Origin of the sequence: Brachyspira alvinipulli ATCC 51933 (genome assembly GCF_000518245.1) — a bacterium.
In the GTDB taxonomy this organism is placed as follows: Bacteria; Spirochaetota; Brachyspiria; order Brachyspirales; family Brachyspiraceae; genus Brachyspira; species Brachyspira alvinipulli.
This window is the reverse complement of the sequence record NZ_KI912402.1, coordinates 515,917-573,587: the sequence shown is the minus strand read 5'-3', so window position 1 is coordinate 573,587 and position 57,671 is coordinate 515,917. Positions and strand designations below refer to the sequence as shown.

The 57,671-nt window shown below is 27.0% G+C and carries 51 protein-coding genes and 1 pseudogene (2 of these 52 only partly in view); 13 read left to right on the top strand and 39 right to left on the bottom strand.

The window, feature by feature from the left end:
* The 3 genes from T324_RS17730 to T324_RS16985 all read right to left on the bottom strand — a co-directional run.
* Nucleotides 1-636 carry the 5' portion of an FkbM family methyltransferase gene (locus tag T324_RS17730; protein WP_051436815.1) on the bottom strand. It extends 387 nt beyond the left edge of the window, so the window shows 636 of its 1,023 coding nt (coding positions 1-636); the start codon lies at nucleotides 634-636; the stop codon falls past the left edge of the window.
* Between the two features lie 368 nt (nucleotides 637-1,004).
* The gene (locus T324_RS16990) at nucleotides 1,005-2,213 is read right to left on the bottom strand and encodes a glycosyltransferase (protein ID WP_051436814.1); all 1,209 of its coding nucleotides are present in this window, start codon (nucleotides 2,211-2,213) and stop codon (nucleotides 1,005-1,007) included.
* Nucleotides 2,214-2,344: 131 nt separating this feature from the next.
* A complete protein-coding gene (locus T324_RS16985) occupies nucleotides 2,345-3,538 on the bottom strand; it encodes a radical SAM protein (RefSeq protein WP_051436813.1) in 1,194 nt (397 codons plus the stop codon).
* 113 nt (nucleotides 3,539-3,651) lie between these two features.
* Between T324_RS16985 and T324_RS0107490 the strand changes: the two genes are divergently transcribed.
* Complete coding sequence (locus tag T324_RS0107490; RefSeq protein WP_028329674.1) at nucleotides 3,652-5,181, top strand: glycosyltransferase 61 family protein; 1,530 nt, start codon at nucleotides 3,652-3,654, stop codon at nucleotides 5,179-5,181.
* Here T324_RS0107490 and T324_RS0107485 read toward each other — a convergent pair.
* The 7 genes from T324_RS0107485 to T324_RS0107455 form a co-directional block, all read right to left on the bottom strand.
* Nucleotides 5,178-6,305, bottom strand: a complete 1,128-nt coding sequence (locus T324_RS0107485) for a glycosyltransferase (protein ID WP_028329673.1) — start codon at nucleotides 6,303-6,305, stop codon at nucleotides 5,178-5,180. The two genes, T324_RS0107490 and T324_RS0107485, sit on opposite strands and share 4 nt — an antisense overlap.
* Before the next feature lie 2 nt (nucleotides 6,306-6,307).
* Entirely contained in the window at nucleotides 6,308-7,522 is a 1,215-nt protein-coding gene (locus T324_RS17725) for a glycosyltransferase family 2 protein (RefSeq protein ID WP_028329672.1), read from the bottom strand.
* Nucleotides 7,523-7,583: 61 nt separating this feature from the next.
* Complete coding sequence (locus T324_RS16975; protein ID WP_051436812.1) at nucleotides 7,584-8,774, bottom strand: glycosyltransferase family 2 protein; 1,191 nt, start codon at nucleotides 8,772-8,774, stop codon at nucleotides 7,584-7,586.
* A gap of 56 nt (nucleotides 8,775-8,830) precedes the next feature.
* Nucleotides 8,831-10,045, bottom strand: coding sequence for a glycosyltransferase family 2 protein (locus T324_RS0107470; protein ID WP_028329671.1), 1,215 nt, complete (start codon nucleotides 10,043-10,045; stop codon nucleotides 8,831-8,833).
* A 3-nt stretch (nucleotides 10,046-10,048) separates the two neighbouring features.
* Nucleotides 10,049-11,992 (bottom strand): ABC transporter ATP-binding protein, encoded by a 1,944-nt coding sequence (locus tag T324_RS0107465; RefSeq protein WP_028329670.1) that lies wholly within the window; start codon nucleotides 11,990-11,992, stop codon nucleotides 10,049-10,051.
* A gap of 55 nt (nucleotides 11,993-12,047) precedes the next feature.
* Entirely contained in the window at nucleotides 12,048-12,737 is a 690-nt protein-coding gene (locus T324_RS0107460; RefSeq protein WP_028329669.1) for an ABC transporter ATP-binding protein, read from the bottom strand.
* Nucleotides 12,730-14,025, bottom strand: coding sequence for an ABC transporter permease (locus T324_RS0107455; protein ID WP_038375119.1), 1,296 nt, complete (start codon nucleotides 14,023-14,025; stop codon nucleotides 12,730-12,732). Before T324_RS0107455 ends, T324_RS0107460 begins: the two co-directional genes overlap by 8 nt.
* A 153-nt stretch (nucleotides 14,026-14,178) precedes the next feature.
* On the opposite strand from T324_RS0107455, the gene T324_RS0107450 reads away from it, so the two are divergent.
* Entirely contained in the window at nucleotides 14,179-14,880 is a 702-nt protein-coding gene (locus tag T324_RS0107450) for a hypothetical protein (protein WP_028329667.1), read from the top strand.
* 51 nt (nucleotides 14,881-14,931) lie between these two features.
* Here the strand turns inward: T324_RS0107450 and T324_RS0107445 are convergent, their stop codons facing one another.
* The 6 genes from T324_RS0107445 to T324_RS0107420 all read right to left on the bottom strand — a co-directional run bounded on the left by T324_RS0107445 (nucleotide 14,932) and on the right by T324_RS0107420 (nucleotide 21,687).
* Nucleotides 14,932-15,912, bottom strand: a complete 981-nt coding sequence (locus T324_RS0107445; RefSeq protein WP_028329666.1) for an ABC transporter permease — start codon at nucleotides 15,910-15,912, stop codon at nucleotides 14,932-14,934.
* A gap of 36 nt (nucleotides 15,913-15,948) precedes the next feature.
* Nucleotides 15,949-17,448 (bottom strand): sugar ABC transporter ATP-binding protein, encoded by a 1,500-nt coding sequence (locus T324_RS0107440; RefSeq protein WP_028329665.1) that lies wholly within the window; start codon nucleotides 17,446-17,448, stop codon nucleotides 15,949-15,951.
* 112 nt (nucleotides 17,449-17,560) lie between these two features.
* Nucleotides 17,561-18,550, bottom strand: a complete 990-nt coding sequence (locus tag T324_RS0107435) for a sugar ABC transporter substrate-binding protein (RefSeq protein WP_028329664.1) — start codon at nucleotides 18,548-18,550, stop codon at nucleotides 17,561-17,563.
* A 58-nt stretch (nucleotides 18,551-18,608) separates the two neighbouring features.
* Nucleotides 18,609-19,376 carry an SDR family oxidoreductase gene (locus T324_RS0107430; protein ID WP_028329663.1) on the bottom strand — a complete coding sequence of 256 codons (768 nt, stop codon included), beginning with the start codon at nucleotides 19,374-19,376 and terminating at the stop codon, nucleotides 18,609-18,611.
* A gap of 9 nt (nucleotides 19,377-19,385) precedes the next feature.
* Nucleotides 19,386-20,429 carry an NAD(P)-dependent alcohol dehydrogenase gene (locus tag T324_RS0107425; protein WP_028329662.1) on the bottom strand — a complete coding sequence of 348 codons (1,044 nt, stop codon included), beginning with the start codon at nucleotides 20,427-20,429 and terminating at the stop codon, nucleotides 19,386-19,388.
* Between the two features lie 142 nt (nucleotides 20,430-20,571).
* Entirely contained in the window at nucleotides 20,572-21,687 is a 1,116-nt protein-coding gene (locus tag T324_RS0107420; protein ID WP_028329661.1) for an ROK family protein, read from the bottom strand.
* 137 nt (nucleotides 21,688-21,824) lie between these two features.
* On the opposite strand from T324_RS0107420, the gene T324_RS0107415 reads away from it, so the two are divergent.
* The 3 genes from T324_RS0107415 (at nucleotide 21,825) to T324_RS0107405 (ending at nucleotide 26,472) form a co-directional block, all read left to right on the top strand.
* Nucleotides 21,825-23,387: an FGGY family carbohydrate kinase gene (locus tag T324_RS0107415; protein ID WP_028329660.1), complete on the top strand. Its 1,563-nt coding sequence runs from the start codon at nucleotides 21,825-21,827 to the stop codon at nucleotides 23,385-23,387.
* A gap of 125 nt (nucleotides 23,388-23,512) precedes the next feature.
* Entirely contained in the window at nucleotides 23,513-24,667 is a 1,155-nt protein-coding gene (locus T324_RS0107410) for an MFS transporter (protein WP_028329659.1), read from the top strand.
* Nucleotides 24,668-24,744: 77 nt separating this feature from the next.
* Nucleotides 24,745-26,472: a protein-disulfide reductase DsbD family protein gene (locus T324_RS0107405; RefSeq protein ID WP_028329658.1), complete on the top strand. Its 1,728-nt coding sequence runs from the start codon at nucleotides 24,745-24,747 to the stop codon at nucleotides 26,470-26,472.
* Nucleotides 26,473-27,046: 574 nt separating this feature from the next.
* Here the strand turns inward: T324_RS0107405 and T324_RS0107400 are convergent.
* Both T324_RS0107400 and T324_RS0107395 read right to left on the bottom strand, forming a co-directional pair.
* Nucleotides 27,047-27,985: a DNA-processing protein DprA gene (locus T324_RS0107400; protein ID WP_028329657.1), complete on the bottom strand. Its 939-nt coding sequence runs from the start codon at nucleotides 27,983-27,985 to the stop codon at nucleotides 27,047-27,049.
* Nucleotides 27,978-28,817, bottom strand: coding sequence for a hypothetical protein (locus T324_RS0107395; RefSeq protein ID WP_028329656.1), 840 nt, complete (start codon nucleotides 28,815-28,817; stop codon nucleotides 27,978-27,980). Before T324_RS0107395 ends, T324_RS0107400 begins: the two co-directional genes overlap by 8 nt.
* A 663-nt stretch (nucleotides 28,818-29,480) precedes the next feature.
* Here T324_RS0107395 and T324_RS0107390 point away from each other — a divergent pair.
* The gene (locus T324_RS0107390; protein ID WP_028329655.1) at nucleotides 29,481-31,055 is read left to right on the top strand and encodes an ankyrin repeat domain-containing protein; all 1,575 of its coding nucleotides are present in this window, start codon (nucleotides 29,481-29,483) and stop codon (nucleotides 31,053-31,055) included.
* Between the two features lie 77 nt (nucleotides 31,056-31,132).
* Here the strand turns inward: T324_RS0107390 and rpiB are convergent, their stop codons facing one another.
* The 14 genes from rpiB to ilvB all read right to left on the bottom strand — a co-directional run bounded on the left by rpiB (nucleotide 31,133) and on the right by ilvB (nucleotide 43,178).
* Nucleotides 31,133-31,582 carry a ribose 5-phosphate isomerase B gene (rpiB, locus tag T324_RS0107385; protein ID WP_028329654.1) on the bottom strand — a complete coding sequence of 150 codons (450 nt, stop codon included), beginning with the start codon at nucleotides 31,580-31,582 and terminating at the stop codon, nucleotides 31,133-31,135.
* A gap of 26 nt (nucleotides 31,583-31,608) precedes the next feature.
* On the bottom strand, nucleotides 31,609-31,902 hold the full coding sequence (locus tag T324_RS0107380) for a hypothetical protein (protein ID WP_028329653.1): 294 nt from the start codon (nucleotides 31,900-31,902) through the stop codon (nucleotides 31,609-31,611).
* On the bottom strand, nucleotides 31,889-32,410 hold the full coding sequence (locus T324_RS16970) for a type II toxin-antitoxin system antitoxin SocA domain-containing protein (protein ID WP_038375080.1): 522 nt from the start codon (nucleotides 32,408-32,410) through the stop codon (nucleotides 31,889-31,891). The genes T324_RS0107380 and T324_RS16970 overlap by 14 nt, the downstream gene beginning before the upstream one ends.
* Before the next feature lie 95 nt (nucleotides 32,411-32,505).
* Nucleotides 32,506-33,213 carry an acyl-[acyl-carrier-protein] thioesterase gene (locus tag T324_RS0107370; RefSeq protein WP_028329652.1) on the bottom strand — a complete coding sequence of 236 codons (708 nt, stop codon included), beginning with the start codon at nucleotides 33,211-33,213 and terminating at the stop codon, nucleotides 32,506-32,508.
* Nucleotides 33,214-33,928: 715 nt separating this feature from the next.
* Nucleotides 33,929-34,330 carry a hypothetical protein gene (locus T324_RS0107365; RefSeq protein ID WP_156920154.1) on the bottom strand — a complete coding sequence of 134 codons (402 nt, stop codon included), beginning with the start codon at nucleotides 34,328-34,330 and terminating at the stop codon, nucleotides 33,929-33,931.
* 13 nt (nucleotides 34,331-34,343) lie between these two features.
* The gene (gene pgeF, locus T324_RS0107360; protein ID WP_028329650.1) at nucleotides 34,344-35,060 is read right to left on the bottom strand and encodes a peptidoglycan editing factor PgeF; all 717 of its coding nucleotides are present in this window, start codon (nucleotides 35,058-35,060) and stop codon (nucleotides 34,344-34,346) included.
* Nucleotides 35,053-35,289, bottom strand: coding sequence for a hypothetical protein (locus tag T324_RS0107355; protein WP_028329649.1), 237 nt, complete (start codon nucleotides 35,287-35,289; stop codon nucleotides 35,053-35,055). The genes pgeF and T324_RS0107355 overlap by 8 nt, the downstream gene beginning before the upstream one ends.
* Before the next feature lie 152 nt (nucleotides 35,290-35,441).
* Nucleotides 35,442-36,530 (bottom strand): 3-isopropylmalate dehydrogenase, encoded by a 1,089-nt coding sequence (gene leuB / locus T324_RS0107350; protein ID WP_028329648.1) that lies wholly within the window; start codon nucleotides 36,528-36,530, stop codon nucleotides 35,442-35,444.
* A 6-nt stretch (nucleotides 36,531-36,536) separates the two neighbouring features.
* Nucleotides 36,537-37,028: a 3-isopropylmalate dehydratase small subunit gene (gene leuD / locus T324_RS0107345; protein WP_028329647.1), complete on the bottom strand. Its 492-nt coding sequence runs from the start codon at nucleotides 37,026-37,028 to the stop codon at nucleotides 36,537-36,539.
* 23 nt (nucleotides 37,029-37,051) lie between these two features.
* On the bottom strand, nucleotides 37,052-38,299 hold the full coding sequence (gene leuC, locus T324_RS0107340) for a 3-isopropylmalate dehydratase large subunit (RefSeq protein WP_038375079.1): 1,248 nt from the start codon (nucleotides 38,297-38,299) through the stop codon (nucleotides 37,052-37,054).
* 66 nt (nucleotides 38,300-38,365) lie between these two features.
* Nucleotides 38,366-39,862, bottom strand: coding sequence for a 2-isopropylmalate synthase (locus T324_RS0107335; protein WP_028329645.1), 1,497 nt, complete (start codon nucleotides 39,860-39,862; stop codon nucleotides 38,366-38,368).
* Nucleotides 39,863-39,931: 69 nt separating this feature from the next.
* A complete protein-coding gene (ilvC, locus tag T324_RS0107330) occupies nucleotides 39,932-40,927 on the bottom strand; it encodes a ketol-acid reductoisomerase (protein WP_028329644.1) in 996 nt (331 codons plus the stop codon).
* 31 nt (nucleotides 40,928-40,958) lie between these two features.
* The gene (gene ilvN, locus T324_RS0107325; RefSeq protein ID WP_028329643.1) at nucleotides 40,959-41,486 is read right to left on the bottom strand and encodes an acetolactate synthase small subunit; all 528 of its coding nucleotides are present in this window, start codon (nucleotides 41,484-41,486) and stop codon (nucleotides 40,959-40,961) included.
* Between the two features lie 18 nt (nucleotides 41,487-41,504).
* Nucleotides 41,505-43,178 carry a biosynthetic-type acetolactate synthase large subunit gene (gene ilvB / locus T324_RS0107320; RefSeq protein WP_028329642.1) on the bottom strand — a complete coding sequence of 558 codons (1,674 nt, stop codon included), beginning with the start codon at nucleotides 43,176-43,178 and terminating at the stop codon, nucleotides 41,505-41,507.
* A gap of 434 nt (nucleotides 43,179-43,612) precedes the next feature.
* Between ilvB and T324_RS0107310 the strand changes: the two genes are divergently transcribed.
* Together T324_RS0107310 and T324_RS0107305 are read left to right on the top strand one after the other, a co-directional pair.
* Nucleotides 43,613-44,440 (top strand): SanA/YdcF family protein, encoded by an 828-nt coding sequence (locus T324_RS0107310; RefSeq protein ID WP_028329641.1) that lies wholly within the window; start codon nucleotides 43,613-43,615, stop codon nucleotides 44,438-44,440.
* 15 nt (nucleotides 44,441-44,455) lie between these two features.
* On the top strand, nucleotides 44,456-45,886 hold the full coding sequence (locus tag T324_RS0107305; protein WP_028329640.1) for a sodium/glutamate symporter: 1,431 nt from the start codon (nucleotides 44,456-44,458) through the stop codon (nucleotides 45,884-45,886).
* Nucleotides 45,887-45,890: 4 nt separating this feature from the next.
* Here the strand turns inward: T324_RS0107305 and T324_RS16965 are convergent.
* The 3 genes and pseudogenes from T324_RS16965 to T324_RS0107290 form a co-directional block, all read right to left on the bottom strand.
* Nucleotides 45,891-47,642 (bottom strand): annotated as a pseudogene (locus T324_RS16965) (bifunctional metallophosphatase/5'-nucleotidase); the annotation flags it as partial.
* 86 nt (nucleotides 47,643-47,728) lie between these two features.
* Nucleotides 47,729-48,094 (bottom strand): hypothetical protein, encoded by a 366-nt coding sequence (locus T324_RS0107295; protein ID WP_028329639.1) that lies wholly within the window; start codon nucleotides 48,092-48,094, stop codon nucleotides 47,729-47,731.
* Between the two features lie 33 nt (nucleotides 48,095-48,127).
* Nucleotides 48,128-48,460, bottom strand: coding sequence for a hypothetical protein (locus T324_RS0107290; protein ID WP_084548623.1), 333 nt, complete (start codon nucleotides 48,458-48,460; stop codon nucleotides 48,128-48,130).
* 144 nt (nucleotides 48,461-48,604) lie between these two features.
* On the opposite strand from T324_RS0107290, the gene pepF reads away from it, so the two are divergent.
* The 5 genes from pepF (at nucleotide 48,605) to T324_RS0107265 (ending at nucleotide 54,139) form a co-directional block, all read left to right on the top strand.
* Nucleotides 48,605-50,410, top strand: coding sequence for an oligoendopeptidase F (pepF, locus tag T324_RS0107285; protein WP_028329637.1), 1,806 nt, complete (start codon nucleotides 48,605-48,607; stop codon nucleotides 50,408-50,410).
* A 132-nt stretch (nucleotides 50,411-50,542) separates the two neighbouring features.
* Complete coding sequence (locus T324_RS0107280; protein ID WP_028329636.1) at nucleotides 50,543-50,746, top strand: TM2 domain-containing protein; 204 nt, start codon at nucleotides 50,543-50,545, stop codon at nucleotides 50,744-50,746.
* A gap of 410 nt (nucleotides 50,747-51,156) precedes the next feature.
* Nucleotides 51,157-51,927 carry an HAD-IIA family hydrolase gene (locus tag T324_RS0107275; RefSeq protein WP_028329635.1) on the top strand — a complete coding sequence of 257 codons (771 nt, stop codon included), beginning with the start codon at nucleotides 51,157-51,159 and terminating at the stop codon, nucleotides 51,925-51,927.
* A gap of 90 nt (nucleotides 51,928-52,017) precedes the next feature.
* Entirely contained in the window at nucleotides 52,018-53,151 is a 1,134-nt protein-coding gene (locus T324_RS0107270; RefSeq protein ID WP_028329634.1) for an MFS transporter, read from the top strand.
* A 70-nt stretch (nucleotides 53,152-53,221) separates the two neighbouring features.
* On the top strand, nucleotides 53,222-54,139 hold the full coding sequence (locus T324_RS0107265; RefSeq protein WP_028329633.1) for a DMT family transporter: 918 nt from the start codon (nucleotides 53,222-53,224) through the stop codon (nucleotides 54,137-54,139).
* A 23-nt stretch (nucleotides 54,140-54,162) separates the two neighbouring features.
* On the opposite strand, the gene T324_RS0107260 is transcribed toward T324_RS0107265, so the two are convergent.
* The 4 genes from T324_RS0107260 to T324_RS0107245 form a co-directional block, all read right to left on the bottom strand.
* Nucleotides 54,163-54,672, bottom strand: coding sequence for a DUF2147 domain-containing protein (locus tag T324_RS0107260; protein ID WP_028329632.1), 510 nt, complete (start codon nucleotides 54,670-54,672; stop codon nucleotides 54,163-54,165).
* Nucleotides 54,673-54,801: 129 nt separating this feature from the next.
* Nucleotides 54,802-55,710, bottom strand: coding sequence for a hypothetical protein (locus T324_RS0107255; protein ID WP_028329631.1), 909 nt, complete (start codon nucleotides 55,708-55,710; stop codon nucleotides 54,802-54,804).
* A 74-nt stretch (nucleotides 55,711-55,784) separates the two neighbouring features.
* Nucleotides 55,785-56,285 carry a DUF2147 domain-containing protein gene (locus tag T324_RS0107250; protein WP_028329630.1) on the bottom strand — a complete coding sequence of 167 codons (501 nt, stop codon included), beginning with the start codon at nucleotides 56,283-56,285 and terminating at the stop codon, nucleotides 55,785-55,787.
* 96 nt (nucleotides 56,286-56,381) lie between these two features.
* A protein-coding gene (locus T324_RS0107245; RefSeq protein WP_028329629.1) for a phytoene desaturase family protein crosses the window boundary here: on the bottom strand, nucleotides 56,382-57,671 show its 3' portion. 342 nt of this gene lie beyond the right edge of the window; only the last 1,290 of its 1,632 coding nucleotides appear in the window; its start codon lies off the right edge, out of view — the gene reads right to left on this strand; its stop codon occupies nucleotides 56,382-56,384.

Here is a 57,671-nt window from a genome sequence, read left to right as displayed (position 1 = left end):
TAAAGCCATATTAATAGGGACTATATTTTGAACCTCATTTAATTCTATAGTTTTTAACATTGAATTATAATTATTTTTAAATGGCTCGAAACTATAAATCTTTTTATCAGTATAATCAGAAAACACTATAGCAGAATCTCCAATATAGCCTCCAGCATCTATAATATTTTTATCTTTTATAAAATCAATATTTTTTATATTATTCAAACCATGTTTTTCATAAAAAATATTTATCTCAAAATGATTATATGCTAATATATATTTATTATAAATAAAAGTATGACTTAGTTTATCTTCTACAATATACGGATAAAATTTCTTTTGTATATCACCTATAATTTTAGATTCATAATCATCAAAATACACATTATCATTAATATTATTATATTTCATTATTTTTACTAAAATATTAAATATCTTAGATATAGAATCATCATCAAGTCCATTAATAAGTTTTTTATATTTTGATAAAAAATTTTTATCAGAATTGATATTTTCTCTAAATAATATTATTTGTTTATGATCGAAAGCTTTTATACTAATATTAGAAGTATTTAAAAGATATTCTCTAACAGCATCTCTTAATTTTCTAATTGGAATATAATATACTATCCTATTTACAACATCAATATTCATAGAATACTCCTAATAAAACATCTGTAAAGAAAACAGATAAATGTAATAAAATAATTTAATTGCTTGGCTTGGCTTGGCTTGGCTTGGCTTGGCTTGGCTTGGAAACAAGCTATATAGTAATAATAAAAATTAATCATTTGGCCTATTATAAATTAAAATAATATAAAAAACAATAGTTTATCATTATTAAAAAATAAATATATTTAAATTATTTTATTTTTATAAACTCATATATAATTTTTTTAATACGTATAAACCACATTAATTGCATAGTATTAAAATAAAAGCTTATACAGAAATTTACTTTAACATAGTATATATTTTATTAATTTATTTGAATATATATTCTTTACTTATTAATATTAGATCTAGTTCATTTTAAATTTTGACCTAAAAATATCTCTGCATCTTCTAAATGGTATTAACCATGCTATCTTATTTATTGAATTATGATTTAATTTTATCTTAATTCTTATAAAAAAGAAAACAAATATAATACTGTCTAATGTATTATATATACCTATAAACTTTATCCAATTATCAACTTTTCTAATTTCATTTTCATAATTATTTATTAAGCTGATGTATAAATCTTTTGATACCAAATATTTATCATAACTATCATTTAATTTTATAAAACTATATTCCAAATAATTATTTTTTGATAATAAAGTTTTATCTATATTTACTTCATTAGCAAAATCATGTATATACTTATAAGAATCTATTTTATCTGCTAAAATTGAAAATCTATAATATATACTTTTAAATAAACTTGGCATTAAATAACATAATTTCTCTTTATAATTAGTATAATTTATACAATCTTTTAATCTTAAATATACTGGTTCTATTGTTTTTAATGATTTCATTATTGAAGAATCTATTTGCCTATAATAATAAATACCTTTATGATTATAAGAAGTTTTTGGTTCATTTAATACTAATTTATAATAAAAATGTATATCTTCTGAACCATCATCTTTTTCTATTGGAGACGGCATAAAATATAAATTATTATTTTTTATAAAATCAAGCCTATATAATTTATTCCATACGACTAGAGAAAGGAATTCTTTTTTACCTTCATATTCATTCTTTATACTTAAAATAGATTCTCCTTCTAAGTAGTTATTTGGATATTCTTTTTTCCATTTTTCTATATTATTATATACTTCAGGCTGAAAAGGTTTTATACAATCATTTATAACTTCATATATATTTAGATTACTAATGATATCTGAATTATATTTCTCAGCAGTAATATATAAATTTTCTATATAATCATTAGATATATAATCATCAGCATCTATAAAATAAATATATTTTCCCAAAGCCGAATCTATACCTAAATTTCTTCCTACAGATGGTCCTCCAGTATTTCTTTCATTTTTGAATAATCTTACTCTAGAATCTTTCTTTTCATATTCTTTTAATATATTAAAACTTTTATCTGTTGAACAATCATCAACACATATAATTTCTATATCTTTTAATGTTTGATTTATAATGCTATTTAAACATTCTTCTAAATATTTTTCTACATTATAAACAGGTATTATCACACTTACTTTCATATAATTATTACCTTAAATATTTTTAACAATAGAAATTTTAGCTCCAAGTATATTTATAATTTTTGTAATTCTCTTTCTAAGATAAATAGTTTTAATAGAAAAAATTTTATCAATCAATGATTCTTTAAGAATTATAACTTTATCTTTAGGATACATTTTATTAAATCATCCAAAGAACATATATTTGATAAATTATCTCTAATAGAACGTGATAATACATTAAAAATGTATGAATTATTATATTTATATAAACATCCCGGATTAATAATTGTATTATCTAAATTTTTGATTATATCTTCAGCCTCATTAGATTTTTTGGAAAAAATAACCCAATCTTTAAACTCTTCTTTATTTTCTAAAGAAATAGATCTATCTATTTTATTTATTATTTTAAAATTTTTTGGCAATAGATTTTTATTTTCATTTATCAAACGTGAATTCATCATATAATCTTGACCAGTTATAAATGTATTATAATTAGATTTATCAATATTATATTTATTCACATCATATACAGCATACAATCCCTTACTAATTTTTGGGCTATTTATTTCTTTCAATTTATTAAACATATTTGGTGTGATATCATCTATTTCATCATTTGAAAGCCTTTGAGGAACATCCAAACATCCTGAACATAATTCACACCAATGCAATTGACTTTCATATTCAGAAACTTCTCTTTTCCACCAATCCTTAGTAATATCCCATCCGCCAGGACCATTAAAAAGCATATCCAAGGAGCCAGCTACTTCACAGAAAAAGGCGCCTTTAGGAGTTATAGTTGCTGACCAAGTATTTTGAATCCAACAAGCATCACGTTTTTTTATCCATTCCTCATCACTAATACCTAATTCCTTTCTTGGCATTAATAAAGCCTGATGCTCGCATATATTATTATGATCATTTAAATTCTGACATTCAAAAGTATCTTGTATAGTTTCATAGTATTTATAATATAAATTATTTAAAGATGACCAAAGACCTGTTTTGCTTTCTGAAAAATAAGTAAAATTTTCGGCTATATAATCAGATATCTTATTTATTGGATATCTTGATGTTTGTAAATTAGCATTATTTAATCTCTTTTTCTTTAGGTAGTCGCAAAATTTTTCAAATTCAGGATGTAATGTAGGTTCTCCTCCTATAATACCTACACATCCTTTATATTCATCTAATGAATCTACAGCTTTTTTAAATGTTTCAAAATCCATAAAAAAATTTTTTTTATGGTGTCCGCAAAATCTAGTACAATTTGAACATCTATGAACACACGCATTAGTTATATCTATTTGTATTACAGTCATTTCTGATATTTTTTTCATCTATATATTTTCCTCATTACTAAATTGGATTACTGATTAAATAAAAAATATTGATATAATTCATATATTATTATATAATTAGCAAAATATCAATACTATTTAACTGGATAATCATGTATATAAAAATCTATGCAAATGATATAATGAAATCAATAATAAGCAGATCATATAACATATGTAAAAATATATCCGAAGAAAAATTATCATACGAGAAAATAGAAAATGGTATAATAATTCCATTTGGAGGAATAGATTCTAAAATTGGCGGAGTATTTAGAGAAAATGGTATGATATCTGAATTATCAAAAAGAGGTGCATCTATAAACGTATATTCACAAAATCAAAATACAAACAATGAAAATATAAATAATGAATTAAATTATGATAATTGGGGAAATGATTTTGATGAGAAAACTATACAAATAATTAATAAAAAAGCAGTATTTATGGGATTAGGGTATGGTCAAGCTCAATATGGTGAAACATTGGGGGAATCTATAGATAGATTATGGTACTTATTAGATAAAGATATTAATGATTATAAAGTAGTATTTATAAGGGAGATTTCTCAAGATTGTACAGATTTATTAAAATTATTTGGCATAAAAAAAGAGAATATCATAATAGCTAAAGAGCCTTTAAAATTTAAAGAAGTTATAGTACCTGAAAAATCATTGAAATTAGATTGGCAAATTAATATAAAATACAAGGATATAATTAATAAAATAAAAGAAAATGTTAATCCGTCAAAATACAAGAAAGTTTATTTTTCTAGAAATAAATTATCTCAAAAAAGAACATTATGCAACGATCCTATAGATAAAACATTCAAAAATAATGGTTATAAAATATTTTATCCAGAAGAATTATCATTATATGAAAAAATATCTATACTAAAAGGTGCTGAATCGTTTGTAGGTTCTGCTGGAACAAATCAATTACATATAGTATTTGCTAATAATAATTTGGAAAATATAATTATTAATAGGAATAACACTGAAAATTATTTTTTTAATTTTGATATTTTAGTTAATTCTAGAACAACAATAATATCTGCAAATAATAATTTTTTACCACCGGCTGTTACCGCAGGACCTTTTTTAATAGGTGCTACAGAATACCTATTTAAATTCTTTGATGACAATAATTTTAAATATAATAAAAAAGATTTTATGTATGGATATAATCAAATCATAGATTATATATTTACTTGGTCAAAGGTATATAAAAGACAATATATAATGTACCCTAAATTTATACTTCGTGATGTAGAAGAAATATCTAAAGATGAGTTATCAGATAAATTAATAGATTTACAACATAATAGTATAAATGAAAGTACTATACCAATAAAAACTTTTCTATTTATAGGTAAAACTACTAAAGTAGGATCTTTTCAAATAGATAATTTTTTTGTAATACAAATATTTGGATTAAATATAATAAATATAAAATTAAATCATGAACTAGATTTAAAAACAAGAATGCTTCATTCTTTAGTAAAATTAATTCCAATATCAAGTTTAAGACAAAAATTAAGAAATAAATTTAATTTACCAACACCGCCTTTTTGGAAAGAAAATGAGGAAATAGCATTTAACAATTTATACAATAAATATAAAAATAAAAAAGATAAATATTAATCTTTTAATATAGATTTAATATTTTCTAAAGATTCTTTGTATAATTTATCTGAGTATTTGAATATATTTATAACTTTATTTTCATATTCTTTATCAGACATATTTATAGCATACTTTATATTTTCAATAAACTCATCATCATTATTATAAATTAAAGAATTATTATTATCTAAACCATATCTGCTAGAAAAAGCTTTATGAACTATAGGTATAATTCCAAAACCATAAACTAATTGAAAGCTTCCGGAAACATCTTCAAAAAATCTTTTATGAGACTCTATATTAGGATCAAGCATAGGCAAAATAAAATCTGACTCTTCTATCATATTATATAATGATACATAATCTAAATAACCTGTAAACTCTACATTATCTTTAATATCATCTATATTTATATTTAAATCTGAAACCCTGCCTGTCAAAATTAACTTAAAATTATTAATACCAGATTTTATAATATTCCTTATAGCATTAATTAATAAATCTATATTTTTTGCACTATGAACTTCCCTTCCAGTCAAAATAAATTTTATAATATCTTTATTTTTATTTTTTGATTTAATTTCTCCAAAATAATGAGGGTTAGCATATTTACATTTACTGCTATTAGGTAAGAGAGTAATAGTATTTTCCTTACATAATCTTAGATTATCGTCTATAATACTATGTTCTACTCCTACAATTTTTTCAATGGGAATATTTATCTTATTATTAATTTCTAAAATATGAGTAACTTTATTCTCTTTATAAAAACCAAGCGAATTAAAAAACAGATATTTATATTTATTTATAATATTATTTTCTAATATTTTATTTATTTCATCAAAAGTCATATAGAATAAATTAATATTATTAAAACAAAATTTATTTAATATTTTATCTCTTACCATATCATAATTTACTATAATATCAACATTATAATTTAACTTTTGAAAATAATTAATAAAACTTGGTATAGTTTCACCGTGACCACTATTTATTTCTATTATTAAAATTGAGTTTTCTTTTATTTTATGTTTAAAAAATAATTTATAATATTTCTTTTTTATAGCTATTTTAATATTAAAAATATTTAATGACTTAAATTTATCATCTATATCAGTTATGCTAAAAATATTATTCATTATCAGCCTTTAATATTCTTATTATACCATTCAATAATACCATTTTTATCAGTTAATGATTTTACATGTTGTAATAAAATATTTCTATCTATTATCTTATTATGTATAAACTCATTAATTATATCTGACAATAATTCTAAATAATGATACGTTTTATTTAATCTATTCATATAAAGAGCAACTTCATATAAATCTATAAAAAAATGAGAAAATAAAGCATTTAAATATAGAACATAACTTTCAAAATGATTCTTCACCAAATAATTATTAATATCAAGAAAAACATCTTTTATATCTGTAAAATATTTATCATTTTTTATTGAAGAATTCGTAATTGATGTATTTCTATTGTATGTATAAAAATATAAGTTTAATGGAATATACAAAAGACTCTTAGCATGTAGAAATATCTTAAAATTATATGTTATATCATCTGCTCTATTTCTATTTATGATACTATCAGAATCTAATTTTTCTAATAACTCTTTTTTATATAGTTTAGTCCATAATCCCATATCTAATGGATTATTTTTTGAAGAATAAAACTCTAAAACATATTTCCCATAAATGGCTGTATAAGGAGTATATCCTATATTTGAATCTCTAAATGTCATATCATCCACATTAAACATATTATAACTATAGCATACTATATCAACATTATTCTTTATCATCTCATAAAAACTTATTTCATAAAGATTTAAAGATAAAAAATCATCCCCATCTATAAAAGATATAGCATAGCCTTTTGCTATAGATAAACCAACCATCCTAGATTTACCCGCACCAAGATTAATATCATTTTTAATATATTTTATTCTCTTGTCTTTATCAGCATATTCATTGCATACTTTATCATCCTCTTCCAAAGGAGAACAATCATTAACTAATATAATTTCTATATTTTTTAAACTCTGATTTATAACAGTTTCTAAACATTGAACTAAATATCTTCTTCCTAAATTATAAACTGTTATAATTACAGAAACAAAAGGTTTTCTGCTATCTAAATTTGCTATATACTCTTTTGTTAAATTTTGATATGAACATGATGAAACTAAATTATTTAAAATAGTATTTTCTTTTTTTAGTTTTTCTATCTTTTCATCTAATTGTTTTAACTTTAATCTATTTGGTTTTGTAGTAATAGAAATACCAAAAATTTTTCTATTACAATTTATACCTTCATCTCTCTTAGAAAATAAAAATTTAAACATAAAAACTCTAAAAATCAAATATTTTCACATTATAATATTAATCATTATATTTGTCAATTAATCATTTTATTCTAATTTTCAAACCAAGAATTCTAATAAAAACTTTTTTGATATTATTTTCTTTTTCTTCTTGAATAGAAAATAATCCTCTCAATATATTACTTATAGTTATAACTAATGGTTCATAATAACATTTATTATTTTGCAAGTTCACATTAATTCCAAACAATCTTATAGAAGTATTATATCCATTAACTATTACAGAAAAGAAATAAGGAAGAAGTTTTTTATTAATTTTTTCTAATTTTTCTTTTTTATTCAAATAGTATTTATTTTTTAATACGCATTCATTATATTCATCTATAAAATCTTGAGAAAAATAAGAATTCAAAACTTCTATATAATCAGAATTATTTTTATCAATTTTATTTTTTATAAACTCATAATGTCTATATGATAAAAATAAAAACTCATAGTAGTATAATTTATCTTTTTTTATACTGCATAGAAAATTATATAAAGTATCAAGAGAATATCTCAAATCACTGCATATAGTTTGATATTTATCTAAACTTAATTCATCAGATGATTTATTACTCACACTTACATTGCAACGATATTTATAAAGTTTCTTATCTATAGCTTTATATGATTTTGCAAAATAAAAAGCAATTACACCTTGAAGCATATCCTCAGAAAATACACATTTTTTATCTTTTATATATTTAAAAGCCTCAACCATTATTTCTCTTTTAAAAATTTTCGCACATATTGTACTTGCGATATTAACTAGAAGTATTTCATTAAATAAATAATTTTCATCAATTACACTTAGTTTTGTAGAACTATACCTCTCAATTTCTTTCTTCTGTTTTTTATCATCTGTTATAGCTAACATATCAAAATGTATTACATCATATTCTTTATCTTGTAAAATATTAACTACTTCTTCAAATGTATTTAACTCAAGCTCATCATCAGAATCAATATATGTAACATACTTTGAACTAGATTTTAAAGTACCATTTTTCCTAGCAACTAAAGGACCGCTGTTTACTTCGTTTTCAATATATATTATTCTATTATCTTTTTCTTTATAAGATTCTATAATTTGTTTAGAATTATCAGTTGAACAATCATTAACTACAATAATTTCTATATCTTTAAAAGTTTGATTTACTAAACTATTCAGACATTTAGAAATATATTTTTCAGTATTATATACTGGTATTATAATGGAAAATAAAGACATATAAAACTCTCAATCATAATTTGAAATATTATATCATAAATATACAAAACAACAAATTATAATTTGACTTTTATAAAAAGTATTTTAATATACTTATCATTTTTATTATCAGTATTAATAGAAAATATATTTTTTAATAAAGAATTAAAAGATATTATTTTAGGTTCTTTTAAACATTTATTATTTTTTAAATTTATTTTTATACCCAAAATTTTTATATTGATATAATACTCATACATTATAATAGAAAAAAAGTATGGAGTAAGTTTATTAATAATATTTTTTTCTTTTTGTATTTTTAAATCTTCGTATTCTTTTAAATTCAAATACATATTAATAATATTCACATCAAAATAACTTTCTAATACATCTATAAATTTATTTTTATTTTCATTGTTTACTATTTTTTCTTTTAAGAATCGATACTGATTATAGTATATAGTATAATAATAAAATCCATACAATAATTCAGCACCTTGCTTTTTTAAAAATGAAAGAAACTCATTACATGCTATGGAAGAACCCTTACATAAAATATCATATTTTTCTACTGACATTAAACTACTATCTCGATTACTACTACTTTCCCCTATACTTATATGGTAAATATATAATTTATTATTTATAGCAGAATAACTTGATGCAAAATAAATTGTTATTAAAAATTGAAGCATATCTTCAGCATTATTTAATCTTACATCAGGTATATAATCAAGAGATTTTTTTATCAATTCATTTTTGTATGCCTTTCCACACATATTATGCGGTAATTTTTCTTGTGCAACCTCATAAAATAAATATTTTTCATTAATCAAATTTCTTGAAGATGAAAGATACCATTCAACTTTATTAACTGCTTTTGTTTTTTCTTTTGCACTAATATTTAAATTATCATCTAGCACAGCTTCAGCAGAAAAATGTATAATATCAACTTCTATTTTTTTGTATTCATCATATATAAGCTGACATGCATTAATATACAATTCATCATCAGAATCAAGATAAGTAATATATTTTCCATTAGCATTTATACTTCCTGTTTTTCTTGAAGCTAATGTACCTTTATTAATATCATGCTTAATATAAACTATTCTTTCATCATTATATTCTTTTACTATTTCATTACAATTTTTTGGAGAACAATCATTAACTATTATTATTTCTATATCTTTAAAAGTCTGATTAACAACACTGTCTAAACATCTTTTTAAATATTGTTCAGTATTGTAAACAGGTACTATTATAGATATAAAAGGTTCTCTATTATCCATAAATTACTCTCTAAACTGCAATGAATATAAATATTGGTATTTTCCGCCTTTGCTCATTAATTCTTCATGTGTACCAGATTCTATTATTTTACCATCTTCAACAACACAAATATATGTAGCATTTTTTATAGTAGAAAGCCTATGAGCAATAACAAATGTAGTTTGAAGATTGATAATCTCATTTAATGCCTTTTGTACATACATTTCACTTTCAGTATCCAAAGCACTAGTAGCTTCATCAAGAATTAGTATAGAAGGCTTCCTCAACACTGCTCTAGCTAATGCAATACGCTGACGCTGACCTCCGGAAAGCATTATACCTCTAGGTCCGATATGTGTATCATAACCATTAGGAAGCTTCAATATAAACTCATCAGCATGTGCTATTTTTGCAGCTCTTATCATATCATCATCAGTAGCATTAGTATCACCGTATATTATATTATCCCTAACAGTTCCATAAAATAAAATATTTTCCTGAGATACTACACCTATATGCTGTCTTAAACTTCTAGTATTTATTTCTCTATAATCTATATCATCAAATAATATCTGTCCGGATGAAGGAATAAATAATTTAGGTATCAATGTAACTAATGTAGTTTTTCCTCCGCCTGAATTACCAACAAAAGCAATTATATCACCTTTTTTAACTTTAAAACTAACAGGTCCTAATTTAAATGGTTCTTCCTTACCGCGTTTAGGATATTCAAATTCAACATCTTTAAACTCTATAGACTTTTCTATAGGATTCATTGGCATTTTAGTCTTATCATCAACTTCTTCTTGAGGTAAATCCATTATTTGAAACACTCTTTTACCTACTACTTTAGTTGTTTGCAAACCAACAAAAAGACCGGATAAATCTCTTACCGGAGTAGAAATATTAAGCATATAAAGTAAAAATCCCCATAAAAACTCAAAAGGCATCTCACCATTAAATACCAAATATCCACCATAGGCTAAAATAAGAAGCATAGCAACTATCATTATAAGCTCAACTAATGGTCTATTCAATACAGAAATCATTGTCATTTTTCTTGAATAATCTATTATCTCATTATTATATTTAATATATCTGTCAACTTCCACATCTTCTTTAGAGAATATCTTTATAACTTCAATACCTCTCATATTCTCCTGCATTATACCGCCCATATTAGCAGTCATCTCCTGAGACTTAGCAATTCTAGGTTTTATAAGTTTTGATATCATATCTGTACCTATAGCTATTAACGGACTTGCTATCAAACATACTAATGTGAGTTTAGCATTCAAGAAAAATAATACAGCTAATGTAAGTATTAAAGTTAAAGGTATAGTAATCATATTTGGAAAAGTACCAGTAACAAAGCTCGATATAACACTTCCTTCATTTATACGTGCTAATATAGTACCTTCTCTTTCCTGCTTAAAGTATCCTATATCAGTATTCAATACAGACTTTAGCATATCAGCTTGTACATCCCTATTTATTGCCTGTGTACAAAAACCAAATAAAAATGATTTTAAATAATCCAATCCTACTCTTAATACAACATATACTAATCCTATTATTATTACAGCAGTGAATTGTAAAAGTAAATTGGCATTTAATATACTGCCTGTATTCATGGCATTACCAACTAAAGCCTTTGCATCTATTTCAAATAATTTCTGCAAAATAGGTATTCTTTCTACAAGCTGAGCAGATTTACCTCCTGTAAGAGCTATAGCCATTTGACCAAAAAAAGGAGGAAGTATGTTTATAATAGTGTACACAAGACTGATTAGCAAAGGTATAAAATATAATCCTTTTTGTCTTACAGCATACTTAAACATTCTTCTATATACATGTTTTTCTTCTGAAGAATAATATTTATCTATATGTATATCACTTCTTGCTGTTTCATGAAGACCTTTTTGTTCTTCTTTTTTCTTGAAAAATTCTTTTATTTGCTTAATCATTAATAAAAATCCTAATCATTGTTATGCATTATTCTATAGCATAAAATTTTATATTTCAATACTCTACTAAATTTTCACCATACTCTAAACGCAATTTTCTATCAGCCATATCAGCAATAGATTGAGAATGCGTAACTATGATTAAAGAAGCATTACTTTGTCTAGTCATATTCCATAGTAATTCTCTAACCATTTCAGCATTTTTTTTATCTAAGTTTCCAGTAGGCTCATCAGCTAAAACAACACTTGGTTTATTTATTAAAGCCCTGGCAATAGCAACTCTTTGTGATTCTCCCCCTGAAAGCTCACCTATTCTATGCTCCATTCTATCTTTTAAACCTACTATTTCAAGCAATGCTTCCGCTTTCTGTCTTGCTTCTTTCTTATTATATTTAAACATTAATGATGGTATCATAACATTTTCTATAGCACTAAACTCTCCAAGCAGATTATGAAACTGAAAAACATAACCAAGAGAACTGTTTCTAAAATGTGCTAATTGTCCCTCATTCATCTTTCCAATATTGTTGCCTGCAATATTTATACTGCCTTCCGTTATATCATCTATTCCGCCTATTAAATTTAAAAGTGTAGTTTTACCGCTTCCTGACTCTCCTGTAATTGCAAGTATCTCATTTTTATAAATATCTAAATTCAAAGATTTTAAAACTTCTACTTTTGGAGGACCAATATATGTCTTTTTTAAATTTTCTATTTTTATTAAAACTTCTTTATTATTACTCATATCTTAATACCTCCGCAGGTTTATATCTGCTTGCAATATAAGCCGGTATTATAGCAAATAAAACAGAAAGTAAGAATGAAATACTAGCAACCATTATAACCTGTGAAGCATGTATTATAGAAGGAAGTCCACCGCTTACATAATATATATCAGAAGGAAAGAAGTCTGGAACTATTGGAATTGATATTGCACTGCTTAATTTTGAAGGTATAAACCAAATAATATTAACTATTACTTGAAGTATAATCCTTATTCCCTCCAATGCCTCATTAACATAACTTGCTAGAAGAATACCGAATATAACTCCAAGCACAGTACCGATTATTCCTATTATAGCTCCTTCCAAAAAGAAAACTTTGGCTACATTAGAAGGTCTTAATCCTAAAGTTTTTATTATAGCAATATCACGCCTTTTATCCTTTACAAATATTATCTGACTTGACGCAATATTTAATGCCGCAATTAATATAATAAATGAAAGAATTAAAGCAAGCATTAATTTTTCTGTATGCAAAGCCTGAAAGAAATTTCTATCAAAAAGCATCCAAGGCATAACATTATAAAATTCTTTTAAATCAGTATCAATCTTTTTTGCTACTTTATCCGCATCAAAAAAATTTTTTACCTTAACAGCAACTCCAGTAACAGCATTATCATAACCAACCATGGCTTGACCAGTAGAAAGAGGGACTATTACCATTCTGCTGTCATATTCATAATAGCCTGTTTTATATATACCCTTAATAGTGAAAGTTGTTTTCTGAGGCTTAAATCCCCTATCAAAACTTCCTGAAGCTGAAATTATATCAATAGTATCTCCAACCGATAAAGCATAATCTTTTGCCATTTCTGAACCTATTAATGCTTCATTAGTTTTCATATCTTTATTATTTCCTTCAACAAAATTAAAATATTTAATAAAATCTTTATCCGTACTAAATATATTATCCTCAAATGAACGTACTGTTATAAGTATAGTAAAATTGTAGGAACGCATTATACAAGGAAGAACAATATAAGGATAAGCACTAGTGATTTCTTTATTATCTATTATATTATCAACAACGTATTTATAATCTGTAAGCGGCTGATCACTGTAAGCACTTATATTTATATGTGCTCTCATTCCAAGTATTTTATCTCTTATATCATCCTGAAAACCATTCATAACAGAAAGAACTGTGATCATCACCATATCGCCTACTAATATACCAAGCACACATATAATAGTGATTATTGAAACAAATGAAAATTTCTTTTTGGCCCTTAAATATCTAACGCCAAGCATTAATTCTAATCTCAAAGCATCTCCTTAATATATAAAGAATTAAATGACTAGAATATTATATATTATATATAATTAAATTTAAACCTAATTTTATTAAACTTGAATAATTTTATCATAATGTTAATATATTGTATATTACTATTGGATTATAAAATGGATGAAGCAAAAAAAGTAAAACAACCAAAATTAACTCTCAAAGAAAGATATAATGATGAGTTTTTAGAAAAGGCTGAACTTAGGAGAAAAGCTTTACAATACACAAGAATGCATGTAGGTCAAATAAATAATGACCGATTAGAACACATGTTAAAACTGCTTTATCAAGTTCATCAGAATTATTATTTCGGATATTTTGAGGCTAGCTGTACTCTAGTAGGAAGTATGTTTGAGCAGTCTCTTATGATTTTATTGGAAGAAAAAATGAAAGAAGATGGATTTATATCCATATATAGATATAATAATGGAAAAAGATATGAAGAAAAAATTACTAATGTAGAGGATTTGGCACAGTGCAATATAGGAATTTTAATATCTATAGTTAACAATTATAAAATGCTTCCAAGAGAAGAATATAATTTAGCTAAAACTCTTCAATGTGTAAGAAACTGCATAGTACATGATATGCTTCCTGATTTTCATATAAAAGGAAAATATTATGAAGCAGAATTAAAAATTAATCTAAGTTCAAATATAAAAAAGAATATACAAATTCCAATAGATGAAATAAAAACTTATACAATAGGACAAACCTCAATAGAATTATGGTCATATTTTTTATTAACAAGAACAAGAAAATTAATAGAATTCTTATTTAAAGATAGAGTTAAAAAATTCCCACCAGATTTTTTAAATTAAAAAAAAAGCAGCTCTAATAACTTAGACCTGCTTTTATAAAGAGAATATTAATTAATTTTTAAGAGCCTTTAATTTATTTTTCAAAGTTTTATTTTTAGAATACAAATCGTAAATAACCGCTATAGCAATAATAGCACCTCTTATTATCTGCTGTATATAAGAGTCAACACCAATAAGAGTCATAATATTATCCAAAAATCCAACTATAAAAGCACCAGCTATAGTTCCTTGAGCAGTACCTAAACCGCCTGAAAAACTTGTTCCGCCTATAACAGCAGCAGTTAAAGCTTTTAACTCATAGCTTACAGCACCATTAGGAAGACCTACGTTATTTCTTGACATAAATAATACACCGGCAAATCCTACAAATATACCATTTATAATAAATACTTCTATTTTGGATCTATTAACATTTATTCCAGATGCAATAGCAGCCTCTTCATTACCTCCTATGGCATATAAAGCTCTTCCCAATTTTTTATGGGTAAGTATATACCAAGTAATAACAACGAATAATATTAAAAATAATACAGATATAGGTATTCCGCCTGGTAATGTACCTTGACCTAATATAGTATAATCTCCTATTTGATATATATTTTGTCCTGCTGTATATTTTAATGCTGCTCCTCTTGCCATAGTAAGCATAGCCAATGTAGCAATAAATGGAGGAACTTTAAATCTAGTTATCATTATACCATTTATTAAATTACATATAACACCAATAACTATAGCAACAAGTATAGCTAAAATCATATTATTAGTTGCTTTATATGAAGCTACAGATAAAACACCTGCCAAAGCAAGAACACTTCCGCATGATAAGTCTATCATTCCTGATATGATAAGCATAGTAGCACCGCATGCTAAAATAGTAGTTACAGCTAATTGGCTTGAAATATTACTAAAATTGGCAAAAGTTAAGAAATTGCTATTTAAAAATGATGATACTATTATCATTATTAAAAGTATAAAATATATGCTGTATTTACTCATCATTTCACTATATATCTTTTTTATATCAACTTTCATTTCTATCTCCTAATTTATTTTTATTATATTTTTTTATTACATTGTAATAGTACCTGTTGCCAATTTCATTATAGTTTCTTGAGAAAACTCATCTCTATTGAGCATTCCAGCTATACTTCCTTTGCACATAACATATATTCTGTCACACATACCTATAAGCTCTGGAAGTTCTGAAGATACCACTATTAATGTTTTGCCTTCTTTTACTAAATCTGTCATTAATTTATATATTTCAAATTTAGCTCCGACATCTATACCTCTAGTTGGTTCATCCATTATTAATATATCTGGAGATTCTAATATCCATCTTGCAAGCAATACTTTTTGCTGATTTCCTCCAGAAAGTGTATCTATACTAACTTCATAAGAAGCTGTTTTTACATTCATCTTCTCACAATATTTTGTAACTTCTTTATTTTCATTTCCTTTATGCCAAAATTGATTATAGAAAAATTTTCCTAAACTAGCTAAAGAAACATTTTCTCTAACACTTCTGCATGGAATTATACCAAATCTTCTTCTGTCTTCTGAAAGCATTGCAATACCATTATTAATGCCGTCTGATACACTATTTATGTTTTTAACTTCACCTTTAATCTTTATTTCACCAGAAGAATGTTTATCTATACCAAATATAGTTCTTACAAGCTCAGTTCTTTTAGCACCCATAAGACCAGCAAAACCCACTATTTCACCCTTTCTTGCATAAAAACTGCATTTATTAAATACATTTTCAGAATATAGATCTTTAACTTCTAAAACATTTTCTCCTAATTCTATTGTTTCTTTAGGATAGTTATTTCCAAGTTTTCTACCTACCATTAATGATATGACCTTATCTATATCAAAATTTTCTGCTTTGTCTGTAAGTATAGTTTCACCATCTCTTAATATAGTAATGTCATCAGCAATTTTAAAAATTTCATCCATTTTATGAGATATATAAATTATAGAAGCACCTCTTGATTTAAGCTCAGCTATTTTATCAAATAATCTATCAACTTCTTTATTAGTAATAGCTGAAGTAGGCTCATCCATAATAAATATATTAGCATTATTAGCTATTGATTTAATAATTTCCAACATTTGAACATCAGATACAGTCAATTCTTTTAATTTTGTAGTAGGAGAATAATTTAAACCTTCTTTTTTCAATATATCAACAACATCTTTTCTTATCTTTTTCCAATTTACAGTTCCAAAAGAAGTCATAGGCCAATCACCTAAAACAAGACTTTCTTCAACTGTCATCTCAGGAACATAATTAAGCTCTTGGAATATCATTGATATACCTAATTTTCTAGCCTGTATCGGATTTTTTATTTGCACTGCTTTTCCGTCTATCTCTATACCGCCAATATCAGCTTTATATATACCATTAATTATTTTCATTAATGTAGACTTTCCAGCACCATTCTCACCACATAATACATGCACGGTACCTTTTCTTACAGCCAAATTAATATCTTTTAAAGCCTGCACACCTGGAAAAGACTTATATACATGAGAAACTTTTAATCTATATTCTTCTTCCATATTATATAACCTTTATAAATATTCTAAAATAGTTTTATTAAAAGCGGAGATTGTTTATTCAACATATCTCCACTTTTTAATATTTTAAGATAGCTAAAAACAAATACAAATATTAACTTATAGCACCTGTTTTCTTATACATCTCTATATACTGATCAACATTTTCTTTAGTAACTAAAGGATTGTCAATATCAGTATCTATTTGAGTAGATTCTTTATTTACAAGTTTATTTACAGTATCAAGTATTTTAGCTGATAAATCATAAGCACTTTGCATACAAGTAGAAGTCATTTTTCCTTCTTTGATTAAAAGACAAGCTTCAGCAGTACCATCTACACCATATACTAACATATTATCAAATTTAGGATTTCCTTTAGTAGCTTCTAAAGCACCAGCAGCCATGTTATCATTCATAGATATAACAGCATCAATTTTATCATTAGCCTGTATCCAAGTTTCCATAAAGCTCAAAGCTTCATCTTTGTTCCAGTTAGCAATTTGTTCTCCAACAATTTTTACATCTGGGCGTTTATCAAAGAATTCTACTTGCCAGCTTCTTCTTCTTTCATCAGCATGGAAGTTACCAGGAGGGCCGTTTAACACTACAACATTAGCACCTTGAGGTATTTGGTCTAAAGCAGCAACAGCATTAACAGCTGCCTGTTTGTAAGGATCAGCATCTACAGAAGAAGCACCTTCTATTCCAGCTATTCTAGCATTTGTAGTGATACAGATTATACCAGCAGCTACAACTTTTTCAGCATAAGGTCTTTGAGCTTCTCCATTATTAGGCTGTATTATGATTACATCATATTTATTGATAATAGCATTTTCAATTAAGCTATTTTCAACGTCATCATTAGCTTGTCCATCAAATACATCAATAATGATATTAGGATATTTAGCTGCTTCTTCTTTAATAGAATTAGCTAACCAAGCAGCAAATGAATCTGCTTGAGCTCTTGCTATATAAGCTACTCTGATTTTTCCTTCTGCATCAGCTGCGGAAGTACCCTGTTCGCTTGTTTTGTTGTTACAACCAGATACAGCAAATAATACCATAGTCATAAAAGCAAAAAGCGACAATAACTTTTTGTTCATAATAGTATCTCCTTAAAAATTAATTAATTTATTAAATATAAATTTAATACCAAAATAATTAAAAACAACAATATCCGCCATCTACTATAACATCGCTTCCTGTAGTATATCCAGAAGCATTGCTTGCTAGATAAAGAATAGGAGGTATTAATTCCTCAGGCTTACCCATTCTATGCATAGGTATTAAAGGCATCCAAGCATCTTTAAGTTCCTTAGGAGTATCTACAGACATAGGAGTTGCTATATATCCAGGGCTTATACTATTAACTCTTATACCAGTTTCTGCCCATTCCATAGCCAATGATTTTGTCATATGTATAACTCCAGCTTTTGAAGCATTATATGAACATTGCCACTGAGGTATATTAACTATAGTACCAGACATAGAAGCCATATTGATAATACTTCCATTTATTTTTCTATCGAGCATTATTTTTCCTACCGCTCTAGCCATAATAAATTGTCCGGTTAAATTAACATCAATTACTTTTCTAAATTCTTCTATAGAAGATTCAATTGTTGATTTATGTATACATATACCAGCATTATTAAATAATACATCTATAGAATTAGACTTATTTAGAATTTCTTTCAAAGCCTCATCTACATTTTTTTCATTAGTAACATCACATTTTATATGATAACATTTTCCGCCATTATCACTTATTAATTTAATTGTTTCATCAGCATTAGAACGTGAAAGTATTACTACCTCAGCTCCTGCTTTTGCCATACCTAAAGCTACAACCTGACCTATACCAGTACCGCCGCCTGTTACGATTGCAACCTTACCTTTTAAAGAAAATAATTCATCTAAATAGCTCATATTACAACCTTACATTTTAATAACTGTTTTTACAATATTAGCTTTATCATTTACACTGTCATCTAAAGCTTTTTGTAAATCTTTGAAATCATAAGTATTAGTAACTATATTTTTGATATTAACAGCACCGCTTTCAACAGCATCTATTGATAATGGGAATATATGTCTGTATCTGAATACTGTTTTGAATGTTAATTCTTTATCTAAAGACATACCAACATTCATATTAATCATTCCTGTTTTACTATATCCAACTAAAACTATAGTAGAACCTTTTTTAGCAAACTCTATAGCTTGATTTGTTGTAGATTCAACACCAGCTGTTTCTATAGTAAGGTCACTTCCTTTTCCTTCTGTTATCTCATAAACTCTTTTTACTACATCTTCTTTTGAAGCATCTATTACACCTGTAGCACCTAATTCTAATGCCTTATCTAAACGTTTTTTAATAACATCTATAACATAAACTTTAGAAACTCCACAAGCCTTTAAAGAAAGCATAGAACATAATCCTATACAACCTGAACCTGTAACAAAAGCAACTTCCCCTATTTTAGCATCTCCCTGTCTTGCAGCATGCATACCAACTGATAAAGGTTCTATTAATGCACCTTCCATTGTTGATAAATTATTAGGTAATTTAAATGATAAATTTTCAGGATGTGTTACATACTCTTGAAATACTCCGTCAACTGGAGGTGTAGCAAAGAATACTACATCAGGACATAAATTGTATCTTCCTGTTCTGCAGAATTCACATTCACCACATGTTTTACCAGGTTCCAATGCAACTCTATCTCCAACTTTTAAATGCTTAACTTTATTACCTATCTCTACAACTGTACCGCTGCATTCATGTCCTAATACAAATGGTGTTTTAACTATGAAATTACCTATAGCACCATGTTCATAATAATGCAAATCAGAACCGCAAACACCAATGTACTCAAGTTTAACTAAAACTTCATTATCTTTTGGTTTTGGTATATCACGTTCTGTAAAATCTATCTTTTTTAAATCTGTCATTATAGCGACTTTCATTTTACCATCCATACTTATACTCCATATTAAATGATTTATTTAATAAAAATACTTTTATAAATTATTTTTATTAAAGTGTTTTACGTAATAAAGTATAATCACAAAATATATCATTGTCAAGTATTTTTATATTATTTAAAAAAAATATTAGGTTTTATATAGATTCTATGAATGAATGTATATGTTGTAAAGCAGCACCTAAAGCAGCACCTTCAAAATGATGTTTACATGCTTTTACGTAATTTCCATTGGTTTCAAAAGTATTTAATTTGGCAACTCTGTTTCTAAAGTCTTCAATATAGTCAGAAAAATACCCACCTACATAACCTCCTATTACAACATCACAATCAAATGACATTCTTAAATTATTAACAGCTATAGCCAAATAATAAAGATATTTTTCCCAAGTTTCATCTATAATTTTATTGCCTTTATTCAAACTTTCAAAAAATAGATTGAGTTTCCCATTAGTTAAATCTGATAGTAAATTTGCTCTACAATAGCAATCCAAACAGCCTTTTTTACCGCAATAACATTTCTCTCCATGAGGTACTATGCTTATATGACCAAATTCTCCAGCTCTTATATTATCTCCTGTATAAACCTGCTTTCCGAATATAATAGCTCCCCCTACACTATTGCTTAATGACAAATAAATTGCATTATTTTCTATGTATCTAGCCTCAGCAAAACCTGCAGCATTGGCGTCATTAATAAATATGCAGTCAAAAGGTATATATTTAGTAAAATCAGTATATGGTACTTTTTCAAAACCAAGAACATAAGATGATGCTATATCAGAACCTGATTTGTCTATTATACCAGGTATTGATAAACCGGCACCCAAAATTTTATTATTATCAATATCAGAAACAAATTCTTTAATGGAATTTTCAAACCATAAAAAATACTCTTCTGTATACTTAAAACTATTTTTAAGCCTTATATTTTTTATTACATTTCCAAACAAATTTACCAAAACCAAACTTATATGATTTCTTGTAATATCTATGCCAATAGCAAGTTTAGCATCTTCAACTATTGACATAGCCTTAGCTTTTCTGCCTCCGCTGGATTCAAATTCTCCAACTTCTTTTATAAGATTTGCCTCAAAAAGTTCTTTAATATTTTGCAAAACAGTAGGCATACTCATATTCAAAGATACTGCTATTTTATGTTTAGATACTTTATCTCTTTCCAAAATATATTTATAGATAATATTTTTATTTATTCTTTTTACATCTATGTTATTGCTTTTTCTGTATGTCATAATTTCTCATAAAAATAATGTCTAAAGAAGTATACATTAAAAAAATAAATTTGGAAGATTATTATATATAACAATACTTGATTTATAATATATTTTTTATATACTCAATAATAAATAACAATAAATTAGGATTAAAAATGTATACATTAGGAATAGATTTAAGCACACAAAGTTTAACTTTAAGTATTATAAATTATAAAACTTATAAAAATGATTTAAATATATCAGTAGCATTTAATTCTCTTGAAGAAATGAACAATTCTCCAATGAATAAAAATACATTGCTTATTGATTCCAAAATAAATGGTAAAGCAGAACAAGATATAAATATATTTTTAGCAGCATTAGATAAAGCTTTTTTGAAACTAAAAAGTGAATGCGATATAAAATCCATAAAAGCAATTCAAATATCAGCACAGCAGCATGGACATGTATATTTATCGAATAATTATAAAGCTAATATAGAAAAATTGAAAAATAAATCATCTGTGAATCAAAATCTGATAGAAATATTAGAAGGTTCATATTCATATAATGCCGCTCCTATATGGAGAACATCATGTACTCAAAAAGAAGCAAATGAATTAAGAGAAGCTGTAGGTGGAAAAGAAAAAATGATACAGATCACTGCTTCTAATTCTCCTCTAAGATTTACTGGTGCTGTAATAAAATATAATTTTGACAACAATGAAGGATTATCAAACAATACATATAAAATATTTTTATTAAATACTTTTATAGCATCAATATTAACAGCCAAAGATGATATATCTGTAGATTTTGGAAATGCTTCCGGAATGAGTTTAATGGATTATTCTAAAAGAGAATGGAATGATACATTATTAAATACTGTGTCTCCTGATTTAAAACAAAAATTAGGAAATATAGATTCTCCTTCAAGTTTTGCAGGATATATAACTACTTATTTTACCGAAAAATATGGATTTGATAGTGAATGTATAGTTGGAATAGGAAGCGGAGATAATCCGGAAACAAAAGTTCTATATAAGGGAGATATACTTTCTCTAGGAACAAGTTTTGTATATATGCTTAATATCAATGAAAACAGCAGAGATTTCTCAGGAGTATCTAATGCTATGTATGATGGTATAGGAAATCCATTTATGATATTTTGCCGAACTAATGGTGCTATAGTTTGGGATGAAGTAATGAAAATGCATGACAGAAATTACAGAGAAATCACACTTTCTTTAGAACAAAATATTGATAATTTACCAATAATGTTATGGCAAAAGGAAAATGAATCTGTACCTATAAGCAGAGCATTCGATATAAAAAAATATTATGAAAAACATTCTTTTGACAATGATTATAAAGGAATTGTATTAAGTTCATTAGGATTAGTTGCTGCTTATTCTAAGAAATTTTCTTCTGACAGCACAAACAATAATGATTTATCGGTAACAGGCGGTCCTACAAAGGATAAAGAAATATTAAAAATTGTAGCAAATATTTGGCAATGTCCTATAAAACTTCTTCCATCAGGAGGAGCATCATTAGGTGCGGCAATAGCGGCAATGTTATTATTAAAAGAAAAAATTTCATTAGATGATGTTAGAAATTCTTTAATAGATAATACTGTAATAGAGCCTGATTCTAAATTATCAAAAAAATATGAAGATTACCAAAAGGCTATGCTTGAAAAATTTGAAGAAATAACCAAAGTACAAAAAGTATAAAACTAAATTATATGATTAAATATTTTTTCTAATTTTTTATAATTTTCTAAAAATATTATTGACAGATAGAAAATTATATATAAAATTTATCCCAATTATTATAAATTATTATTGGAGATAAAAAAATGCCTTTTGCTATATTCATGCTGACATTCTCTACGTTCTGCATAGGTACAAGCGAATATGTTATAATGGGATTATTATCTGAAATTGCTAAAGATTTGAATATAACTATACCGCAGGCTGGCGCTTTAGTATCGATGTATGCTATGGGAGTTGTTGTAGGAGCTCCTGTACTTGCAATACTTACAATGAAGATTTCGAGAAAAAAAACTTTGCTTTCACTTATGGTAATGTTTATAATAGGAAATATTTTATGTGCTGTATCTCCCAACTATACTTTTTTAATGATTGCTAGGGTTTTGGCAGCATTATGTCATGGAACTTTTTTTGGAATAGCATCGGTAGTAGCTGCTGAAATGGCAGGAGAAAATAAAAGATCTCAGGCTATTGCAATAGTATTTATGGGAGTAAGTCTTGCAAATATATTAGGTGTTCCTATAGGTACTTATATTGGAGAGAAATTCGGATGGAGGGCTACTTTTTGGCTTGTAAGCAGCATAGGTATTTTAGCAATATTAGCTTTAATAAAATCTATTCCAACAAATCTAACAATGCCTAGCGGTAATGTTATAGAAGAATTTAAAATTTTAAGACATAGAAGAGTATTTATTCCTCTTATTTTGTCTGTACTAACATCTGCTAGTTTATTCACAATATTTACATATATAGATCCTATACTTCAAAATGTTACTATGGTTGATAAAGCAACTGTTGTAAAAATACTATTTTTTATTGGAGCAGGTCTCACAGTAGGTACATTTATAGGCGGAAAACTTGGAGATAAAAGTTTAATAAAATCATTAATATTAATGATGATTATTATGATAATTATACAAATTATAATGCTTTATGTTAATACAAAATTAATACCTATGATATCCGATTTAATAGCATGGAGTATAGCAGGATTTGCTGTATGTCCTATGCTTCAATCTTTAGTAGTAGAACAGGCAAAAGGTGCTCCAAATTTGGCATCTACATTTAATCAAAGTTCTTTTAATCTTGGTAATGCAATAGGAGCAAAATACGGAGGAATATTATTATCATTAGGGGTAGAATATAAAAACCTTTCAATATATGCAGCAATAGTAATGATTATAGCAATATCACTTACAATATATTTTAGACATTATATAAAACATAGACCTTCCATTTAACATATTTATCTAATTAATGTTTTATAATACAAACAATTTTCATATGATAAATAAAAACAATGGGGTTTAAATTAATAATGAAAAACATAAAGTATATTATTGCAATATTCATAATAATTGTAAATTTTTCTTATGCTCAGCTTAATAATAATTTATTAAATCTTAATAATTTAAGTGAAGCAAAAATAGCTTTTACTATATCAACAAACAATAATCAATTAATAGTAAGTGCTAATATACCGGAAGGATATTATGCCTATTTAAAATCAGAAATAGCAAATAAAGTTTCATTCCTTGCGGATAATAAAGAAATAAATGTCACATATCCTGAAGGTGAAAAATACCATAACGATATTATTATAAAAGGCAAGCAGGAGTTTATATTAAATGATATTGATATAAATAATATTAATTTTATAAAAGCATCTTATCAATTATGCTCAGCAAAAGATAATGTATGTTTACAGCCTAAAAGCGAAATACTTTATGGTGAAGAAATTGATATACCTGATAATGCCAATATTATAACAGATGAAAAACCAGAAAATGCAACTTCTATAGAAAATTACATAAAAGGAAGCGATAATATATTCATAACATTGATTTTAATATTTGCAGCAGGGCTAGCATCTGTACTTTTGCCTTGCACATATCCACTACTATCGATTACAGTGTCTATTTTAGGAACTACAACTGATTCTAAAAATAATAAAAAATCAAGCGTATTAGCTTCGCTTTTATTTGCACTAGGGGTAATAACAACTTATACATTTTTAGGTGCTGTAGTTTCTATTGCTGGATTTGCTTTTCATAAAACTATTCTATTTGGAAGTATTGGATATAATCCTATTGTCTTAACAATATTAGTATTACTATTCTTATACTTTACTTTTTCAATGGCTGGATTTTATGAGATTAAAGCTCCTTCATTTTTACAGTCTGCAAAAACAAATGCATACGCTAAAAAAAATCAATCAATATTCCATAAATATATAATGGGACTTCTTGCAGGAATAGTTGCCACTCCTTGTGCTGCTCCTATAATAGCGGTTATATTGGAAATAGGTTTTCTTAATCCTGTATTCGCCACTCTATACATGGCTGTTTATGCTTTGGGTTTCGCTTCTGTATTATTCATTCTTGGTACATTTGCTTCAATACTTACAAAAATGCCTAAAGCAGGAACTTGGATGGTATATGTTAAATATATTTTCACTTTCCTAATGATGATAATAAGTTTCTATTATGCTAATATACTTTTCGGAGTTTTAGGATTTAATAAAATAAGTTATATACTTGCTTCAGCTGCGATATTAGTATTTGCTGTGTTAGTTTACATAATTAAAAATAAATCTGCTATGTTAAGTGCATTAGAAATAAAAATATTCATTTCTGTAGTAATTATATCAATAGCATTAGGATCAACTTACGGATTCATAAAATCAAAAAATGAAGTTTCAAATCATATAACATACAATGAAGCATTAGAGTTTTCAAAACAAAACAACAAACCTATACTAATAGATTTCTCTGCTGTTTGGTGTGCGAATTGTTATGAGCTTAAAGAGAAAGTATTCGTAAATGAAGAACTAAAAAAATTCATAGATGATAATTTGATTTTCACTGAAGTTGATGTTGATAAATACAAAAATATTTCTGATGAGTATAATGTTAAATGGCTTCCTTGGATAATAGTAATTGACAGCGGCAAGAACATATTATACACAAAAAATTCATTTTCAAGTTTCGACGACAAAATGGCTTTGAGTATAAAAGAAGAATTAGAGAAAGTAATTAATAAATAAATTTTATATATACTGAAACAAATATTGTAAAAAATAAATTTATTAAATTTAAAATATTTGCAGGGCTTTGCCCTTACGAAGTACACAGCGTGCAGCACCCCAGTTCTTTTACCGACGCTTTGCGTGCTGTAGGCAAGGCACCTACTCGGTGGTGACCCAAAGAAGCAGGCACAGCCCGCCTACGTCGAAAGGCTACATTTTTATACAAAATAATAGTATTATATTACATTTAATAAATATTTTTTAATATAAAGTTTCGCAATTGCGTTTTTTGCAACTTTTTTGTGCGGCAAAAAAGTTGATAATATATATAATCTAAAGAAGTTGGCAAAACACAATTATTTAGGTATATATAATATTGTAAATGTTTTTTGTTCTTTTTTATCATTAAGAAAAATTGTTATCATCTGTCAAGAAAATTTGCCATACGCTCACAATTTTTATAAAAAAAGAAATATAGTTTTCGCGTAGAGTGTCAGAGTTTATCTAGTATATAAGCTACTTTTATGAAGCCCACAATAGATTGGCTTATTACACAACATAAACAAAAAAATTACAAATATTGCAATATTTACTAATAAGTAAAATCAAATTCAGGTTCAGATATTGTTTTATTTAATAAAGACATATCATTATTAATTGAATTAAATACAGACTTCATACTTGGATGTCCATCTCTATTTTTTTTAATAGGAATACCACCTTGACTAATAAAAAATTTATTAGCTTCAGCTGTTTCTGGAGGATGAAAAAAATCAACTACGAATAACTTATGACCTAATTTTAATGTTTCTTTTCCAGCTTCAAAAGTACCGCCATCTCTTCTTGATTCTATTAATATCATAGCTATTGATAAACCTATTATTACCTTATTTCTTCTCATAGCATTCATAGCATTCCAAGTCAAATTTGGCATAAATTGAGATATAAAAACATGATTTGTGTTATTAAGGTGATTTTTTACTTCACCTTTAATACGCTTTTTTAATATTCCCTCTGGTACAACAAAAATAGTATTACCATTATTTGAAAGAGCAGACATATGAGCAGTTAAATCAGTACCTGAAGCATATCCACTAACTACAGTTATGTCATTATTTACTAATTCCTTAGCACATTCATATGCTATTTGTTTACCCTTATCAGATACTTTTCTAGAACCGCAAAATCCTATACTATTTTTATTTAAAAGAGCTAAATTTCCTTGAACAAATACTACAGGTGGCGTATTATCACCCAACGTAATTTTCAATCGTTCAGGATACATTAAATCATTTTCTAGTATCATATATATATTGTTATTATATAATTGTTCTGCTAATATTTTTGCTTCATTTTCAGTTTTATAAATATTAGTGTAAATATCATCTTTCAATTTTAAAATAGATTTATCAGTAATAATATCTTTCCAAGATGCATTTTTATTAAGCTTCAAAAAATTTAAAGCCTTTTTAATTGCTGATTCACCTACACCTTTGGCAAGTGCATACTGCAGAAAATCTACATTATACATTTGTATTATCACTATCCCTTAAAGATTTTACAGCTGATATTCCCATGACTCTTTTTGCTCCCAATGATTTTAAAAATTTCGCATAGCTCCACATAGAAACACCAGACTGATATAAGTCATCAATAATTATAACATCTTTATCTTTTATATCAACTTTGTTAACAAACACAATTTTACTAGCATCGGAATATATTTCATTCCAAATATTAATTTTTTCATTTAAAGTTTTATCTTTAAATGAGGGTTTATGACATTTCAAAATAAATAAATTATTATTTAATATATATGATAATCTTTTAACCAATTTAAATGAAAGTTTATTATTTTCATTTTCATCAATTCCAAGTGGTATAGTTGTAAAATAACTATCATTTTTATTTATTGGTAAAATATCATGACACTCTTTTATTTTATCTACTAAAATATTTCCATAATACTCTGCTTCCACATCATTTATTTCAGTCCTTCTATATTTTAATGAAAATTCAGCTTCTCCTACCATAGTTCTAGCACCATCATCAAAATTAAAATTAAAATCAGTTGCAACACAGTAATCAAGTATATTATTATCAATAAAATAATCTTTTATATGATTATTTAAATTCAACCAAATAAATCCATTTATATAATCTAAAAAATTTTGAACTCTCTGCTCTAATAATATATCATTTAAATTTAATAAATAATTATTATTTCTTGTCTTACACCAATAATTATTGCTTAAACCCAAATTAAAAGATAATAATTCTTTAAACTTATATGAGGTAACTATATTATCTATATTAACATATATCCATAACTCACTTCTTACCCTTTTTGTAAAATTTATCATAAAAAACTCCATAAGGATAATATATCACACTTTATAATAATATAAAACATCTTATAGTTCCCTTTTACTTACCACCTCAATAACCCTAATCTCTTCTTCACTCTAAATCATAAACTCATACCCCCCTAAATTCTAAACAAGGGCTAACAGCCCGCGTCATAAACTTAATAAAAATTTTTTGGTTCTTTTTCTTATTACAAATAAAAATTGTTCGCTTTAAGGCTCTGTCAAGTAAACCTGCCAGACGCTCACAATTTTTATTAAAAAGAAATGGTTTTTCGCGTAGCGTGTCCGACAGGACATAAGGTACTTTTTTGGCTAAACAAAAAAGTACACAAAAACAGTTTGCCTTCTTTCCAAAGAACTAACCTTCAACAATATTTTTATTTTATTAATTGTTTAAATTATAAAGAAAACAATTAAATTATCAACCCACTATATATACCCCAATTAGGTAAACAACTACTAATAAAAAGAGTTATAAATTTAATATGAGTTAATCAGCCTATATGTGTATCTACAAAGTTCAGCTATAGTGTCATAACGCATGAGATGGCAAAAATAAGAACATAAAAATTGACAATAAAAAAAAATATTAGTATAATGCTTAAAATATTTTTTAATACAATCTATAAAGAAGTTAAAAGAAGTAAAGGAAAGTTTATGAAGAAATTTATATTAATGACAGCTTTAAGTATTTTAATAAGCTGCAGTAACAAATCTAATAACACACAAGATAATACAGCTGTTAATAATGCAAATAACAATACCGCACAAAATACAAATCAAACTATAAGTCAGCAAACAACTGCAGTAAGAAAGAAAAAACCAGAATTTAAAAATATATATCCTATCAAACCATATACAGAAGCTGAAATTGATGAGATATTATACAAAACTATTGACTCAGAATTAGCAGATTATGGAATATCCGATAATTCCAAAAAAGAAAGAAGAGAAGAAGAAAAACAAAAAATGCAGAATATTAAAGATTTACTTTTGGAAGGGATAAACAGTAAAGATGAAAATGGAAACAGCATATTGACTCTAATGCAGAAACTTGATTATAGAAATTATGCTTATAATAATTTAGTGATATGGCTTGTTGAACATGGTATTAGTTTAGATGATACTGAAATACTAAATTATAATTATACTGATAAGATTATAGATTATTTATTAGATAGCGGAGTTAATTTTGATTATCAAACAATATATAATAAAATTGACTCAGAAAATAATAATTATAATTTAATATCAAAATTGATTAAAAAGTTAGAATCCGCAGATTATTATTTTTCTGATATAGATTATCAATTACAAAGCGACTTATTATTTCAATCCATTTTAGCTGATAATTTAGATTTAGTAATATTATTTTTAAAACTTGGTGCTGATATCAATTCCATAAACAGAATTAGAGATGGTTATGTGGGAACTCCTTTAATGTATAGTGCCTATTATGAAAAGTATGATATTATGGATTATTTAAAAGAGAAAAATGCGGATATTACTATTCACTGCTTTCAAGATACAGAAGAATTAGAAAGTATCCATAATGATAGCCATATATCTTTTGTATTGATGGAAAATTTTCCTGTTTTAAGTCCTACAAATTTAATTGATACTGTTATCACTGGAAACAACAATGAAGATTTGATGATAAGAATATTAAATAAAATATCTCAAACTTTTAAATTTGCAGATACTAGCTATATTTATTCGCCTGCCTCACAAATTGAATTTACAAACAATAATGAAAAATATATTTTAATACAAAGTCATATATTAAATGAAGAATATGTAGAAAATCTTATATCAATGGAAAAATATGTATCTGATTTTGAAGTAAACGATAAATATTTTAATTATGTAACTATATGGAAAAGAGATAAAAACGATGAAAATAAAGCACAGTTTATAACAGGCTTTTATCCAATGCAAAATGATGACTACTCACAAACTTATGATATTGCTTCATCAAGAAATTACGTTACAATAGAAGCAACCGATGATGACGGTGTATATTATTATACATTCATAATAGAAAATAATGATTTTTATCTAGATAAATTTTCTATGGAAAAGTATAATAGATCAGACAATAACAAAAAAGAAGAAGAACATTATTATAATTACAAAACAGATGCTGCTAAATTTAATCACAAAAGCAGAATAAAAGCTATTGATTTAGAAAGAGGTTTCTTTAGTAAGTTAATAGAAGAATACAATAAATAAAAAATAATAAAGGGCTTTAGTTTTTTAATTAACTTAAAGCCCTTTGTTTTTTGTAAATCAATAATAATTTATAAAAATTAAATTTCCTCGCCGTTCTCTATTTTTGTAAGCAAATCGACTCTCCTAGCATGTCTTCCGCCTTCATATTCAGCATCGAGCCATTCCTTAACTATCATCTTAGCCAAATCAACACCTACTACCCTAGCACCGAAAGCTATTATATTAGAATTATTATGCTGTTTAGAAAGCTTAGCAGAATAAGGCTCACTGCAAACCGCTGCCCTTATGCCTTTTACTTTATTAGCAGCAAGTGAAATTCCTATACCAGTTCCGCATATTAAAACACCGCATTCGCATTCCTTACTTACAATGGCATCAGCAACTTTTTTCCCATATATGGGATAATCAACGCTTTCTGTAGTATATGTTCCAAAGTCTTTTACTTCATGTCCCAATTCTTCTAAATATTTTATTATTTCTTTTTTTAATTCAATAGCTGAATGATCACAGCCTATAGCAATTTTCATTATGTACCTCAACTTATTATTAAAAATTATTTTTTTATTTCTGAAATAATTCTTTTACCTGTATTTTTTTCTTCTATCATAACACATATAATTTTCTTTATATTTAAATCTTTAAAAAATTTTATCACTAAAGAAACAAATATATCAGAATTAGATCCATCAGATTTTATTATATAAACATCTAATTTATTGTTATAATAACTTTCTTTGCTTTTATATATTCTCCATAATAATGCATTAAATATATTTTCCAAATCTGCATATATTTTTTTATTCTCTTCAATAAAAGATTCGATATCCAATATATCAATTTCCAGCATTCATAGCCTCTTCTATAAATTTTATGTCATCCTCATTTATTTCTCCTAAATTAGAAGCATATATAGTATATAATGGTATCTCCTCTCCAATATTTGCCATTTGCCATATTTCATTATGAGTTTCAAAGCTTATTGATTTAGCTGTATAATTATTGCATATATTTTCTTTATTTTGATTTAAAATAGCAACTTCCTTTGCACTCAATAATGAAAAATCAACTTCTTCTAAACTGAAAAAAACTGTATGATTATAATTTTCATATTTCTTTTTAGATATAGCTATTTTTTTTTCACTCTCCAATTCTTTCAATATATTAACTATATTTTTAGGAACAGGACCATATTGTCTTTTTATGTATACATCATTAGTTATAGAATTATTAGTTTCTATAAACATAGCACTATCAGAATAAAATAATATCTTATTTAACTTAATTGAACCAAGTAAGAAAGGATCTTGACAACTATCTATAATATAATGCACAGCTGATTTATATTTATCATTCATATTTTATCTCTCCTTCTTTATCAAAAAATTCAATTTGTTTTAATATACTACAATAAGTTTTAAATTTATACAATATATGTTATTTTTATAAGTTATTATAAATTATAAGAAAACTCTAATATAGCATAAGTTTTATCATCCTCACTGTCAAACTTTAATAAAACCTTATCATCAATTAAAGCTTTCTTTACAACGATAGTATCGCCTAAAGCAGCAGGTACTCTATATTCTATTCTTATTCTTTTATAATAATCATCAACATAATCTATTGCCATATCAATATATCTGGCATTGTTTACATGATTATTATCATCTATAAAATATTTTTTTACTTTAAATCTATCAACTTCTTTTAAAGCATTATTATCAACCTTTATTTTTCTAGGCAAATAATCCATTTTCTGCTTTTCATCAAATTTTATATTATTGATAAACTCAGAAGGAACTCTTATTAAATTACCATTAGATAAATCTACAAATCCGCCTATAGCATAGCAAATAGCAAGCTCATTATAATTTTCATCATATATTACAGTATTTCTGTAACCATAAGCCTCATTACATTCATAAACGTAAGTTCGTACTATAACTTTATCGCTGTATTTAGGAAGTTTGTATATATCAACCTGCCTTGATACTAAAAACATACTTACATTATTTTCATTAAAATATTTTGTAAGTTCTATATCCGAATCTAATTGAAAAAATGAACAATCCTGCATCAAATCAAATATAGATGAAGTTTTTAAAAGTCCGTCTTTATCAATCTGACTTGTTCCTACAATTGTTTTCATTTCATACATAAATAATAAGCCTTTTTAATTTAATTAATACAATTTTAAACATTATAATACTAAAATTATAATTGTCAAAGTGATTAGATAATAACAATTTCATATATACCGCACGGTTAGTTGATTTCTTATATAATTAAAATTATATTATTTAATACATTAATTTTATATATTAAAATTTAATCGTGCGTTGATACTGCTTTAAATTTAAAAAACTCTAGGGCGGGCATCTATAATTCATATTTAAATTATAAAAATAAAGAAAACTATAAACTCAAAATGAATCATCGAATCTTAAGGGTGGGGAGTGAAAGTAAAACTTAAAATCTACTTACATACCCCGCCCTTTAGATTTATATACCTAAACAACTAGATTTTGTCAATTTTAGTTTTTTTAATTTTATTGTTTGTGGGGACTAGCCCCCACACCCCCACTTCTTTTGTTGCCACAAAGAAGCTATATCCTTGACAAGCTCGGATACGCTTCGCGAAAGGATATATTTGAACTTAAATGTAATAAATTATTTTACATGTAAGACAATTTTAGTATGATTTAGTACTAATTTTATACCTTGCACTTTTTGCAACTTTTTGCGGCGGGAAAAAGTTGAATAAAAAATTGACAAAGTTAAAAATTTTCACTATATATAAATTATGAATAACATTAATTTTATTATTTTTAACTATCTCTGTGTGCGTTTCTAGTATTTATAAAAAATATAAATCATTTATAACATTCATATATAATATCTTTAGAAGCATTAAAATTCCAATCAAATTTTATGTATATATAATAAAATTCTCCAGTAGGAGGATCTCCGATATCAAATCCAATATTAAAAGTATCATCTTTATAAATTATAATGTCATTAAATCCAAAAAAATCTACCATATCTTTCTTTATATACTCATTAGAATTTTCTTTTATTATTTCTCTTGCCTTATTTACAATAATATCCAAATTATCAATTAAAGATTTCAATTTTTCTAAATCAAAATAATCATCTTTGGTAAATCCTTCAAAATAAAGATGTATTTCATTATTGTTATGATTAAAAACTATAGAAAAATTATTTGAAATATATTCATAATTTTCAGTATTAAAAAAATTAATAATATTTTGCATGAAATCTACAACATTATAACAATATAGCAACAGTAAGTATTCTTCCTACCTGAACACCATCGCGTCTGTAAGAATAAAAAACTTCATCATGAGTATTAAGTTTAGAAAGCTCTATATTATTTTCTAAAACACCTGATTCCAACATCTGCTGTTTTATTTCCAAACCATTATCAATATGCCATTTATCATTAATCATAGTTTTGTTTTGAAAATGTACAGCAACCTCATCTCCTACCTCATAATCCTTTTGGGCTATATAAGGACCAATATAAGCATACATTTTTGAAGGATTAGCATTGTATTCTTTTTTCATTAAAGATATGGTTTTTGCTGTAATATTTTGAACAGTTCCCCTCCATCCTGAATGAATAGCAGCCATCGATTTGCTTTCATCGCAATAAAGTATTATAGGCACACAATCAGCTGTTTGAACTATTAAAGGTGTATCTTTAAGATTAGTTATTAAAGCATCAGTATCTTCAACAAGTTTTTCTCTTCCTCCAAATAAATGAATGTTAGATTCATCTATTTTAACTATATTGTCTTTATGAACCTGATGCATAAAAATAGATTTATTTATATCAAAATTAATATATTTAAAAAACTCTTCTTCTTTGTTTTTTCTATATTCCAAAGTAATGTCTTTAGCATTAATATTATATCCCTTTGAAAGTATAGCTATATATATTTTTTGATTATTATTCTTGGCAGGATAGAAAATATTATTCATTCTTTAATCTTTTTATTTCTTCTTCTAATTCTTTAACTCTTTCTGTAAGTTCTTTAGTTTCATTTCTGGAATGTTCCATAATACTTTCATATAAAGTAAAAAATTTTTTGGCATATTCCAACTTATTTTTTAATTCACTTATTTCTTCTTTATAAACATCTATTTTGGATGAAAGCAATTTATTATCTTCTTGAAGCTCCAAAATAAGTTCTTTATCACTATATTCCACTTCTACAAGCCCTCAAATTATTTAATTCATATAATATCTATTATGTACATTATAAATCGATTGTCAAGTATAATTACACAATATTATTGCAGTAACTAGAAAATAAAGTACAAATTCCTAATCACTGCAATAATTATAATATATTAAACGTATTATATGTTAGATACTATTATATCACCCATCTCAGAGCATTTCACTTCTTTATATAAATAAGCCATCATATTATGTTTAGGCATTATATCACGTGTTCTATAACCTTCATCTATAGCTCTAACAACAGCATTATCAATATCATCAGCTTCATCATTCATACCAAATGAATATCTAAACATCATAGCAAGAGAAAGTATAGTACCTATAGGATTAGCTAAATCATTTCCGGCAATATCAGGAGCAGATCCATGAATAGGTTCATATAATCCTAAACTTCCATCAGAAAGACTTGCAGAAGGTGCCATACCAATAGAACCGCTTATAACACTAGCTTCATCAGAAAGTATATCTCCAAACATATTTTCTGTAACTATAACACCAAATTGTGAAGGATTAGCGGCAATCTGCATAGCGGCATTATCAACATACATATCATTATATTCTACATCGCTATATTCTTTGGATAAAGCATTCATAACTTCACGCCATAATTTAGAAGTATGAAGAACATTTGCCTTATCAACAGAAGTCAAAGGTCTTTTTAAATTTCTAGCCAAATCAAAAGCAACCTTACCTATTCTTCTTATTTCTGTTTCAGTATAAAGCATTAAATCTGTAGCTTGCTTAACGCCATTTACTGTTTCAAATTTATGCTCCCCAAAATAAACACCTCCTGTAAGCTCTCTAACCATGATAAAATCTATCATATCCTTACATATAGTTTCTTTAAGAGGAGAGGCATATTCTAAAGATTTTAATATTTTTGTAGGTCTAATATTGGCATAAAGATTCATCTCTTTACGAAGTTTTAATAAACCTCTTTCAGGTCTCTTATCAGGATCAACTTTATCCCATTTAGGACCGCCTACAGAACCTAAAAGAACAGCATCAGACTTAATGCATTTTTCTACATTTTCATCTGTAAGAGGTACTCCATATTTGTCTATAGAACATCCTCCCATATCCACATATTCAAGATTAAACTTATGAGAATATTTTTCAGATATTCTATTAAGTACATCTATGGCTTTTCCTACTACCTCAGGACCTACGCCATCTCCTTTAATAACAACAATATTTTTTTCCATAAATAATCATCCTTTATAATTTTTTATAGAGTTCAAAAGCCCATTAGAGTTAATAATATTTTTGATAAACTCTGGAAAAGGCTCTGCTTTATAACTTTCATTTTTAGTTATATTCTTTATTATACCATTATCAAAATCAACTTCAACTTCATCACCGGAATTTATTTTTTTACTAGCCTCATCACATTCTAATATAGCAAGTCCTATATTTATTGAATTTCTATAAAATATTCTTGCAAAAGAAGATGCTATAACACATGATATTCCAGACTCTTTAATAGCAATAGGCGCATGCTCTCTTGAAGAACCGCATCCAAAATTCTCCCCTCCTACCATTATATCGCCTGACTTTACTTTACTTACAAAATCTTTATCAATATCTTCCATACAATGAGCAGCAAGCTCCTTATGATTGGAAGTATTTAAATATCTTGCTGGAATAATAACATCTGTATCAACATTATCACCATATTTATGAACAAAACCTTTAGCTTTCATTTACAATATCTCCTTACAAATAATTATTTAGGCTCTGTTATGTATCCTGTTATAGCACTATATGCAGCAGTAGCAGGACTAGCCAAATACACTTTTGAAGTTTTATCCCCCATTCTTCCTACAAAGTTTCTATTAGTTGTAGTAACAGCAACCTCATCATGAGCAAGTATTCCCATATATCCGCCTAAACAAGGTCCGCATGTAGGAGTTGATACAGCACAGCCTGCATCAATAAATATATCCATATAACCTAATTTTATACATTCTTTATAAACTTTCTGAGTAGCAGGGATAATTATACATCTTACATTTTTAGCTACTTTTTTTCCTTTTAAAATATTAGCAGCTATTGCCATATCGGATAATCTTCCATTAGTACAAGAACCAATAACAACCTGATCAACTTTTATATCTTTTAATTCTTTAGCTTCTTTTGTGTTCTCTGGTAAATGAGGACATGCAACTGTAGGCTCTATAGAAGACAAATCAATATCATACTCTTTATCATAAACTGCATCATCATCAGCTTTGAAAACAGTATAATCTCTTTTTACTATATCTTTTAAAAACTCAATAGTTTGATCATCAACTTCAAATATTCCATTTTTTGCTCCTGCCTCAATAGCCATATTAGCAATACAAGCTCTATCGTCCATAGTTAAAGATGAAACTCCTTCACCTCTAAACTCCATAGATTTATACAATGCTCCGTCAACTCCTATCATACCTATAATATGAAGTATAACATCTTTACCGGATACATTTGGTTTTAATTTTCCTTTAAGATTAAATTTAATAGCAGAAGGAACTTTAAACCAAACCTGGCCTGTAGCCATAGCAGCAGCCATATCAGTACTTCCAACTCCTGTAGAAAAAGCCCCGAAAGCTCCGTAAGTACAAGTATGAGAGTCTGCCCCTATTATAACTTCACCCGGTGCTACTAAACCTTTTTCAGGTAAAAGAGCATGCTCAACTCCCATATCTCCTACATCATAATAATTTGTAATATCATGCTTATTAGCAAAATCTCTGCATTGTTTGCATTGCTCTGCAGCTTTGATATCTTTATTCGGAGCAAAGTGATCCATAACCAAAGCTATTTTTTCTTTATCAAAAACTTTATTAAATCCATATTTTTCAAATTCATTTATAGCAACAGGACTTGTTATATCATTTCCTAAAACTAAATCAGTTTTAACCATGATAAGTTCGCCTGCTTCAACTTTATCAACACCGGCATGTGCTGCTAAAATTTTCTGAGTAATAGTCATATCCATATCCTTAAATTAATTTAAAAATAGTAAAGAGGCTTATATAAAGCCTCTTATAAATAATTATTATAATTTATTCAAACCATTAATATAAGCCATTAAGCTAGCCTCAATAATATCTGTACTGACAGCTCTGCCGATTACAGTTTTATCATCAGAAGCTAATCTTACAATAACTTCTCCCAAAGCATCCTCACCTTCAGTGATAGCATTAATACTATAATTTACCAATTTAGCTCTATTAGATGTAACAGTATCAATAGCACCGAATGCAGCATCAATAGGTCCGTTTCCTTTTCCTATGCCTTCCACAACATTTTCTTTATTATCAAGTATAGATACGGAAGCAAAAGAAGATATAGAATCACTATCATTAACCATAAAACTTTTTAAAGTATACATAGGATTTTCTACACTAGTATTTCCTATTAACAATGCTTCAATATCAGTATCAGTAACTATTTTCTTTTTATCAGCCAAATTTTTGAATTTTACAAATGCATCTTCCAAAGCCTTATCATCTATATCATATCCCAAAGATTCAATTCTATCTTTGAAAGCATGCTTACCGGAATGTTTACCTAATACCATTTTATTTTGAGGTATTCCTATATCTTCAACATTCATAATCTCATAAGTAGAACGTTCTTTCAATACGCCATGTTGATGTATTCCTGCCTCATGAGCAAAAGCATTAGCACCTACTATAGCTTTATTAGGAGCAACTACCATACCAGAAATTGTAGATAATAATTTAGAAATTTTATAAATACGTTTAGTATTAATATCAGTATAAGCATTATAAAAATCTTTTCTAGTTTTAATGCCCATTACTATTTCTTCCAAACTAGCATTTCCTGCACGCTCACCTATGCCATTAATAGTACATTCCACCTGAGTAGCTCCAGCCAAAACAGCAGACAAAGAGTTAGCAGTGCCAAGTCCTAAATCATCATGACAATGCACGGATATATCAACATTTTCTATACCTTTAACATTCTCTTTTAAATACTTTATCAAATCTGCCATTTCTAATGGAGTAGTATATCCAACAGTATCAGGAACATTTATTGTAGTAGCACCATTCTCTATTGCAACAGAATATGCTTTGGCTAAAAATTCTCTATCGCTTCTTGAAGCATCTTCAGCAGAAAACTCTATAAAATCAAATTTTGTTTTAGCATAAGAAACAGATTCTTTTATTATTTCTAATACCTGCTCTCTAGTCATCTCTAATTTGTGCTTTAAATGTATATCGCTTGTAGCTATAAAAGTATGAAGCATAGGATGTTTTGCCTCAGTAAGTGCTTCATAAGCTCTGTCTATATCCTTTTTATTGCATCTTGCCAAACTTGCTAATTTAGCATTCTCTACAACTTTACTTACTTCTCTTATAGCATTGAAGTCATCATCAGAACATATAGCAAATCCTGCTTCTATAACATCAACACCCAATTTATCTAATTCAGCTGCCATCTCTAATTTTTCAGCCAAATTCATAGTACAACCAGGAGATTGTTCTCCATCTCTTAAAGTAGTATCAAAAATCTTAATCTTTCTCATTGTTAAAACCCTTTTATAATTAAACATCATTTACTTAAAAGATGCTTTGGATTACAAAATGTATAATAATTACTGTTTAATCCAACTCATCATTTTTCTTAACTCTGCACCGACTTTCTCTAATTTATGCTCGCTTTCTAATTTTTTAGTAGCATTAAATTTAGCTTTGCGTCCTGCACTAAACTCTTGAATAAACTCACTAGCAAAAGTACCGTCTTGTATCTCTCTTAATACTTTTTTCATTTCTTTTCTAGTTTCTTCAGTGATCATTCTTCTTCCAGTTCTGTAATCGCCGTATTCAGCAGTATTTGAAATAGAATATCTCATCATAGCAAATCCGCCTGAATATATTAAATCAACAATCAATTTCATTTCATGTATACATTCAAAATAAGCCATTTCCGGTTCATATCCAGCTTCTACTAAAGTGTCAAATCCTGCTTTCATCAATTCTGTAACACCTCCGCATAATACAGCCTGCTCACCGAATAAATCAGTTTCTGTTTCTTCTCTGAAAGTAGTTTCTAATATACCGGCACGTCCTGCACCTATACCGGAGGCATAAGCTAAAGCATAATCTTTTGCTCTTCCGCTGAAGTCCTGATAAACTGCTATCAAGCTAGGAACACCTCTTCCTTCTAAATACTGACTTCTTACAGTGTGTCCAGGTCCTTTTGGAGCTACCATTATAACGTCTATATTTTTAGCAGGAACTACAAATTGGAAATGAATATTAAATCCATGTGCATACATTAATACATTTCCTTCTTTCATATGAGGAGCAACTTGAGTATTGTAAATATCAGCTGAAACCTCATCTGGAACAAGCATCATTACTATATCAGCAGCCTTAGCAGCTTCTTCAACTTCCATTACTTTCAAACCAGCTTCCTGAGCCTTTTTGAAATTAGCACTGTCTTTTCTTAAACCAACTACAACATTCATTCCGCTGTCTTTTAAATTCTGAGCATGAGCATGTCCTTGACTGCCGTATCCCATTATAGCTATAGTTTTACCGTCTAGTACTCCTAGATTACAATCAGCATCATAATATTTTTTTATCATTTTTATCTCTCCTTTTTATTTTTTAATATATTTAAAATTCAAAATTATTTATTATATTCATATCAGGAACTGCATCTCCAAGCTGTATAGATGTTACGCCTGTTCTTGAAAGTTCTAAAATATTAAAATCCTTTAATGATTCTAAATATCCGTCTATTACAGATGCAGAAGCTGTAATTTCAACTATCATGCTTTTATTTCCTATATCAAGTATAAGTCCGTTATGTGCATTAGTTATATCGCATGCTTTACGTTTATTAGCATCATTAATTTCTATCTTTACTAATAACAAATCTCTTATTATGCTATTTAAATGATCTATCAAATGTACAGAATGAACCTCTATCAGTTTTGAAGCTTGTTTCATAATATGTGTTATATGAGAATCATCCCCTTCTGTTACTATAGTCATTCTTGATATGCTTGGTACACATGTTACAGAACAAGTTATTGTTTCTATATTAAATCCTTTTTGACTGAATAATAAAGTTATTCTATTTAATACACCTGAACTATTATCTACAAATAAAACTAAAACTCTTCTTTGTTTGCTGTTCATCTTTTACTCCTGTAATTATTAATCTACTATTATATCATCTATAGTACCGCCGGCTGGAATCATAGGTAAAACTTTTAAATCTTTATCTATAACACATTCTATCCATACTGGACATTTGCATTTCAAAGCCTCTTCAAAAGCATTTTCAAATTCTTTTATAGTTTCACATCTAAAACCTTTAGCCCCAAAACCTTCAGCAACTTTAACATAATCCATTTTCTTATTTATATCTGTACTTGAATATCTTTTATCATAAAATATAGTCTGCCATTGTCTAACCATACCCAATGTACTATTATTTAATATAATTGTTATTACAGGTAATTGATATTCTACAGCAGTAGCTACCTCATTTAAATTCATATAGAAAGATCCGTCTCCTGTTATATGTATTACCTTTCTATTTGGATTGGCAATCTGAGAACCTAAAGCAGCAGCATATCCAAATCCCATAGTACCCAAACCTCCGCTAGTTATAAAACTTCTAGGTTTAATATGTCTTATATACTGAACTGCCCACATTTGATGCTGTCCTACATCTGTAACATATATAGCTTCATCTTTGGTTTTTTCTCCTATTACATTCATAACCTTGCTTGGATAAATAGCCTCTTTTTTTATATTTCTGTCAGAATCTTCTTTCATCTCTTTAGCTCTTAATTCTGATAAATATTCTACCCATTCATCATCTTTTACTCTTTTTACCAATTTTTTAAATCTATCCAAAACATAATTTAAGTCGCCTATTATACTATAATCAACATGAACATTTTTATTTATTTCGCTCCTGTCAATATCTATATGAACTTTCTTAGCAGTACCTCCGAATTTTGAAGTATTCAAAGCTACTCTATCGCTGAATCTAGTTCCAACAGCCAATATTAAATCTGCTTCATTCATTACTTTATTAGCAGTAACAGAACCATGCATTCCCAAAAGTCCTATATTTAGTTTTTCTTTATATCCCAATACACCAGCTCCCATCAAAGTATGAACAGAAGGTATATTAGAATTAATCATAAAGTCTCTTAATTTATCACTGGAATCTTTTGCTCCTCCGCCGAAATATATTATAGGTCTTTTAGATTCATTTATTAATTTTGCTACTTCTTCTATTGTTTTTTCATCTTCTGATGTTATACCAATTTTTTTAGGTTCAAATTTTTTTCTTGATACAAATTCTGTTTCTGCAAAAGTAAAATTCTTAGGTATATCTATTAAAACAGGTCCTTTTCTTCCGGTATTAGCTATCATAAAAGCTTTTCTTAATGTATCAGCTAAATCTTCCATTTTTCTAACTACAAAATTATGTTTAGTTATAGGCATTGTTATTCCAGCTATATAAACCTCTTGGAATGAATCTTTACCTATTAAACTTTCAGGAACATTAGCAGTTATTGCAATTAAAGGAACACTATCCATATATGCTGTTGCCAAAGGTGTTACTAAATTAGTAGCTCCTGGTCCGCTTGTAGCTATTACAACTCCTGTTTTACCGCTTGCTCTTGCATATCCGTCAGCAGCATGACAGGCACCTACTTCATCAACAGGCATTATATGTTTTATTTTATCTCTATATTTATAAATAGCATCGTATATAAATAAAGCAGCACCGCCCGGATAACCAAATACAGTATCTATGTTCTGTTCTATTAAAACTTCCATTATTATTTCAGAACCATTCAACTTCATTACAAACTCCTTTAAAATTAATTTTATAACCTTCTTAAATTTATTTTTTAATATTTCTACTTATAGAAATTTATAATTAAAATTTCTATTGTAGTTATAAATGTATAATTATTGATATATTAGATTAAATTATAACAGAATATTGAGAATAATAGATAGGAGGATGAGAATATTAATATTATTGATTGCAGAAAAATTAGATTTTTTAGAATTATTATTTACACAGAAAGTATTTGAATTATCAAATACTGAATACATGCCTGTTTTTGCAACGTAGGACATAATCATTCTCCTTTTTTATTTGCTAATATTATAATATTTTTACATAATATTGCAATACTTAAAATAAATTTTTTCTTAACTTTTAAAAGTAATAACAATTGACAATATAAATTATTTTAGTATACTATTGCTACAATACGAATGTAGGATTTATGAATATATTAAAGAATAGATACAATAAAAAAATACTAAGAATAAAAGATAATTATAAAATAGTTAAAAAAAATATACAAAATAAAAATCTTCTATATAAATTATTTTCTTATATAATATTTATATTTATATCTGCATTTATATTAATGCCTGAAATTATTATAATATCTGCAATATTTATGCTTGTATCGTATTTATCGGTTTCCATATACTCAAGAAAATATATATATTCGTCTTTAGAAGAAATACCATATAATGATGTAGCTTTAGTATTGGGTACAAGTAAGTATCTTTATAATGGACAAATTAATATGTATTTCAAGTTTAGAATGGATGCTGCTTATGAACTTTACAAAAGCGGAAAGGTTAAATTTATATTAGTAAGCGGTGACAACAGATACAGATCTTACAATGAACCTAGACAAATGCGTTTAGACTTAATAAGATTAGGAGTAGACAAAAAACATATATTTTTAGATTTTGCAGGATTTAGAACCAGAGACTCAATAATAAGAGCAAATAAAGTCTTTGAACTTAGTAATTTTACTATAGTTTCTCAGCCTTTTCATAATGAAAGAGCAATATTAATAGCAAGACAGAAAAAAATAAACGCTATAGCTTATAATGCTCATAATGTAAGAAAGCTATACAGAATAAGACAGTTCCCAAGAGAATTAGGGGCAAGAGCATTAATGTTTGTTGATATATTATTAAACCGTCCGCCAAAATTTTACGGAGATACCATAAAAATAGAAGAAAGAGAAGAAATTATAAAAGATAAAAGCAATAAAATTGATAAAAACTCTATAGAAAATAAAAACAATTAATTTTAAGGAAATAATATGACATCGCAATTATTAACTGAATTACTTCAGTCATTATCATTACTTTCTGTTTTACTTTTAATCGGAGTAATTTTAAGGGCTAAAGTTAAATTATTTCAATCATTATATCTTCCAGCATCTGTAATAGGAGGATTTGTAGGACTTTTAATTTCTCCTGAAATTTTAGGAAGGTTTTCAAGTTTTTCTATATCATCAGAATGGATAAAAACATATTCTCTTTTACCTGGCATATTGTCTATACCAATATTTGCTGCCATTCCTTTGGGAATGTTTTTAAATGAGACTAAAACTATTAAATCTTTATATCCAACTAAAGTATTAATTGCATTCGGTATATTCCAATGTGCAAGCATGGCACAATCAGCTATAGGATATGCAACTAATATATTATTTACAAAAATTAGTCCGGAAATGGATATATACAGAACTTTCGGTTATGAACTTTCAGCCGGTTTTGCCGGAGGTCATGGACTAGCTGCTGCTACTGGAAAATTACTCGAAGGATTTGGAATACCTCAATGGGAAATAGCACAAGGGGTTGCTTTGACTACTGCTACAATAGGACTTGTAGGAGGAATGATATTCGGTATTATATTTATAAATATAGCCGTAAGAACAAATAAAACTAATGTTATTAAAAAAATAGAAAACACCAGCGATGATAATTCCAATATAAATAAAATAGACAGAAGTATGGAAGTTGGCTACAATAATGATATAAGCAAGCAATCAAGTTTAGGAAGAGAAACTTTTTTAAGCAGTTCAATAGAAACTATAACATTTCATTTGGCTGTAATATTTGCTGTATGCGGTTTGGCTTATATAGTTTTAAACTTCATAAAAAAAGCAGGAATAGCCGGTTTGGATGTTCTTCCAGTATGGACATATTCTATGATAATAATGTTTGCTTTAAATATGATTATAAAAAAACTTAAATTATCATGGATGGTGGATGCTAAAGTAAAGGCTAAAATAATAGGTACATTAAGCGACTTTGCCATAGTATCAGCAATAACAAGCCTTCCTATTAAAGCAATAATATACTATATAGCACCTATAATAGTTATGTGCGTAATTGGATTTATAGTAACTTATATTATAGTATTCACACTTAGTAATATGCTATTTAAAAATGACTATGCTTTTGAAAGGGCAATAATTTCTTGGGGTACTTTAACTGGAGTATTAATAACCGGTATGACTCTTTTAAAAATATGCGATCCTGAATACAAAAGCCCAGCATTAACAGAATTCTCTTTGGGTTTTTCTTTAATGTCAGTAACAGGACTTTTAATAGTTCCAATACTCAATACTGTTTTGGCAGTGGGTTCAACTTGGGATAACTTTATTACTGCTGTTATAACTTCTGCTGCATATTTGGCTTTTGCATTTATAGCATACTTTATACATAAAAAATCTAATGCATAAAGAATTATATTTCTGGATATATTAGAGGATAATCCTTCTTCATTCCAGCATGAAGATAGTCCTCAGGAACAACTTTCCAATTATTAAGCTTCTCAACTGTTACAGCAGAATCTTGTTTTTCAAACCAACTTATAATATAATACCTCAAATCTTTATCAGTAGATTTTAATACTAATTCCATATTTTGTAATGTTTTCAAATCTATGCCCGCACCTTTAATAAGATGATATCCTCCGCCACTTCCTCTATAGGAATTAATACCAACTTTATATTCTTTATCCAATTCAAAATTTCTTCCATCAGTTAACTCTTCTATATAGACTTTATTTCCATAAGGCTTTGTAACATCAACAATATAATTTAATCCTGCAATACTTTCATAATTATATATTGGTGTTAAAGTATCATAAGAATTATATCTTTTATTAAATATTAATTTTCCATCAATATCTTTTTTAAAAGCTATTAAATGATCATTAATATTTGTCATAGTATTAAACCATCTGCCATAAGAATATTCCATAAAATCTTTTATCTGTTTTCCAGTAAGCTTCATAATATAGAAAAAATTTTCACATGGATATAGGCTGAACATATCTTTTAACTTTACAGCACCGTTATCCAAAACAGCATCTTTACTTAAAGGAGCAGCAAAAGAAATATCTATATCTTCTCCAAGCTCTTCTTTAGATATTTCAAATTGCATCTTATGTATAAAACTTAAAAAATAACTGTCTCCAAATAAAGCCTCATCTGATACTAATTTTGTATTCAATTTACCTATATCTCTATTGACCCATTTTTTTATATTTGTATTAGCATTAGAAAATTTATTTAAAAAATCTTTATCTGCTTCAAATGAAGAAGGCTCTAATAAAATTCCATCAAATTGTATATCGCAAACTATATTTTCTTCATTATATTTCACAATTACATCTATAGAAACTATATACCTTGCTGCATTAACTCCTCCAAATATAGGTATAGTTTTACCATTTGAATTTTTTACTTCTTTAGTTTTCTTTTTTGATATTTCATCATAACCAAGTCCTGTCCAGCCTTGATGATCATGTCCTACTAATATTAAATCAAATCCATCAACTTCTTCAGCTACTAACTGACTTGCATTTTCATTTTTATATTTTTCTTTATCTTCTGTATGATTAGCTCCAGAATGAAATAAACCTATTATCATATCAGGCTTTTCTTTTTCCTTTATAACCTTAATCCATTTCCTAGCAGATTCAACCATATCCTCTGTTTCTAATCCATAATACAGAACTTTTGGAAGTTGTCTTTCTATTGCAGGTTCTATAAGCCCAAGTATGGCTATTTTTACACCACTTTTTTCAACTATAGTATAAGGTTTAAAATATGGTTCTTTAGTATTTTCATAAATTAAATTTGCTGCTAATAATGGAGCTTTTACTTCTTTATTTATCTTATCATATACATTATGACCAGCCTCTATATCGTGATTTCCCAAAACTACAGCATCATATTCCATATAATTTAAAATCTCAGACCATATATGAGTTTCATTAGTTGCAACAAAATTATAATAATAAACTGCAGGCTGTCCCTGTAAAAAATCACCATCATCTAATAACAATACTGTTTTGCCATCATTTCTCAGTTGTTTCACATAATTATAAACATGAGCTATAGATGTATTTTCTTCTTTATCTTTCATAAAATTATAAGGAAATATCATACTATGAACATCTGTTGTTTGAACTATGGTAAATCTTGCTTCATTTGCTATGCGAACTTTATCATCCATCTATAAATAACCTCTATAATATTAAAAAATTATAACATAAAAAACAAAATATATAATAGCTATTCTATTTTTAAAACTCTCTTTACAACATCAATATTAGACATTATAAAATTAAAAGAATTAAATATATAAATAGATGTAAATACAATAAGAACTATTAAAAAACTTCTTCTAAAAATCGTTCTGCCTTTACTATCTTTATCCTCAGTCCAAAATAAGTCTATTATATCTTTCTTTTTTCTTTTATTTAATGATTTATTCTTTTTATTATTTTTACTATCTTTATTATTTTCTTCTTGTTTTTTAGGCAACAGTCTAAAAACTAAAGATATTACAATATATATTAAACATGCTAATATTACAAAATTAAATATTAAATAAAAAGTCATTATTTGTTCAATATCGTTTAGATTAAAACTTTCCATAAATATTTACCTCCTTACTTCTAAGTATAATATTTAAAAAGGACAAGCTATAGTTTGCTTATTTTTTAAATCTATGTATTCTGCTTTCCAATAATGCGGATCATTAACTTCTATGTATTCTATATTCTCACTGTTTTTTATAGCTTTTGAAATAAAGGAAGCATTTAGAAAAATAAATAAATGATTTTCATCTGCAAATCCTCCAACTGAAATTTCTCTTATCATATTTCCAGCTTTTAACTCGCGATACAATATTTTTCCTAATTCATCACTTAATTTATATAAATTATTATTTTCTATAATTTCATTTAATTTATCAATTTGTTTTTCAACTGTTCGTTCATTAAAAAGAATATAGCGTTTCAAAATAATATTCCAACAATAAATATTTTATATTGATATATTATATAATTATTTTTTATTTTGTAAAATATTATATTATGTTATAATTTACAAATATTTATACAAAATGTTATTATTTATTAATAAAAAAGAAAGGAGTGAACATATATGACAAATACATTAATTGAAAGAAAAGATGTAAAAATAGAAGATACTTGGGATTTAACTTTATTATATAAAAATGATGAAGAGTTTGAGAAAGATTTTAAATCTATGGAAGAGTTCTCAAAAGATGTAATAAAATTCAAAGGAAATTTATCAAAATCAGCCAATGAATTAAAAAATATATTAGACTCTATAATGAAAGCGTCAATTATTTTAGATAAATTAGGAACTTATGCATTCTTAAAACAAACAGAGGATTTAACTAATAATGACTCTAATGTAAAAGTAGCTAGATTTGCTAAACTTTCTTCAGAGTTTTCTGCAAATTTAAGCTACTTTGAACCAGAACTCATGAGCATAGATGATGATAAAATTAATGGTTTTTTAAAAGATGATGTATTAAAAGATTATTTAATTTATTTGAATAATATACTTAAATACAAGCCTCATACATTATCAGAGAAAGAAGAGAGAATACTCGCACTTCAAAGCGAATTATCATCAACAGCTTCAAATGTATTCGATACTTTAAATGATGCAGATTTAGATTTTGGAGTATTAGAACATAATGGAAAGAAAACTCCATTAACGCATGCAACATTCTCAAGTTTTCAGGAAAGTCAGGATAGAGAAATAAGAAAGAATAGTTATAATCAATTTTATAAAGAATATGATAAGCATAAAAACACATTAGCAGAACTTTATGCAAGCCAAATAAAACAGGATATATTTGACGCCAAAATAAGAAATTATAACAGCGTACGTGAAATGGAATTATTCGGCGATGATATACCTGTAAGCGTTTATGACAGCTTAATTGAGAGTGTACATAATGCATTGCCTTCGGTTCATAGCTATTATGAATATTGTGCCAAAAAATTAGGAATAAGCGATTTCAGACAATACGATAAATATGCCCCTGTTGTTAATGATGTAGTTATAAAACATACATTTACTGAGGCAATAGAAGTTTTAAGTAAGGCATTATCTCCTTTAGGTGAAGAATATGTATCAACTTTAACAAATGGCCTTAATTCAAGATGGGTTGACAGATATGAAAATAAAGGAAAAAGCAGTGGAGCATTCTCTTCTGGATGTTATGTATCAGAACCTTATATATTAATGAACTTCAGAGATGAAAGCATTGAATCAGTATTCACATTAGCACATGAGGCAGGACATAGTATGCATAGCTATTACAGCAGAAAAAATAATCCTTTCCAGCATCATGATTACAGTATATTTGAAGCAGAAGTTGCATCTACTTTCAATGAAAAACTTTTATTTAATTATTTAATGCAAAATGAAAGTAAGAAAGAAGTTAAAGCATTTTTACTTAATAAGGATATAAACGGATTTGTTGCTACAGTATTCAGACAGACTATGTTTGCAGAATTTGAACATATTATACATAAAGAAGCTGAAGAAGGCAATCCTACAACATTGGAGCTTATAAGAAATGTTTATAAAGACTTACTAAAAAAATACTTCGGAGAAAAAGCTGTGCTAGAAGAAGTAAGCGATTTAGAGGCTTTGAGAATACCTCATTTCTACCGTTCATTCTATGTTTATAAATATGCTACTGGTATGTCTGCCGCTGTTGCTTTATCTAACGGAGTGCTTGAAGGCAATGCTAAAAATGACTACACAAACAGAGATAATTATTTAAAATTCTTAAAGAGCGGAGGAAGCAGAACTCCTATAGAGAATTTAAAAGTTGCTGGTGTTGATATGACTAAACCTACTGTTGTAGAAAGTGCTTTGAAATTATTTGCTAAAGAGGTAGAAGAATTAAAAGCATTAAATTGATTTAATTAATTATTAGTTTTGAATTTTTAGGGTCGGCATTTTTTATATGTCGGCCTTTTATTTTAATTATATATTGCATTTTTTTAAATATAGTATACACTAGTATGGTAAATAAACTTTAAGGAGAGTTATATGGAAACTTCAGATAAAAGCTGGGTTGTTACATTAATTTTAGCAATATTCCTACCAGTTCATAGGTTCTATGTAGGAAAAATAGGTACAGGTATATTATATTGGCTTACTGCCGGCGGTCTTGGTATATGGTATATCATAGATATCGTAATGATAATCTTAGACAAATTCACTGATAAAGAAGGCAGAAAATTAAAAAGATAATACTATAATAGTAAATTAAAAAGTTACAAAATAGGAGGAGAGTTAATTATTTTTTAACTCTCTTCTTTTTTTAAAAAGATTACACATATCCGCTAATAATCAGAAAAAAATACTATAAAATCTGTATGATATTTGAGCAAAATGCCCCGTAAATAAAAACCTTATAGTAATAATGGAGTTTTTAGCCTGAAACTAGATTTATTATACCTATTGATTAATATTATCTCAATATAAATGTAATAAAAAAACAAAAAATAAAATTTACAAAATATATTTAGAATTGTTTTATATTAGATTTTATTAAAAAAATTATAATTGACTTTTTATTTTATATTTATACAATTTAAAAAAATATTTAAATAACAAATCTAATATAAGAAAATAATAAAAAACAAATAGAGGAAAAATAAATGATTAGTATAATATCAGATATGGACGGAGTTATATACAGAGGCAATAATTTAATAGACGGTGCTAAAGATTTTATAAGCATGCTATTATATAAAAATATTCCATTTCTATTTTTAACAAATAATGCAGAACAAACTCCTAGAGATTTAAAAAGAAAATTAGAATCATTAGGCGTAAATGGTTTAGAAGAAAAACATTTCTTTACAGCAGCACAGGCAACAGCAATATTCCTTCAAAGACAGCTTGAAAACGGAACTGCTTATGTAATAGGTACCGGAGGACTTGTAAGCGAACTTTATAATGTAGGATACAGTATAAATGATGTTAATCCTGATTATGTTGTAGTTGGAAAAACTAATGCATTTAATTTTGATATGCTTCAAAAGGCAGTACATTTAATAAATAAAGGTGCTAGGTTTATAGGATGCAATCCGGATATAGTAGACCCTGCTCCAAATGGAGAATTGGTTCCTGCTGTAGGACCTATACTTGCAGCTATAGAAACAGCTACAGGCAAAAAACCTTATATAGTTGGAAAGCCTAACCCTATTATGATGTCTATAGCAAAAAATCAAATTAACGCCCATAGCGAAAATACATTGATGGTTGGAGACAGAATGGATACTGATATATTAGGAGGACTTGGTGCAGGTATGAAAACTTGTCTTGTTCTTTCAGGGGTTACTACAAAAGAAATGATAAAAGAGTTTCCTTACAGGCCTAATTATGTACTTAATTCTGTTGCTGAAATAAATGTTGATGAATTATGATGTACAAATAAATGATTTAAATGTATAATATAAAAAGCTGTTTAATTTTTTAAGCAGCTTTATTTTTTCATTAATATTTAGGAATTTTATATGTCTCGTTTATTATTTATCATAATGACTTTTTTATGGCTTTCATTATATGTTTATATACCCTATCAAGTTACTTATTTATCATCTATTAATATCACTCCTTCTATGATAGGTATTATAATAGGTGTTTACGGTGCTGCACAGATGTTTTTGAAATTTCCATTCGGATTACTTAATGACTATACAGGCAAATCAAAATTTTTTATAATGCTGGCAGGAGTTCTAACTTCAATTGGTTCTATAATAAGATTGATAAATACAAATGCTTATGGCTTTTTTATAGGAAATTTATTATGTGGAATATCAGCATCAATTTGGACTGTATTTATAATTTTATATGTATCATATTTTAATAAAAACGAAGAATACAAAGCAACAAGTAAAGCATTAGTGTCAAATGTACTTGGTATGTTTATAGCTTTCTTAACAGCAGCATTTTCTTATGATAAACTTGGTATGAAATTTCTTCTTATTGTAAGTGCAGTATCGGGAGCTTTAGTTGCATTTTTAGGGTTATTCTTAAAGGATAATAAAATTAATAAAAGAATGTCTGTAAAAGGACTATTTTCTGTTATAAAAAATAAAAGATTAATAGTATTTTCTTTGCTTGCTATAGTAATGCAGGGAGTACAAATATCAGCAATTATATCATTCACTTTAAACAGAATAAAAGAACTTGGAGGAACTTCTCAAAATGTAGGCCTAGCTTCAATAACAAGTATGTTTTTTGCTATAATTGGGGCATTTCTTCCAAGCAAAATAAAAAATGAAAAAAACATCAAAGTATATGTTTCTATATCATTTATAATGATGGCTGTATATTGCATAATAGTAATATCAACCAATAATATACTTATAATAACACTATCGCAAATTTTAGGCGGCTTTTCATCAGGTATATTATCATCTTTGCTTACTAGTGAATCTGTAAAAGAAATAGAAGTAGAAAAAAAATCATCAGCTATGGGATTTTTTCAATCAACATATTCTTTTGGTATATTCATATTCCCAATAATAACAGGAAAATTAATAGATGTATATTCAATAAATACTGCTTACATAGTATTAGCATCAATTGCAATTTTATCAGCAATTATTTCAGCTGCATATTACAGAATAAAATCAATAAAATAATAAAAAGTAATTGAAAAAAAATAATTTTGTAATAATATTGTATGCTATTAATAATAAAAATGGAAATACTATGTCATCAGATAAAAATTACGGATACATACTTGCAATATTAGCTGTTATTATATGGAGCGGAAACTTTGTAGCAGCTAGATACCTTGTTAATTTCAGCCCTTTAGAAATTTCTTTTTACAGATGGTTTGTAACGTTTATAGTGTTAACTCCATTCTGCTTAAAAAAATTAATAAAAAATATAAAGTATGCAAAAGGCCGATGGATACAAATAATAATAATGTCAATATTGGGAATAACAATATTCAATACATTTGTATATTTAGCAGCACATACAAGCAATGCAACTAATATGTCATTACTTGCAACTTTATCTCCAATTATAATGGCAATAATAAGCAGAATAATATGGAAAACAAAATTAACTATAAATCAAAAATTAGGATTATTAATAGTTATAATAGGTGTAGTTATATTAATAACAAAAGGAAGCATAGAAATTCTAACAAAATTAAAATTTTCAATAGGCGATTTATATATGCTGCTTGCTGTAATATTATTTGCAGTTTATACATTAACATTAAGAGTAAGACCTAAAGAAATATCTCAATCTACATTCTTTTATCTTATGGTAGTAATTGGCATAATACCATTATTTATTGCAATGCTTTTATCTTATATGAATAAAACAGCAACTCCTTTAGATATAAAATCTGCTTTAATACTTGTATATGTTGGTATTTTCCCATCAGCTTTGGGATTTATATTATGGAATATGGCTATTGCAAAAATAGGAGCAATAAAAGCTGGAATTATATATGATTCAATACCTTTTTTCTCTTCTTTAGAGGCTGTTATATTGTTAGGAGAAACATTATTGATATCTCAAGTTATAGGAGGAATTTTAATACTTATTGGTATTATATATAGTTCTATAGGAGATAAAATAAAGTTAAAAAAAAATGGGAAACTTAATTAAAGCCTCCCATCCCATACCGTCAATTAATTAAGTCTTCTTAATTGAGATCTTTTTAAAGGGGTATATTTTGATTTTTCAGAATCAGGCACTCTAGTCCATCTCATAGTTTTTCCAAGTATTCCTGCTTTATCCAAAGAACCTCTTACTAAAAGCTCTTGACCATTTTTTTCTAAAGATAACTTTCCATTATAAGTTTTTCCATCATAAGGATTATATATCTTTCCGCCTTTCCATTCATTCTGATCAAAAGATAAACCCATTAAATAAACTAATCCTTTTACAGGCAGATCTCTCAATTCTTTATTTGGATTTTTTACATCTTTTTTATCAGGACCATCATATCCGCCTTTATAATCGAAAAAGTATCCGTAATATTTACCATTTTCTTCAAATATTTCTACTACAGGTATTAAGCCGTCAGCATCTTTTTCAGAATACCAAAGTCCAACTATATCATTGGCTTTTGGAGTTTGGGCAAATAATACGCTTGAAAATATTAAAAGCGATAATGTCCATAAAATTTTTTTCTTCATAATTTCCCCTAATTAATCAAAATATGTTTAGTATAAAAAACATACATGATAGATTTTTGTAAAATATTTATTATATAAAACTTGCAAATAGTTATATTTATTTGCAAGTTTTAATATCTAGTTATATTATTAATAGAATTTCCACTCTATACCAACATCAAGCTGTATAGCAAAATGATATTGTATATGTTTTTCAACAAGCCAAGTACCAATTTTTACATTGGCAAATGGTGCAAGACTAGGTACAGCATTTAATGCCTTTTTGTGAGAGTAAGCAGCAAATAAACCAACTCTATAAAGATCTTTAGCTGATGAAAGCATATGTTCTATAGTTGTATTAATAGCAAAAGCCATACCCCATTCTTTCATGCTGTAACCTAATTTTATATCATGATTAAAATAAAAGTCTTCTGCTTTAACAACTATGGCATCTCTAGGTAAATATACATAGCTATTTTTATCAACACCAAAAGCTCTTATATAAGTAATGTACGGAGTATATATCAAAGCTATTAATCCAGGTCCGGCAGGTCCGCCAATAGTAAGAGTAGGAGCCATCTGAACATATATAGTGTTTCCGCCTACATACTGAGGTTTTCTAGTCATAGGATTAAGTCCTGTAAAAGGAGGCAAAGCATGATTAAACTCTTTTGTATCAGAATCTACTAAAGTAGGTCTTCCAGATTGAGCAAGTCCTGCTTCATAAGTAAACTTAAATAACATTTTTAATGCTATTAAAGGCTGGAATTCCACATAAGCAGAAGTTCTTGAAAAGCTGCTGAATTCCTGTTCAATTCCTGCAAGAACATAAGAATCAGCAAAGAAAAAATTATTCATCTCTCTAAATAAAGCCTTTTTATAAAATAATTGTCCTTGATATAAAGCCCCAAAATGATTCCATCTTCCTAAAAAGTGGTTTGAAAAATACCATCCTTCATCGGATTTATCAGTGAAATCTCTTTGAGGCTTCACATCGTCTTGTGCTAATAACGGTATACTTATAAACGTAATGAGTATAATTGCTAATATCTTTTTCATAATTTTTCTCCAGTATAATTATTATTTATTTTGCAGGTGTATATTTATTACTATACACCAACTATATTCTATTTTTAATTTAATTTTCTCAATTCACTTTTATTTAATGGAGTATATTTAGAAACTTCATTACTAGGAACTTTTTTCCAAGTAAGAGTTTTACCAAAAAGTCCTGCTCCGTCTATAGTAGCCTTTATTTTTAACTCCTGCTTATTATCTGAAATACTAGCTTTGGCATTATATGTTTTTCCCTGCTCAGGATTATATATTTTTCCGCCTTTCCATTCTCCATTAGAAAACTGTAAGTCATACAAATAAACAAGACCTTTTAAAGGCAAATTTCTTAATTCTGCTTTTGGATTATTAACATCATTCACGGTATCAGTTGAATTTCTATAAGCAAATGAATAAGCATAATATTTATTATTCTCTTTATAAATCTGAACCACAGAAACTCTATTTTTAGAATCTGCCTGACTGTACCATAATCCAACTATATCATCAGCATTTTGTCCAAAGGCCATTATACTTGATATCATTGTAAGAACTAATATTGTTATAATTTTATTTTTCATTTTTATTTCTCCTTTATATTTTTATGTTTTTATTTTTTATAGTATGTTTTCAAAATTCACAGTCTTATATTAAATAAGACTGTGAAGCATTATTTATTACTTAAACAAGTTCATCAAAGCAGGAATCCAATGATGAGCAGTACCTACAGCAGTTCCAAAAGCAGCACAAAGCAGTATTCTCAATGCTATATAAGGCTTTATAGGGAATAATATATTTCTTGCTGCCAAATATCCGCTCATTATAGCTCCTGTAAATCCTCCGCCAGGGAATCCCCAAGCACTAGCAAAATGAAGATTCTTAACTGTAGGAGATACTCTTACAGAACGGCTCTTCTTCAAATAAGCATCTTGAACAAATCCGTAAGCTGTACCTTCAGGAGTTTTAATATATCTCTTTATTGTTTTTGGTGTAGCAACTTCATAATATTCAATATTGTCTCTAAATCCAGGATAATGCTGTTCTGCTCTGTCTATCAATTTCTCTGCTAACTCTTTCTTTTTAGCTTTATATTCTTCATCGCTTAAATCTTTCCACTCATCTAAATATGAAGGACCTGTCAATACAGCAAATGAACGTTCATCACCTTCTTCTACAAGTCCGCTGTCAATTGTAGAATAATCAACAAATACAAAGTTTCTATCCCCTACAGGTATATTTCTTTGTCCCTTAGCATCTTCTTTAAATGGTGTATTCAAGATTTTTTCTGTACTTATAAAAGTAGAGTATGCATTATTAGGATAAAGCTCTGTAAATTTCTTCTTAAATATTATGTAAACTGTATATAAGGAAACTGAGTTTTTAAGTTTATTTATTCTCTTATCCTCATATTCTTTTGGAAGAAGCTCATCATATACAACCTTAGGTGCAGCATTAGCTATTACATAATCAGCATTAACTGTAACTTCTTCTTTTGCTCTTTTATCAAAATAAGTTACTCCCTCAGCAATATTTCCTTTTACATTTATTTTTTTCACTTCTGAAGAAACTCTAACCTCTCCTCCATTTTCTCTTATTATATCAGCTAAAGCATCAGATAATTTCTGACTTCCTCCTTTGATAAAACAAGCTTGGTTATAGTATCCGCCTTGAGCACAAGCATGATAATACCAAGTAAATTCATAAGGGTTATCATGATAATAAGTTATATTGATATTTAATATTCTCTTTAACTTATCACTTTTTATTATTGAATCTAAAACATTTCCAAGTTTCTTTTGTGTAAATAAATGGTATAAATTCATTGGGAATGTTGTTATAGGATAGAAAAAGAAATCAAAAAACTTTAAGTCATAAGGAAGTCTTCTTATCATATACATTATTCTTGAAAGTCCGCCGAAATATTTTTTTATACCGCCCTTCTCTTCTGGGAATTCTTTTTCTAACGT

What these genes read in the sequence shown, in the direction of transcription:
- T324_RS0107455 (WP_038375119.1), bottom strand. Translation starts at nt 14,025, where the DNA reads ATGCTTGGCGTTAGATATTTAAGGGCCAAAAAGAAATTTTCATTTGTT.
- rpiB (WP_028329654.1), bottom strand. Translation starts at nt 31,582, where the DNA reads ATGAAAATTGCTATAGGCTGTGATCATTCAGCTATTGAATTAAAAAAA.
- T324_RS0107400 (WP_028329657.1), bottom strand. Translation starts at nt 27,985, where the DNA reads ATGTATAATGTAGATTTTCTGCAGTATGCACTTGCCAAAGGTGTAGGT.
- T324_RS0107295 (WP_028329639.1), bottom strand. Translation starts at nt 48,094, where the DNA reads ATGGAAAGTTTTAATCTAAACGATATTGAACAAATAATGACTTTTTAT.
- T324_RS16985 (WP_051436813.1), bottom strand. Translation starts at nt 3,538, where the DNA reads ATGAAAAAAATATCAGAAATGACTGTAATACAAATAGATATAACTAAT.
- T324_RS0107275 (WP_028329635.1), top strand. Translation starts at nt 51,157, where the DNA reads ATGATTAGTATAATATCAGATATGGACGGAGTTATATACAGAGGCAAT.
- T324_RS0107440 (WP_028329665.1), bottom strand. Translation starts at nt 17,448, where the DNA reads ATGGAAGAAGAATATAGATTAAAAGTTTCTCATGTATATAAGTCTTTT.
- T324_RS0107255 (WP_028329631.1), bottom strand. Translation starts at nt 55,710, where the DNA reads ATGAAAAAGATATTAGCAATTATACTCATTACGTTTATAAGTATACCG.
- leuC (WP_038375079.1), bottom strand. Translation starts at nt 38,299, where the DNA reads ATGACTATTACTCAGAAAATTTTAGCAGCACATGCCGGTGTTGATAAA.
- T324_RS0107365 (WP_156920154.1), bottom strand. Translation starts at nt 34,330, where the DNA reads ATGCAAAATATTATTAATTTTTTTAATACTGAAAATTATGAATATATT.
- T324_RS0107260 (WP_028329632.1), bottom strand. Translation starts at nt 54,672, where the DNA reads ATGAAGAAAAAAATTTTATGGACATTATCGCTTTTAATATTTTCAAGC.
- T324_RS0107430 (WP_028329663.1), bottom strand. Translation starts at nt 19,376, where the DNA reads ATGAGCTATTTAGATGAATTATTTTCTTTAAAAGGTAAGGTTGCAATC.
- T324_RS0107485 (WP_028329673.1), bottom strand. Translation starts at nt 6,305, where the DNA reads ATGAATAATATTTTTAGCATAACTGATATAGATGATAAATTTAAGTCA.
- leuD (WP_028329647.1), bottom strand. Translation starts at nt 37,028, where the DNA reads ATGAAAGCTAAAGGTTTTGTTCATAAATATGGTGATAATGTTGATACA.
- T324_RS0107250 (WP_028329630.1), bottom strand. Translation starts at nt 56,285, where the DNA reads ATGAAAAATAAAATTATAACAATATTAGTTCTTACAATGATATCAAGT.
- ilvC (WP_028329644.1), bottom strand. Translation starts at nt 40,927, where the DNA reads ATGATAAAAAAATATTATGATGCTGATTGTAATCTAGGAGTACTAGAC.
- T324_RS16990 (WP_051436814.1), bottom strand. Translation starts at nt 2,213, where the DNA reads ATGAAAGTAAGTGTGATAATACCTGTTTATAATGTAGAAAAATATTTA.
- T324_RS0107415 (WP_028329660.1), top strand. Translation starts at nt 21,825, where the DNA reads ATGTATACATTAGGAATAGATTTAAGCACACAAAGTTTAACTTTAAGT.
- T324_RS0107490 (WP_028329674.1), top strand. Translation starts at nt 3,652, where the DNA reads ATGTATATAAAAATCTATGCAAATGATATAATGAAATCAATAATAAGC.
- T324_RS16970 (WP_038375080.1), bottom strand. Translation starts at nt 32,410, where the DNA reads ATGAATGATAAATATAAATCAGCTGTGCATTATATTATAGATAGTTGT.
- pgeF (WP_028329650.1), bottom strand. Translation starts at nt 35,060, where the DNA reads ATGAATAATATTTTCTATCCTGCCAAGAATAATAATCAAAAAATATAT.
- T324_RS0107420 (WP_028329661.1), bottom strand. Translation starts at nt 21,687, where the DNA reads ATGACATACAGAAAAAGCAATAACATAGATGTAAAAAGAATAAATAAA.
- T324_RS0107465 (WP_028329670.1), bottom strand. Translation starts at nt 11,992, where the DNA reads ATGATTAAGCAAATAAAAGAATTTTTCAAGAAAAAAGAAGAACAAAAA.
- T324_RS0107305 (WP_028329640.1), top strand. Translation starts at nt 44,456, where the DNA reads ATGACATCGCAATTATTAACTGAATTACTTCAGTCATTATCATTACTT.
- T324_RS0107270 (WP_028329634.1), top strand. Translation starts at nt 52,018, where the DNA reads ATGTCTCGTTTATTATTTATCATAATGACTTTTTTATGGCTTTCATTA.
- T324_RS0107425 (WP_028329662.1), bottom strand. Translation starts at nt 20,429, where the DNA reads ATGGATGGTAAAATGAAAGTCGCTATAATGACAGATTTAAAAAAGATA.
- T324_RS0107380 (WP_028329653.1), bottom strand. Translation starts at nt 31,902, where the DNA reads ATGCTGGAAATTGATATATTGGATATCGAATCTTTTATTGAAGAGAAT.
- T324_RS0107435 (WP_028329664.1), bottom strand. Translation starts at nt 18,550, where the DNA reads ATGAACAAAAAGTTATTGTCGCTTTTTGCTTTTATGACTATGGTATTA.
- T324_RS0107405 (WP_028329658.1), top strand. Translation starts at nt 24,745, where the DNA reads ATGAAAAACATAAAGTATATTATTGCAATATTCATAATAATTGTAAAT.
- ilvB (WP_028329642.1), bottom strand. Translation starts at nt 43,178, where the DNA reads ATGAAGTTGAATGGTTCTGAAATAATAATGGAAGTTTTAATAGAACAG.
- T324_RS0107470 (WP_028329671.1), bottom strand. Translation starts at nt 10,045, where the DNA reads ATGGATAATAGAGAACCTTTTATATCTATAATAGTACCTGTTTACAAT.
- pepF (WP_028329637.1), top strand. Translation starts at nt 48,605, where the DNA reads ATGACAAATACATTAATTGAAAGAAAAGATGTAAAAATAGAAGATACT.
- T324_RS0107450 (WP_028329667.1), top strand. Translation starts at nt 14,179, where the DNA reads ATGGATGAAGCAAAAAAAGTAAAACAACCAAAATTAACTCTCAAAGAA.
- ilvN (WP_028329643.1), bottom strand. Translation starts at nt 41,486, where the DNA reads ATGAACAGCAAACAAAGAAGAGTTTTAGTTTTATTTGTAGATAATAGT.
- T324_RS0107265 (WP_028329633.1), top strand. Translation starts at nt 53,222, where the DNA reads ATGTCATCAGATAAAAATTACGGATACATACTTGCAATATTAGCTGTT.
- T324_RS0107280 (WP_028329636.1), top strand. Translation starts at nt 50,543, where the DNA reads ATGGAAACTTCAGATAAAAGCTGGGTTGTTACATTAATTTTAGCAATA.
- leuB (WP_028329648.1), bottom strand. Translation starts at nt 36,530, where the DNA reads ATGGAAAAAAATATTGTTGTTATTAAAGGAGATGGCGTAGGTCCTGAG.
- T324_RS16975 (WP_051436812.1), bottom strand. Translation starts at nt 8,774, where the DNA reads ATGTCTTTATTTTCCATTATAATACCAGTATATAATACTGAAAAATAT.
- T324_RS0107390 (WP_028329655.1), top strand. Translation starts at nt 29,481, where the DNA reads ATGAAGAAATTTATATTAATGACAGCTTTAAGTATTTTAATAAGCTGC.
- T324_RS0107410 (WP_028329659.1), top strand. Translation starts at nt 23,513, where the DNA reads ATGCCTTTTGCTATATTCATGCTGACATTCTCTACGTTCTGCATAGGT.
- T324_RS0107370 (WP_028329652.1), bottom strand. Translation starts at nt 33,213, where the DNA reads ATGTATGAAATGAAAACAATTGTAGGAACAAGTCAGATTGATAAAGAC.
- T324_RS0107395 (WP_028329656.1), bottom strand. Translation starts at nt 28,817, where the DNA reads ATGATAAATTTTACAAAAAGGGTAAGAAGTGAGTTATGGATATATGTT.
- T324_RS0107445 (WP_028329666.1), bottom strand. Translation starts at nt 15,912, where the DNA reads ATGAAAGTTGATATAAAAAAGATATATAGTGAAATGATGAGTAAATAC.
- T324_RS0107310 (WP_028329641.1), top strand. Translation starts at nt 43,613, where the DNA reads ATGAATATATTAAAGAATAGATACAATAAAAAAATACTAAGAATAAAA.
- T324_RS0107335 (WP_028329645.1), bottom strand. Translation starts at nt 39,862, where the DNA reads ATGAGAAAGATTAAGATTTTTGATACTACTTTAAGAGATGGAGAACAA.
- T324_RS17725 (WP_028329672.1), bottom strand. Translation starts at nt 7,522, where the DNA reads ATGTTTAAATTTTTATTTTCTAAGAGAGATGAAGGTATAAATTGTAAT.
- T324_RS0107460 (WP_028329669.1), bottom strand. Translation starts at nt 12,737, where the DNA reads ATGAGTAATAATAAAGAAGTTTTAATAAAAATAGAAAATTTAAAAAAG.